Below are 57,024 nucleotides of genomic sequence, written 5' to 3' on the forward strand. Positions count from 1 at the left end.
TTGATGCAATAGCCACGGGCGATTTTAAGTTTACTTCTAAAACTTGACCCATGGACAAATTGACAGGTCTGTTGCTTTTCACAGCGGGCATCCTGTAAGTAAAAACTCCATCCGGAGTTTGTTGGAATAAATTCGAAGGAAAGCTGGCATTGTCAGGCAAATTCATGCCTAACCTTAAAACGACACTGAATTATAAAACGTCAACTGTTAAAATACAAACAACTCTACTCGGCTTTTTGGCTAAAAACCCTTTAAATAAGAATCATTAACAAGTATAAAAGCAAACCACTCGCCATCAATAGCCACACAAGCAAACATAAACCCATGTTTTTTCAATCAATTATTAAAATAAAAATTCTTAATGACGCAATAAACAGCTTTAGAATATTTAGACTAAAGATAAATTTGTACTTTGTTTTTCAGATGTTCTTTAGGTTTTCACATGCTTATATATAAATAGCAGTACCATATATGTATGTACTCGACTTCTTGCTGCAATTTACAACCACAACACAAGACTCTTTGATCCAGACAGCGCATCACTTTACTTTGACCATGGTACGCCTGATCATGAGTCAAACTTTAATGACGACACAGACATCAATCTATTTATTCAATTTATATTTACTTGAAACACTTTAGCTAAATAAATATTAAAAATGATAATCATCATGCGAATGAATGACTTATCCAGTATTTTTTGTATCTGTATGGACAAAAAACCGCGCTTTACTCACAAGGATTTCATCATTTGCCACTTAAAATATGATGGGTTATGGCTATTTTCCGAAGTTCAATCAGTCATTTTTTGATCAATCAATATCGAATTTAAATTCCAGACTCACTGCCTATTACAACCAATCTGACCACCTTACCGTGTATATAAAAACGTGTAAGTTATGAGAATTAGATAAATTTAAGTAATGGACTGAATCCTGCCAAAAAAATAGCCCATCAAAACCAGTATTTAAAATTGCTTACAATTAATCCTTATTGATGATTTTTTTCTGCACATCCGACAAATTTTGACTTATGATACGGCGGCTGTGCTGTGATTTTATTGATTTTTTTACTGGAATTTTTTCGGCTTTTTCTATAAACAGTCGTCTGCTTAATCCATAAGTATAATTGACAAAATTTCAGTACTCTCTAATCTTAGAGCTAATTTTTAATCCGTCTGACTTGCGCATTAAAAGATTGATACTTCGAGTCAGATCAACATTCACCAGGACAGGAGATCTATTGAATGTCTGAAGCAACTGGCAAAAAAGCCGTATTACAGCTTGATGGAAAAGAAATTGAATTACCAATTTACAGCGGCACATTAGGCCCAGATGTAATTGACGTTAAGGATGTGTTGGCGGCAGGTCACTTTACTTTTGATCCTGGTTTTATGGCAACAGCGTCTTGCGAGTCTAAAATCACATTTATTGATGGTAACAAAGGTATTCTTTTACACCGCGGTTACCCAATTGACCAATTGGCAACTAAAGCTGACTACTTAGAAACTTGCTACTTATTATTAAATGGCGAGCTTCCAACAGCTGAACAAAAAGCTGATTTTGACGCAAAAGTTCGCAACCACACTATGGTTCACGACCAAGTTAAGCGTTTCTATAACGGTTTCCGTCGTGATGCTCACCCTATGGCAATCATGGTTGGTGTTGTTGGTGCGTTATCTGCGTTCTATCACAACAATTTGGACATCGAAGATGTTAACCACCGTGAAATCACAGCGATTCGTTTAATCGCGAAGATTCCTACTTTAGCGGCTTGGAGCTACAAGTACACAGTTGGTCAACCATTCGTTTACCCACGTAACGACTTAAGCTACGCAGAAAACTTCTTGTACATGATGTTTGCTACACCAGCAGACCGTGACTACAAAGTTAACCCTGTTCATGCACGCGCTATGGATCGTATTTTCACGCTTCACGCTGACCACGAACAAAACGCGTCTACTTCAACTGTACGTTTAGCTGGTTCTACTGGCGCTAACCCATACGCATGTATCTCTGCAGGTATTTCTGCACTTTGGGGTCCTGCTCACGGTGGTGCGAACGAAGCTGTTCTTAAGATGCTTGACGAAATCGGCTCTGTAGAAAACGTTGCAGACTTCATGGAAAAAGTGAAGACTAAAGAAGTGAAGCTTATGGGCTTCGGTCACCGCGTTTATAAAAACTTCGACCCACGTGCAACAGTAATGAAGCAAACTTGTGACGAAGTTCTTAACGACTTAGGTATCAACGATCCACAACTTGCACTTGCAATGGAACTTGAGCGTATTGCGTTATCTGATGAATACTTCATCAAGCGTAACTTATACCCTAACGTAGACTTCTACTCAGGTATCATTCTTAAAGCGATTGGTATCCCAACAGAAATGTTTACTGTAATTTTCGCTCTTGCACGTACTGTAGGCTGGATCAGCCACTGGTTAGAAATGCACAGCGGTCCTTACAAAATCGGTCGTCCACGTCAGCTTTACACAGGTTACACTCAACGCGACATCAACCGTTAATTCGGTTCGCGTTGTACCTTGTAAAACGAGTACGACTCAAAAAACCACCTTCGGGTGGTTTTTTTTATTTTTGAATATTTATCCACACTAGAATACAAAGCCTTGGTAGTTTGACTTAGACAACATAATTAAATTGGGTCGCAACCCATTTTACGCTATATTTTTAATGTCAGCCTTTCATGATCAATTTACATGCTGCAACTGCATTTCTTATTTTTAAGTCTGCTCATGCGTTTTTTAAAACTTGCGCAGTTTAAATATCGCTACTTAACACCTGCAGAAATACAGCTCTGCCAGTCTGTGTTCGGCCATTTAATTGACTACAGCAAAGTCAGAGTCATGAATCACCCCTATTTACCTTGGCAACCACAACATATATTTATGGCACCCTGTGGTGATATTCATGTGCGCAATTTGCATTACCGTTCAGACTACACACAAGCACATTTAGGCTATCAAGCTATTTTTATTCACGAAATGGCGCATGTTTTACAATACCAACATAAAATCAATGTCTTGCTACATGGCGCACTCTTACAAACGGCATATTATTTAAGTTTTAAACAGTACAATCCATATCGCTATCAATTGATTACAAACAAGCCTTTTTTTGCCTATAACATTGAACAACAAGGCGACATCGCTAAAGATATTTTCCTGAAAAAAATTGACAATATTATTCTGAATCCACCAAAACCAATTGCTTAACTGAATATTCTTTAACTTGAGCGATCCGACTTAAAACCACAGACAAGCCCAATCTTAAAATATAATAATTTCAAATAAATAGCATAAAAATTCTGTCATATTTCAGTGATATTCTGCAGCATACAAGAATAAAGTGTATTCGATGCTAGCATCTATTCTAAATTACGATAAAATAGCAAAAGTCTCTATTTTTGCACCGCAAAATAAGATCTTTATCTGTTAGATAATAAATGGTTTTTATTTGTGCCTTTCGGCAGTCGTTTAATCCACAATACACTGCGCTGAAATTTTTATAACAATAATAATCAGTCGTTTATGTGTATTTTAAACCTATAGGAATAGGACTTAATTTAAATGAAATCTTTTAAAATTGCCCTTGCACAGTTCTCTCCACACATCGGCAATCTCGAAGCAAATGCGCAAAAAATGCTTGAACAGGCAAATGAAGCGAAAAAACAACACGCAGATCTGATTATTTTCCCTGAACTTTCTCTCTTGGGTTACCCAGCAGAAGATTTATTACTGCGCCCAAGCTTGAACAAACGCACTCAACAAGCATTTGAACAATTACGTGAAATTAAAGATATTGTTTTAGTTTTCGGCTTTGTCAATGAAACTGAAGATGGTCAGCGCTTTAATTCGGCTGCCGTCATGAAAGATGGCAACATCTTAGGTATTTACAACAAGCAAAATTTACCAAATTATGCTGTATTTGATGAAAAACGCTATTTTGATGAAGGTCATCAACACTTAGTTTTTGAATACCTTGGTCATAAATTTGGCGTTTTGATTTGCGAAGATTTATGGTCTTTGCCAACCGTGCAGCAATTGGCACAGTTGAATGTAGAAACTGCATTGGTCTTGAACGCATCGCCTTATGAAGTGGGTAAACCGCAGCATCGTGTACAGACCATGACCGAACTGGCAAAACAATTACATCTCAATGTGGTGTATGTAAACCAAGTTGGCGGTCAAGATGATTTAATCTTCGATGGTACGAGCTTTGTGATTAACCAAGCAGGCAATGTTGCATTACAAGCCCCAACCTACCAAGAAGGTTTATTCTACGCAGAATATGACGCTGCACAGAAGCACTTTAAAACTGCCGAAATTAGCCCAGCTTTAGACACCCTTGCAGAAATCTATCAAGGTTTAGTATTAGCAACCCGTGACTATGTGCAACGCTCTGGCTTTCCAGGTGTAATTCTAGGCTTGTCGGGTGGAATTGATTCAGCACTTACCCTTGCCATTGCGGTTGATGCAATTGGTGCAGACAAGGTACAAGCGGTAATGATGCCGTACACTTATACTGCGCAAATTAGTGTGGAAGATGCTGCAGAGCAAGCCAAAACTTTAGGCGTGACTTTTGGTATTGCCGAAATTCACCCGATCGTAAATAGCTTTATGCAAACGCTGTATCCTTTCTTTGGTAACAGCCCTAGCGATACCACAGAAGAAAATCTACAAGCCCGTGCCCGCGGCACAATCTTAATGGGTCTGTCGAATAAGTTTGGTAACCTCGTGCTTTCTACAGGTAACAAATCTGAGTTAGCAGTTGGCTATTGCACGCTTTATGGCGATATGGTCGGTGGTTATGCGGTACTCAAAGATGTGTACAAAACCATTGTGTTTGAACTGGCTAAATACCGTAACAGTATTGCCGATACTCCTGTGATTCCTGAGCGTGTGATCACGCGCCCACCTTCAGCAGAATTACGTCCTGACCAAAAAGACCAAGATTCTTTACCACCATACGAAGTGCTCGATGCGATTTTGTATGCGTATATTGAAGAAGATCAGAGCCAAGAAGACATCATTAGCAAAGGCTTTGAACGCGCGATGGTCGAGAAAGTCATTCAATTGGTTGATCGCAACGAGTACAAGCGTCGCCAAGGTGCATTAGGACCACGTATTAGTTCACGCGCTTTTGGTCGTGAACGTCGCTATCCGCTCGTCAATGGTTGGAAAGCAGGGATTTAACGCTAAAGCATTGCTTAAACAAAGATATAAAAAACCAAGCTACGGCTTGGTTTTTTTGTACCTGCCATTAAACCAATGCTGCAAAAAGTAGCCTAAAATTTTGACATAAAAAAAAGACCAAGCTGAGAGCTTAGTCTATAAAAATGGTGGCTATGACGGGACTTGAACCTGTGACCCCCGCATTATGAGTGCGGTGCTCTAACCAACTGAGCTACATAGCCATAAACTGTGTGCGCATTATCTAAACTTAGCCCTGCATCGTCAAGTATTTTAATTTACAAACGCTCACAGTTTAAGCAAAAACAGTGCAATTTGTTTAATTTTAATCAAATTACTATTTTCTTACGGAGATTCTTAAATATTTGCAGCAAAATCTATATCAAGTCACACAGAAAAAAGAGAATAAATTCAACCATGATCTTGAAGTCTATAATACTGAGTAGCCTTGTTGTTGGCTTAAGTTCCTGCGCTTTGGTTTCACCTATTTTTGTAGATTACAACGGTGTACGGCGTGATGTTGCGCAATTTATTAATTCTAAAATGAGTTATAGCATCGCAGACCGACGTGTCTTGGTTGCTTATGCCAAAGGGCAGCAAAAGATTTTAACGGTACATCAACTCAATGCTGCAGCGCAGCAACAACTGGCTTATGAGCGTGCTGTAGGGCGTTATTGTGCATCACAACACATTTCGCTAAAAAAATTAAATCAGGTCGATGCCAAAATTTTTGCTCACTCTGATCAACAAGCCAATTGGCAACAGATTCAAAACCTACAAATGCAGATTCAACTGGATACAGCTCAAATAGATTGCACAGACAAATTTTAAACAAAAAAAAGACCACGTTAGTGAACGTGGTCTGAAAAATGGTGGCTATGACGGGACTTGAACCTGTGACCCCCGCATTATGAGTGCGGTGCTCTAACCAACTGAGCTACATAGCCAAAAACTGTGCGCGCATTATCTGCTGTAATCTAGGTAACGTCAAGCCTTATCACGCATCAATTGCTTAAAATTTGGTGAAGTGAACCGATAAGCCGGGTTCTGTCGAGAACGATCATTCCTCTAGGCGTACAATCACTCATACGCTCAAGCGACCTACCCGAATCCAGTACGGGCCGTACCTCAGGATTCCTATTTGGTCTTGCTTCTGGTGGGGTTTACCATGCCATGAACTGTTACCAGCCATGCGGTGCGCTCTTACCGCACCCTTTCACCCTTACCTTCAATTTCTTCCGAAAAAGAAACCATACGAAGGCGGTCTACTCTCTGCTGCACTTTCCGTCGGCTCACGCCGCCCAGGCGTTACCTGGCACCCTGCCCTATGAAGCCCGGACTTTCCTCCCCTGTTTCAGTCACGGAGACCTCCACAGCAGCGATCGTCTGGTTCACTTCGAAGGCGCATCTTAGCAAAATTATAAGTTAATTGCTTGCGCTTTTTTGAGCAATCAGTTTTTTATATTTTTCCAGCAATTGTTCCTGTGTTTCTACATGCTCTGGATCGAGCGGAATACAATCGACTGGGCAAAATAACTGACACTGCGGCTGCTCGTGATGTCCTACACATTCAGTACATAATGCTGGATTAATCTCATAAATCAGCTCACCCATATAAATTGCCTCATTTGGGCATACAGGTTCACAGACATCACAGTTAATACATTCATCGGTAATATATAAAGACACGCTACCAACCTTGTCGTAATTTACGCTCAAAGGCTTCGACCACAACAGGTGCAACAAATTTAGTCACATCACCTTTTAAGCGTGCAATTTCACGAACTAATGTAGAAGAAATAAATGAATATTGCTCTGAAGGAGTCAGAAATACCGCTTCATATTTCGCATCTAATTGACGGTTCATATTTGCCAACTGAAATTCGTATTCAAAATCTGAAACAGCACGCAAACCACGCAAAACTGCAGTCGCATTTTGCTCACGGAAAAAATTAACCAATAAACCATCAAATCCGACAAATTCAACATTAGGCAAATGCTTTAAAGATGCCTGTGCCAATTCCACACGTTCTTCCAAAGTAAAAATTGGATTTTTATGATGTCCAATGGCAATTGCGACCACGACTTCATCAAACATTTTTGCAGCACGTGTCACCAAGTCAATATGACCATTAGTAATCGGGTCAAAGGTGCCCGGATAAATTACGCGAGTTTTAGACATCCATTATGCTCTAGTTGGTTTTGTCAAAGTTAGTTTAACAAATACAAAAAATTTTAGTGAACTAAAGTCTACCAAATTATGAAATATCAAAGCAGTTTAGCCAACAGTTGTGATGATTTTGATTTGTCAGCAAGCCTTGGTTTGAGGCACAATAGTCATAAGTTTGGAAGTAATTGAATATGGCGAAGCTAACTGTAGTTAAAAAAAATACGGGCGGAACAATTGCACAGAATAAACGTGCACGCCACGATTATTTTATTGAAGAAAAATTTGAAGCAGGACTTTCTTTGCAAGGTTGGGAAGTCAAATCTTTGCGCGCAGGACGTATGACTATTACCGAAAGTTATATCCTGTTTCGTGACAATGAAGCCTTTTTATTTGGTGCACAAATTCAACCACTCTTGTCGGCTTCAACGCATGTAGTGCCTGAAGCGACCCGTACCCGCAAACTCTTACTTTCACGACGTGAAATTGAAAAGTTGATGGGTGCAGTCAATCAAAAAGGTTATTCTTGCGTACCTTTAGCATGTTATTGGAAAGGCCCTTTAGCGAAGCTTGAAATTGCTTTGGTGAAAGGTAAACAATTGCACGATAAACGCGCTTCTGAAAAAGACCGCGATTGGCAGCGTGATAAAGCACGTTTGATGCACAAATAATTTTGCACATTCCGCCCATAAAAAATGCTCGAGATCAACATCGAGCATTTTTTATGGAAGTTGTAAAACTAAAAATGCTTAGTCTTTAAGTTTTAATTCCACCAAATATTTACCAAATTTGACTGCAGTTTCCAAATCACCTTCGGGTGGCGTAACTTCAACACTGGCATTATCAGACTGCGTCATTAAACCCAAAAAGCTCGACATGCGGTTAATATCGTGTGGACTACGCCCTGTCGGCATAAACGGTAAACCTGACCACAACATGCCATGCTGCATCGCAAATAAATTAATTTGTTGCAGCACCGCCAGTTTATCGCCACTTAAACCACCGCCATTGGTAAAACCTGCCGCCAGTTTGCCCTGCCAAGTTCTGGCCAACCAACGCTTAGACGATTGCTCCATAAACTGTTTTAAAGCCGAAGTAATGCTGCCCATATAAGTTGGACAGCCCATAATAATAATATCGGCTTGATCTAGACTATCCCATTCAATTTCAGCCACATCCATCAAAGTCACCTGAGCATCCATTTGCGCAGCACCTTGTGCAATATGCTGTGCCACCTTAGCAGTATGACCATAAGGACTGTGATAAACCACCGCCACACGAATAGCAGCGCAAGAAGATGTTGAATGAATCACTGACATGAGAATGTTTAAAACCAAATAATTAAGTCAAGTTTAACACTAAGCCTGCATAAACACGAATGTTGCCATACGTCCTGTACGTGCTTGACGGCGGTAAGAATAGTAATCATCGGCTTGTTGATACGAGCACTGATCACCGCCCAAGACCGTTGTAACACCATGCTGCTGCAAAATAAAACGCGCGATCGCATACAAGTCAGCGAGATATTTACCTTGCTGCTGCCCTGCAATAAAAGCCGTGTCTAATTCAGGATATTTATCGCAAAATGCCTGTTTCACCTCAGCCCCAACTTCAAAACACGGCTGACTAATAGCCGCACCCAACCACGCCCATGTTGGAGCACTTTGCATTTCGACGATGGTGTTTTCGATAATACCGTTGGCAAGACCACGCCAGCCTGCATGCAGATTCGCAACCTCAGTGCCTTCGGCATTGCCCAAAACCACAGGTAAACAGTCTGCGGTCATCATCATTAAAGCATGCGCTTTACGCTGAGTGACCAAACCATCGCCTTCTAAAGCTTCACAAGTGATTTGCTCATTAATGGTCTGACACAACACGCTATGTGTTTGCGTCATCCACGTCATTTTATCGACCCCATATTCAGCAAACTCTGCCAGTAAACTCATACGATGCTGCTGCACACGCCATGCATCATCCTGCACATGCAGCGCCAGATTAAAACCAGATACATCGGCACAGTCTGTCGCTAAAGCTTGCACATGTTGTATGCGGGTTTGCCCAACATACACACCTGCTGGTAATCCTTGAACAAATTGCATAAATCTATCCTTAGTCGTTTTCTGGCATTGCCGTATCTGAGTTGATCTTGTTAATGCTGTCTATGCAACAATTAATAGGCAGCATTTTCACTGCGTAACACGTCTACCAATTGTTTAAAGTCTTCAGGCCACGGCGCTTCAAACATCATTTCTTCTTGAGTACGTGGATGCACCAAACCGAGTTTGACGGCATGTAAGGCCTGACGTTTAAAGTTACGCAAGGTATCGTTTAATAATGCCGATGCGCCTGCTGGCACACGTACACGTGGCGTATAAACAGGATCGCCAACCAAACCATAACCAATATAACTTAGATGCACACGAATTTGATGAGTACGTCCAGTTTCCAAACGCGCCTGAACACGAGTGAAATGCTGAAAGCGTTCTTTAACATTGTAATGTGTGACGGCGTCTTTGCCGCCCGGCAAAACAGCCATTTTCACTCGATCTACAGGATGGCGTTTAATCGGCTCATCGACAGTGCCTCCCGCAATCATGTTGCCGTACACCACCAAGTCGTATAAACGATAAACTGACTTTTTCGCCAGTTGCTTGGTCAAGGCAAACTGTGCTTCCAGATTTTTGGCAACCACCAGCAAACCCGAAGTATCTTTATCAATACGATGCACCAAACCTGCACGAGTTAACTCTGCCGATTTTGGATAATGATGCAGCAAGGCATTTACCAGAGTTCCAGAGCTATTTCCCGCCCCCGGATGCACCACCATGCCCACAGGTTTATTAATCACCATGATGTCATCATCTTCATAAATAATATCCAGTGGAATATCTTCAGGCAGGCTGCGGGTTTGCGCTTCAAGCTCGACTTCTAGGGTAAGAAGCTCATCACCTTCACACTTATATTTAGGTTTGACCGTGTTACCATTTACCAACAAATGACCGTCTTTGAGCCACTGTTTTAGCTTTTCACGTGAAAATTCACTCCAAATGATGGCTGCAACTTGGTCGATGCGTAGTCCTAAGTGGCTGTCATCCAATTGAAATTGCAACGATAAACGTGTTGCAGTTGAGTCTGAAGTATGGTTATCTGCATCCTCAGCATCTTCAAGTAAATTGAACTCAGTTTCAGGTAAATTGGAATGGGTAGATTGTGCTTGACTCATTTGCTCATTCAGACAAAAGTGGTTTAATAGCGCAATTGTAGCTCATTGCCCGTATTAACAGAGGAATTTTTATGTCGCTACCACGTTATAAAATAACAATGCTTGCTCTTTCACTCGGCGTTGCGTCTGCAATTGCGGGCTGTAGCAGCAATCCAAAAAAAGAAGTGGTCGATACTGGTCCGCAATCTAGCGAACAGGTTTATATTGAAAAAGCAGAAAAAGCACTGGATCGTGGTCAATACACCGATGCCGTTAAGCATCTTGAAGCTTTAGAAACCTATTATCCAACGGGTGATTATGCGCAGCAAGCGCAGCTTGAATTGTTGTATGCAAAATTCCAGCAAAAAGATTATGAAGGCGCAATTGCTGTTGCAGATCGTTTTATCCGCATGAACCCGCAGCATCCTAAAGCCGATTATGCCTACTATGTACGTGGTGTGGCGAATATGGAACAAAACTATGATGGTTTGTTGCGTTATACCTCGCTCAAGCAATCACACCGTGATGTTAGCTATTTAAAACTGGCCTATCAAAACTTTGTCGATTTTATCCGTCGCTATCCATCAAGCACTTATGCGGTAGATGCTGCACAGCGCATGCAGTTTATTGGTCAGGAACTGGCGGAAGCCGAAATGAATGCGGCACGTTATAACATTAAACGTAAAGCATGGGTGGCTGCAGTAGAGCGTTCATTGTGGGTAGTTGAGCATTATCCGCAAACTCCGCAAATTCCAGAAGCGTTGGCAACGGTGGCTTATGGTTATGGCAAACTGGGCGATCAAGCCACAGCTCAGCAATATATTGATGTGTTGAAACTGAACTATCCAAATTTGGTTAAAGCAGATGGTAGCGTGAATTTACGTGCTGCCCGTCATGACGCAAGCTGGATTAACCGTGCAACTTTGGGTATTTTCGGACGTGAAGCGCAAAGCAGCACTGAAACACAACAGTCAGATACTAAAGCACAAGCAGAGCCATCACGCAGCCTCACCAACCGTTTGAGTTTTGGCTTGCTCGATCGTCCAAAATCTCAAAACGACAGCACTGAATAAAACCATTCCGACTGATTTTTCAGTTTTGAAAAATGCAAAGGGCAAGTTATGATACTTGCCCTTTGTTCTTTTATGGGCTTGTTTCCTGTCCTAGAAAAAGATACAAAAGAGAATACTCATTGAGTCAATCAGCACAGTCTGATGTATTCAACCTGTTCGGCGAACCTTTCACTACCAAGAGATAACAGACAAAACCGTATGGCCATTCCACAGCACACGATTGATCAAATTTTAGATCGCACTGATATTGTCGATCTGATTAGTCAGCGCGTGAAATTAAAAAAAACTGGTCGTACCTATTCGGGCTGCTGCCCGTTCCATCAGGAAAAAACCCCGTCTTTTCACGTTTACCGTGACAAGCAGTATTATCATTGCTTTGGCTGTCAGGCAAATGGTAACGCCATCCGTTTTTTAATGGATATTGATAACCGCAATTTTGTAGATGTCATGAAAGACTTGGCCAGTCAAACAGGCATCGAACTCCCAAAAGATCAGCACGACAATAAAAAACTCTCTTATAAACGTGAAGCCAAAAAGCCAACATCGATAGCTCAACCCAAACCAACAGCAAAAGACCAGAATGAAACTTCTGCAGCTCAAACCACATCAAGCGAACATACTTTTGAAGCTTCTGGCATCGACTTTGATCCTTTTGCCGAGTTTCAAAGTGCTGAATACGCAAACTCGGAATTTCAAAACAATGCCGACCCGTTTGCAGGTTTTGAGCAATGGGACACCATGCAGGACACACCTGCACAAGAAGGCAACTTATACGACTTGCTAGAAAATATAGCGCAATATTATGAGCAGCAATTGCCGCACAGCCCTGCCGCGCAACAGTATTTTCAAAAACGTGGTTTAACCGCACAAACCTTGCAGTTTTGGCGCTTGGGTTACGCACCCGAAGATTGGCAGCATTTAGAAAAAGCCTTTCCGCAAGACATTGCAGGTTTAAAACTGCTAGGCTTAATTCGTACCAGTGACAAGGGACGTGACTTCGATTTATTACGTGATCGGGTGATTTTTCCAATCCGTGACAGCAAAGGACGTGTGGTCGGCTTTGGTGGTCGCGCACTTAATGATGAAATCAAACCCAAATACATCAACTCGCCCGATTCGGAAGTGTTTCATAAAAACCAATTGCTCTATGGTTTATATGAAGGACGCAAACAAAAAGCCCAAGATTATTTAATGGTCGAAGGCTATATGGATGTGATTGCCTTGCAGCAATACGGCATTCATGGTGCTGTAGCGACACTCGGTACAGCCAGTAATACCGATCATTTAAACATTCTATTCCGCCAAAACAACCGCATTACCATCGCGTTTGATGGCGATGCCGCAGGTCAAAAAGCCGCACGTCGTACACTGGAAATTGCACTGCCTTTGCTCAATGATGGACGTGAACTGAAGTTCTTTGTTTTACCCAATGAGCACGACCCTGACTCACTTATTCGTCGTGAAGGCATCGAAAATTTCCGACGTTTATTAGATCAAGCACCTTTGCTATCAGATTTTGTCTTTGCGCATCTCACCCAAAACCATAATATCAGTACCCCTGAAGGCAAAAGTCAGGTCATGGGTGAACTGCGGCAGTTGACCGAACTTTTGCCCAAAACGGGTTCTTATCGCTATTTGCTGCAACAGTTTTTCCGTGAAAAGTTAGGCTTTAACCGTAAATGGCAGGCACAGACCAATAACGATGCATCTTTGAGTTTTAGCACCAAAGTCGATGCCGAAGAATATGTGATTGCGATTCTAATCAATCACCCGTATTTGTATATTCACTTTGAACCGTTACGTGCGCTGATTCCAAATGATCATCTGCTACACCAAATCTTAAATATTTTAAATACTATTTTTGATGATCTACCCGATGATCCTGAACAAGCCAAATATTATATTTTGGGTGCATGCTCAGCGTATCACTATGAATTACAGCGCATTTTACAACAAGCCAATGTCAGTGATTACACGACTTCTCCTGAACACGTCGATAAATTGGCGCAGGATTTTTCGACCAAATTGCAATACGACTGCTTACAGCAAAAAATTCGCTCCAAAAAATTCAGCAGCATTGAAGAAATGAAGCGCTTGAAACATCAAATTTATGAAATTGATAAAAAAAGATCGCTGACCTTGTTAGAGGAATAAGCGATCTGATTAGATTAAGTTTGTATCATCAAAAATCTTTTTTGTGAATCACGTTAATCTTGCTTATTTGCGACGATGTTTGGCAGTCGCTGCTAAATTTTCCTGCATAAACTCAAAACATTCAGGCTCATCACCTTTGGCTGCTTCACGCAATAAAATAGAAGTTGGATGCAGCAGTTTTTGGGTTAAACGATAGGAAAATTCCTGCAGAACCTGTGCAGCATCTTCACCTTTGGCAATACGCGCCATCGCCAAATTTAATTCTTCCTGACGCAAGCTTTCGCCATGTTCACGGTAAGCATGAATGGTCGCACCTGCTTGCTGAACTTTTTGATGGGTCACCAACTCAGTCACAAGCTGATTGACCATTAGCTCTGCTTCCACAGCCGCCTGACGACGCTGCGCCAAGTTTTCATCAATCACGCTTTGCAGGTCATCGACCCCGTACAAATACACGCCATCCAAATTTTCAATTTTAGGATCAATATCACGTGGTACGGCCAAATCGACCAACAACATTTGCTGATAGCGACGTTTCTTTAACGCTGCTTTTACTTCAGGATAAGCAATCACCTGATGCAAACTACCCGTACAGCTTGAAATTACATCAGCGCGGTGTAAATTGGCCGCTAACTGATCAAATTCAATAATTTCAACTTCAACCCGATGCGCAATTTCTTGTGCCAAAGCTTCGGCACGAGCGCGGGTACGGTTACAAATTAAAATTTTAGCGACGCCCATCTCGGCCAAATGCTTCGCCACAAGGCTATTCATTTCGCCTGCAGCCACCACCATCACTGTTAGTTTTTCAGGATGGCTAAATACTTGTAACGCCAGTTGCGCTACCGCATAACCCATAGACACGGCATGGCTGCCTACGGCAGTTTCTGAACGTACCCGTTTGGCAGCATAAAACGCATATTCAAAAATTCGGTTGAGTTGTTGCGAAACCGTATGTGAGTCTTTGGCTAAAGACAGCGCAGTTTTGACCTGACCTAAAATTTGCGGCTCACCCAACATGAGTGAATCTAGCCCACTGGCTACGCGCATTAAATGCGACACCGCCTGTGCATTTTCATAACGATAAACATGACGACTCAATTGCTTCGCATCAATACCATTGACGTGTGCAAGCCAATCCAACACCTGTTCTGGATGTTCAGACATGGCGTAGACTTCGGTACGGTTGCAGGTAGACACCACCACCAAATCATTCAGTTCGGGATGTTGGCTTTGCTCAGCAAGTAAGGCACTTAACTTTTCTGGGTTAAATGCAATTTGCTCGCGCAACTCTACAGAGGCGGTTTGATGGTTGACACCCAATGCAAAGAAAGACATATCAGATCATCATTTCGCTAAATTTATGCTATTGTGCAATAACGGTGTCATAAAAAGCATTACTTGGATCAAGAAAAATTGCGTCAAACAAATAGCCGACCATACGGCGCGACAATTAAGCAATATTCTACCACATTCTTACTGGTCGGTAGCATGGCTTCAGTTGCTCATCTTAGAGCATCTGAAGAAATTTATCATGCAAATTCAAATTATAATGCGGTAAAACAAACCATGGTGGCAGAATTTGCCTTGGCTTATGGCGATATTCCAACTGCATTACACAACTACACGGTCTTGGCAATTAAGAACAATTCGACTTCCATTAAACAACGCGCCCTGAATATTGCCATTGAACAAAATGACCTACGTGCCGCATTAGATATTGCAACACATTGGGTGGTACAAGAACCATCCGATGTCCCTGCACTGTTTTATTTGGCGCACATTGCACTTAAAGCGCATGAATATGACTTGGCTGCAGAAACCTTAGATAAAATTCTAAATATTGATGCCACGGCTGACTTAGAACAAATTTTGGCGGGAATTTCCCCTGAATCTGTAGAAGACCGTGAATTTCTGATTCAAGCCCTGCGCACCAGCAAAGCCAAAGACAATCCATCTATTTTGGTATTGATTGCAGGTTTAAAAGCGCAAAATGGACAATATCAAGCCGCGCTCGACACCATTAACAGAGCGTTGCGCAAACGCCCGAAAGTCACTGGCTATATTTTAATGAAAGCCAATTTGTTGAGCGTACTTGGCAATGAAGAAGAAACGGCAGCTTGGTATGCAAAATCTAGCCGTAAGCACAACAATAACTTTGAAGTCCGTTTAGCCGAAGCCAAATATCTGGTCAAAAAAAATGAAGCCACTTTGGCGCTAACAAAGCTAGAAGCTATTTTAAAAAAATGGCCTACGGAAGATGAAGCCTTATTTATTGCAGGTTTGACCAGTATTGACTTAAAACAATACGAAAAAGCCGAAAAATATTTAGTAGAGTTGCGCTATTCGGCACAATATCAAAACGAAGCCTATTTTTATTTAGCGGTCAATGCCGAACGTAAACAGCACTTTGAAACAGCCAAAGCCTATTATCGTTTGGTGGATGGTAGCCTCTATACGGTTTCACGTCGCAACATGATCAGTATTTTTGCCCAGCAAGATAAACTGAACGATGCCCTGCGCTTTTTAACGCAGGAACGGGTCAACTATCCGCAGCATGCCAGTTTTTTATATCAGGCACAGGCCGATATTTTAAAACGCATGGACAATAAAAAAGCAGCTCTGCGTTTGTTAGATGAAGCCATCAAAAACCTGCCCGATGATCCTGACCTGATCTATTCAGAAGTCTTACTGCTCGATGCACATCAGGAAAAAGACAAACTGGATCAACTGCTCACCAAGTTACTGGAAATTGAGCCGAACAGCCCAACCTATTTAAATGCCTACGCCTATACCCTTGCACTGCAAAATCGCCGTTTGGATGAAGCACGTCGCTATGTTGAGCAAGCACTTGAGTTTGCTCCTGAACAGGCTTCTATTTTAGATACCTTAGGTTATGTCAGCTATTTACAAAATGACTATACCGCTTCGGCTCAAGCGTTGGAAAAAGCCTACGCACTGAGTCATAGTGTCGCGATTGGCTCACGATATGCAAAATCGTTGTATATGCAAGGTGATATTCAAAAATTCAGCCAAGTGTTACAACAATTACAACAAAATCATCCGAATGATCCGCAATTGCAACAATTAAATTCGCTATTGTTACCGCAGCCAGTTAAAAAGAGTTAAATGATTCATGCGTTTATTTTCAAAATTAGGATTAACCCTTTTTGCCACCAGTAGCCTTGTGCTGACAGGTTGTCAGCCTTTCGTACAAAAACCAGCCAATGTTTCACAGCAAGTTGAAGCTGAAAATCAATTTAACCTACAAGGCAAAATTGGCGTGCGCACTCCACAGCAATCTGGCAGTGCCTTTTTTACTTGGGTACAGCAGCAACAGCAGTTTGACATTGAGCTGAGTGGCATTTTGGGCGTAGGGAAAACACAAATTAACGGAAAACCTGGACAAGTCACCCTCAACAGTGCCAAAACAGGGTTAATTCATGCAGAAAGTCCTGAGGAACTGTTAGAACAAGCCACGGGCTGGCAAGCGCCTATCACCCACTTGGTCGATTGGGTACAAGCCCGACCTGCAACGGTCAATGCCCAAATTCAAAAAGACCCCCAACAGCGCCCAACTCAATTTATTGAAGATGGTTGGACAGTCGATTTGAGCTATAACGACAGTGCCAGTTTGCCAAACCGCCTGATTTTGAAACAATCGCTTGAATCAGGGCAAGAAAACCGTATTACAATGCTCATCCAAAATCGTTAATCACTTGCCAAGTTTAGTCATGATTCGTGTACCCTCACCTGCCAAATTAAATCTGTTTTTGCACATTACTGGGCGTCGTGACAACGGCTACCATGAATTGCAGACTATTTTTCAACTGATTGATTTATATGACTGGTTAGAATTTGAAATCAATGATACTCAAAGCATTCACATTCAGGGTTTAAACAGCGTCGATTTAGAGCAAAATCTGATTTACAAAGCCACTCAAATTTTAATGCCTTACGCGAAACAAACCACAGGTTTAAATATAGCAATTGAGAAGCACATTCCCATGGGTGCAGGGCTTGGCGGAGGTTCATCCAATGCCGCAACCACCTTAATTGTAGTCAATCAACTTTGGCAATGTGGCTTGGATACTCAAAAACTAGCTGAACTTGGTTTACAGCTCGGAGCAGATGTACCGATCTTTGTGCATGGTCGTAATGCATGGGCAGAAGGCATTGGTGAACAGTTAACATTCATAGACTTAGCCCCAAAACAATATATTGTGTTAAAACCTGACTGTTTTATCAGCACTCAACTACTTTTTTCACAAAAAACATTGACAAGAAACACGAAGCCCACTAAATTCTGCGGCTATCAGATAAAGCCATCTGACTTTGGAAATAATTTTGAGCCTGTGGCACGAAATTTATACCCCGAAGTTGATGAAGCAATGCGTTATTTAGACCAATTTGGTCAAGCAAAGCTTACAGGTACAGGTGCTTGTGTCTTTACTGAAGTGACTGCAGAAATGAATGTAGACGACATTTTGGCACACTCACCATGTACTGCGTACGTTGTGAACAGCTTAGATGAATCTCCATTACGACATTTCACAGTACAATAGGGGTATCGCCAAGTGGTAAGGCACCGGTTTTTGATATCGGCATCCGTTGGTTCGAATCCAGCTACCCCTGCCATCTCTTTCACCTGTAGATTACTGTATTAGGGGTATCGCCAAGTGGTAAGGCACCGGTTTTTGATATCGGCATCCGTTGGTTCGAATCCAGCTACCCCTGCCATCTTACAGTGATCAAATCTAGGGGTATCGCCAAGTGGTAAGGCACCGGTTTTTGATATCGGCATCCGTTGGTTCGAATCCAGCTACCCCTGCCATTTTCTCGCATTAGACAGAACCCCCAATATTACCGCTATCCTGTTAATTTACCTTGACAGAACGCAGTAAAAATATTAAAGTTCTGCCGCATTAGGGGTATCGCCAAGTGGTAAGGCACCGGTTTTTGATATCGGCATCCGTTGGTTCGAATCCAGCTACCCCTGCCATCTATTCTTACATACACCAACCGCCAAGGGTGCTTCATGCCCAATCTTGTCGTTTTTAGTGGAACCGCGCATCCACAATTCGCTCAAAAAGTCGTAAGCCACTTGCACATTCCTTTAGGTGCTGCATCAGTTTCTACCTTCTCTGATGGTGAGATTGCTGTAGAGATTACCGAGAATGTCCGTGGTAAAGACGTATTTATCGTACAACCTACTTGTGCGCCAACCAATGACAACCTCATGGAAATCTTGGTGATGGCTGACGCGTTGCGTCGTGCAAGTGCAGGTCGTATTACTGCCGTTATTCCTTACTTCGGTTATGCCCGCCAAGACCGTCGTCCTCGTTCTACACGCGTTCCAATTACCGCTAAAGTGGTTGCAGATATGCTCACCACTGTAGGGATTGACCGTGTAGTGATGATTGACTTGCACGCAGACCAAATTCAAGGTTTCTTCGACATCCCTGTAGACAACATTTATGGTACGCCTGCGCTATTGGCTGACCTGCGTCAACAGTCACACGACAATCTCATGGTAGTTTCACCAGACGTTGGTGGTGTGGTTCGTGCGCGCGCTGTTGCAAAACAAATGGGTGATATCGATCTTGCAATTATCGATAAACGTCGTCAAAAAGCGAATGAATCACAAGTGATGCATTTGATTGGTGATGTAAAAGATCGTGACTGTGTCATTGTAGATGACATGGTGGATACTGCAGGTACATTATGCAAAGCTGCCGATGCACTTAAAACTTTTGGTGCTCGCCGCGTTGTTGCTTATGCTACCCACCCTGTACTTTCAGGCAAAGCGATTGAAAACCTGAAAAATTCTGTGATTGATGAACTGGTTGTTACAGACACCATTCCTCTTTCAGAAGAAGCTCAAGCACTTGGTAAAATTCGCCAAGTATCTGTAGCAAGTATGGTTGCAGAAACAATTCGCCGTATTAACAACGAAGAATCTATTAGCGCAATGTTCGATTCTTATCTATAATAGAGCGCTAAATTTTCAAAGCCCTGCCACTTGGCAGGGTTTTCTATCACTAGATTGGTCGCAGATCTAGTTTATTTAAACTCAAAATAAGGATGTCTATCATGGCAAACTTCGTATTAAACGCTCAAGCGCGTGAAGCAGCTAACCAAGGGAAAGGTGCGAGCCGCCGCCTTCGTCACGCTGCATTAGTTCCAGCTATCATTTATGGTGGCGACGCTGAGCCTGTAACAATCACTTTAGAACTTCGTGAGCTTGTAAAAGCTTTAGAAAGCAATGCTTTCTTTGAAGAAGTTGTAGAAATCAAAGTAGGCGACAAAGTTGAAAACGTGAAAATCCAAGCGTTACAACGTCACCCTGCTAAAAACACACCTATGCACGCTGACTTCAAACGCGCATAAGTGTTCATGGTATAATTAGTGGCTAATATTTCACTGATTGTTGGTTTGGGCAACCCTGGTAAAGAGTATGCCCAAACCCGCCATAATGCAGGCTTCTGGTTTGTAGAACGCCTTGCAGATCAATATGGCATTACATTAAAAGCCGATCCTAAATTTCACGGGATCAGCGGCCGTGGTAATATCGAAGGTCAAGACGTTCGTCTGTTATTACCCACAACCTTTATGAATCGTTCTGGTCAAAGTGTTGTTCCCTTCGCCAAATTCTATCAAATTGCACCTGAAGCAATGCTGATTGCTCATGATGAACTGGATATGAACCCAGGGATCATTCGCCTAAAAACGGGTGGTGGTCATGGTGGACATAATGGTTTACGTGACATCGTGCCGCACACAGGTCCAAACTTCCATCGTTTACGCATTGGTATTGGGCATCCGGGTTCAAAAGAACGCGTGTCTGGTCATGTACTGAGCAAAGCACCAAGTAGCGAGCAAACTTTAATGGATGATGCACTTGCACATGCATTAGGTCGTATCAAGTTACTGGTCAATGGCGAAGTACAACAAGCCATGAATCAAATCAATGCCTATAAACCGAACTGATGAATCCACAATTGTTGAACAATCACACTTGCCATGTCGCAATTTTCAGAGCAAAATGCGCTTTCTGCTCGGAACTGACATCCAGCAAGCAGTGTTTGAATTCAACCATAAGATAAAATCTTAGGTCCACTAAGGAGACGCTCACCATGCTATCTCGTTTATTAAAATGCAAAATCCACCGTGCTTTTGTAACTCATGCAGAACTTCACTACGAAGGTTCATGTGCAATTGACGGAACACTCATGGATTTGGCTGGCATTCGTGAATATGAAGAAATCCACGTATGGAACGTGACCAATGGTAAGCGCTTCACAACTTATGCAATTCGTGGTGAAGACAACTCAGGCATCATTTCAGTCAATGGTGGTGCTGCACACCAAGCCGATGTAGGCGATATTATTATTATTGCAACCTTTGGTGACTTCACTGAAGCAGAAGCCAATGCGCACGAACCACGTTTGGTCTATGCAAACCCAGACAATACCGTGAGCCACACTGCAAACTGTATTCCTGTACAAGTGGCTTAAGCCATTCCTGTATAAAATAAAAAACTCGCAAATTTTGCGAGTTTTTTTATGGCTCAATAAAAGTCTTTCTAGTCTTTAATCGCAAGAATTACAAATTAGTCATCGTGCAAGCTATGCAATAAGCTATGGCTAATACCATCAGCCCTTAAAAATGCAAAATCATAACTTGCGGTTGCAAGCGCCAACACGCGACGCTCAAATTCCTGCCACAAAGGTCGCACTTCTTTGTAGTGAATGCCCAAGCCACTTTCATCGGTAAAATGTCGATTTTTTTCACAAATTTTCAGTGCATGATACAACTTACGCCCTTTTGAAGCATCATCACGTAAACGCACCCGCTTAGAGCGGATAAACCCTTCGACATGACGCAGGTCAGCAAAAGGCAACATAGGCACTAAAATCTGATCGAGCTGTGCATCTAAACGACGCCAAACGGCAGTGTGTTGTTCAGACGTATAACTGTTCCATTGAATCACTTCATGGTTAAAGCGACGGCAACCTCGACAGACAGCATCACCAAACACCGTAGAACAACGACCTGCACACGGGGTTAAAGTGGCAATTTGACGATCCTTACTCAACACAACACTCCAATATTTAACAACACCTGTTGGCGCATCAACATGAACACAACATTCTTCTTTGAAACGAGTGGCATCATACCCCGTTCTGCTACATTTTTAAAATGTTGTGTCGTGCTTTAAAACCATGTACCGCACTCGGTTTTCTCGCATATTCACACAAAGCAGGTTAGAATATGCGCCTTAAATTTTTGTCTTTCATCTATTGGAGTACTCCATGAACGCTACTGTAGAACAGCTTGCACCTGTAGAACAGCCAGCGACCACGACTTGGGTTGTTGCCGCACTTTATCAATTCAAAGAAGTTGCAGATCCTGCCGATCTTCAACAACGCTTATTAGATTTGGTAAATTCAATCAACCTTTGCGGTACTCTTATTGTGGCAGGTGAAGGCATTAATGGAACTGTAGCGGGTGATCGTGCCGCGATTGATCAAGTTCACCAATTTCTGTTGAATGAAGGCTTTACTACAATGGAATACAAAGAGTCGCACAGCTCTGAAAAGCCATTCCGTAAAATGAAAATCAAGCTGAAAAAAGAAATTGTGACTTTGGGTGTAGAAGTAAAACCACGTGATTTAGTCGGTCACTACCTAGACCCGAAAGAATGGAATGAACTGATTGCCCGTGACGATGTCATTCTGATTGATACCCGTAATGACTATGAATACAAAGCAGGAACGTTTAAGGGCGCAATTGACCCGAAAACTGAAACGTTCCGTGAATTTCCAGAATATGTGAAACAAAACCTAGAACAGCATAAAGATAAAAAAATTGCGATGTTCTGCACAGGCGGGATTCGTTGTGAGAAATCGACCTCTTTATTGTTGCAAGAAGGTTTTACCGAGGTTTATCACTTAAAAGGTGGCGTACTTAAATACTTAGAAGAAACACCAGCAGATGAAAGCTTATGGGAAGGTGAATGTTTCGTATTTGATGGCCGTACTGCGGTGACACATGGTATGCAAGAAGGTCAAAACACCAAATGTCATGCTTGCGGTTGGCCATTACTGCCTGAAGAAGTTGAATTACCAAGCTATGAACACGGTGTATCTTGTGTGTACTGTATTGATAAAACCAGTGAGAAACAAAAAGAAGGTTTCCGTATGCGCCAATCACAAATTGCCGCAGCTAAACGTAAACGTCTGTAATCCGTACAGGCTCATACACATCAACAAGGTATAACAAAAGCCATGTTGATGTTGTATCGACCACTCTAATCATATTGAAAAAGTCCTCATCCAGTATGGGGATTTTTTATGTCTACATATATGCTTCACGCAAGATTACATAGAACATAAAAATACAACGCTTGTTTACCAAGCATTGCGCAATATCCCCAGATTGGGTGATAGCATTCAATCAAAATAAGCCACAAAATCTGTGGCTATATTGGTGCAGATGTTCAGCACAAACTCAACATCTCCCATAACCCAAAATTCAAGGATCGTTATGTATTCCTAAATTTATATGCCGCAATCAGGAGTGACGCTATGCCTAAAACAACAATTTCAAATTCAATGCACACACTACGTTTTACGCCTGTAAAATCTGTGACTGCTGCGCATAGCACAACAATGCAAGATTGTTTGGAACATGAGTCACATACTTTTATTGTGGCTTTAGGTGCAATTTTAGGCGGTATTATTGCAGCATTTGTGGGCTACCATCTGCAAGCGCATTTCTTGAATTACGCCCTGCTCTGTGCCATTCCTATACTTGTGGCATATAGCTTAAGACGTGTATATATCTATACCCTGACCCATGCAGAGCTTGATTAAGTCTAAATTGCGCAAGACTTTACTGTTCGTCCAATACTGCTTAGGATAGAAGCACTTTTCTAAAGCACAACTTGCATGAACTTAACTGAATGGATTATTTCCATTATGGAACAACTGGGCTACCTTGGTATTGCCCTGTTAATGTTTCTGGATAATGTTTTTCCACCCGTTCCTTCTGAAATTATTATGCCCTCTGCAGGCTATTCTGCATCGCAAGGGCAATTACTGCTATTGGGTGTCATCATTGCAGGCTGTATCGGCTCGTTGTTCGCAGCGGCAGTGTTATATTGGGTAGGTTATCGCTGCAAACATGAAAGTATTTACCACTGGGTCAATCGCTACGGTAAATATCTATGGATTAAAGAACAAGACGTCCGAAACTCCCTGCATTGGTTTGAACAATATGGACATCGGATTGTATTTTTTGGGCGCATGATTCCCGCTATTCGTTCTCTCATCAGTATTCCTGCAGGCATGAGCCACATGCCATTTTGGAAATTTATGTTTTATAGTGGTTTAGGCACAATAATTTGGACCACTTTTTTAGCTTGCGTGGGTTATTATTTTGGTGAAAACCAACAATTGATGCAGCAAATTTTCAGTCAGGTCAGCCATGTCATTATAGGCTTGGTGCTCTTAGTCATCGCAATTATTTTATACCGTAGGCATCGCCGTAAAATGCGTGACTAATGCTTGTGTTGCTGCGCAATTGAATCAATTTTTTGGGGAAAATCAGACATGAAACCATATTTATTATTTTTTGCTGCGGTTTACAGTATTACGCTGGTCTTACTCATTACCGTATTGATTTTTGGTCTGAACTTAGGTGGCTTGACCTTGCTCCCTGCATTAATTGCCGCAGCATTCATTAGCGCAGGACATTTTGTCAAAAAAGAACAACGCTTACCGAGCAGTGATGAAAAAATTCAACTGGTTTGGGGCTCAAGTGCGGTGGCAATTATTATTGGTAGCTTCTTTGTGTTTTTCTTGGTGCTGATGAATCCGAATGCAGAAGCCATTTTAAAAGCTGCAGATAAAGCAGGACTAGCACTGGCTGCGGTGGTGATGCTGTGTTTGATTGCGATTCATGGTGCAGTTTTTCATGTTGCCTATGGTTGGTATGCGAACCGTTATTATCAAAAAAAGTACTTATAAGCTTACCTAAAGTACGTATTTCACACTGAACCGCAACATCAAACACTTAAAATCAACATCAGGCTGATATATCACACATAAATTTACGTCTGACATGCGCTGTAACTGAAATACATTCTGAATAGGCTATAAGCCTACATTGTAGCAGCGTAGATTAAGCCTATTCATAGCGATTTATGAATATAGGAACGCTATAACGCATACAAAGATAAAAAGGTGATTCGAATGTCAGATTTTGAACGCAATGAAAAAATTGACCGTGATGTGGTTAAGAACTTACCAAAAGAAGAACGTGATCGCTTAAATGCCGATCCAATTACAGGAGAACCTGGTGCACACCCTGTCGGTACTGGTTTAGGTGCTGTTGGCGGTGCGGCTACTGGTGCAACAGTAGGTGCGCTGGGTGGTCCAGTAGGTGCTGTGGTCGGTGGTGCTGTAGGCGCTGTAGTGGGTGGTTTGGCAGGTAAAGGTGCAGCAGAAGTTGTGAACCCTACCGAAGAAGAAGCTTACTGGCGTACCAATAGCTTAAATACAACCTACTTTACAGAAACACGCAACCATTATCATGATTTAGATTATGATCGTGACTATCAAAATGCCTATCGCATTGGTTATGAAAACCGCCCACATTATGATACGCACACACGTTTCGAAGATGTTGAGCCCGATCTAAGAAGCAAATGGGGGCAAATTAAAGGCAGTTCACGCTTAACGTGGGAACAAGCTAAATTTGCTGTCAAAGATGCTTGGGATCGTGCGACACACTAATTGGTAACATGATCATTGAAGCGCCATAATAAAAAACGCACTGCGATTTGCGCAGTGCGTTTTTTTTATGAGGATTACATATTACACAATATGTAAACCAAGCCATTAATCAGGCGTGTGGTACATCAAATATAATTCATTCAGGTTTTCAGGAATTTCTTCTGCAATTTCGTCCATTAACTGACCATTGCGACGGAAAGATTCCATTTGTGGATCTTCTTCATCAATGCCGCTAAACACCATCATTGGCAAAGTTAAATCAACCAATTGCTCTTCAAATTCAGGCGTAAACCATGCTTCTTCGTTTAAGAACATCGCATCGACAAAGCCAACGCTCCAATCACCCAAACTTGAATCAACTTCTGCTTCTTCAATTTCAAATGGAAACTCAATGCCTTCTTCATTGGCTAAACTTTGGCGAATGCTTTCTAACCAAGCCTGAATTTGCGCAATAATTTCAGCAGGCACTTTCTTTTGGTTGCCTTCAAACAATTCATTTAACCATGGGTCAAATTGAGGTCCAACTGCAATGGCACACAAGAAACCATGCGTTGCAGCGAAGTCTAGACCATACTCGTTTTGGTCACCATCTAGATATTCACTTAACAGGTCTAAATCTAAAGCAGTCATTTCAAATCCATCGGTGTCAATTTAGGGGTGTAGCATAGCATTTTCAATGCCAGATACAGTACCTGATTTTAGTCATCTTCATCGTCAAAATCGTCGTCATCGTCAAAATCATAATCAAAATCTTTGAGCTCACGTTCCAAACGACGTTGTGCGAGTAAATCATCAATCAAACGGCGCTTTTCTAAAGATTCTTTCGCGCTTATTTTGTTTGATGCCTCATCGAAATTAACATCATCATCACCGTAGTTATCATCTAGTTCAAAATCTGTAGAAGACACTAAAACTACCTCAGAATGAAAAAATGTGAAGGGTCTAGCCGCTATTTATCTGCCTTTATAAATATTGTCAAGTTTTATTTATTTTTTTCAAAAAACTGCAACATAGACAGCTTGCAACATTGCGGCAAATTTGTGTATTTATGAACAAGTTAGTATCATTATTTGAGATTCGCCCCAATCATAAAAATATTTTTCGGGCAAAAAGGAAATTGACTTGAAAAACAGTAATGAAGCCCCATATTCCTATCACATTCTTCATTCAAACATCATTTTAAAATCATGCTTGATTGATCAATTCACCCCCTATTTAAAGCGAATTGTGCTATCATGCACGGTTTTTCACTGCCACAGATTCAACGAAGAGTAAGCAAAGATGAGCGATATGAATTCCCCTACTTCGCAAGTAGCGGCTCTGATTAGCCGAGGCAAAGAGCAAGGTTACCTAACTTACGCTGAGGTTAACGATCATCTCCCGGACTCAATCACAGAAAGCGAGCAGATTGAAGACATTATTCAAATGCTTCAAGACGTCGGTATTCCTGTGCATGAACGTGCGCCTGAATCTGATGATGCAATGTTCGAGGATAATGCGGAAGCTGCCGACGAAGTTGCTGAAGAAGAAGCTGCAGCGGTACTTGCCTCTGTAGAAAATGAGCCTGGTCGCACCACAGACCCTGTGCGTATGTATATGCGTGAAATGGGTACGGTTGAGCTGTTAACGCGTGAAGGTGAAATTAGCATTGCGAAACGTATTGAAGAAGGGATTCGCGATGTACTTCACTCGATTGCCTACTGGCCAAACGCAGTGCAAGTGGTACTGCAAGAATATAAAGATTATGAAGCAGGCGAACGTCGCCTTGCCGATATTTTATCAGGTTATTTAGACCCTGAAACCGATGAAGAAATTCCAGAAGTTTTAGAAGACGAAGCCGATTTAGACAAAGAAGAAGACACCAGCAACAAACCAACCAAAGACGTCAAACTTGATGATGACGATGAGGAAGAAGAAGCTGAAGCTGAAGAAGAATCTGAAGCAGATTCAGGTCCAGACCCAGAAATTGCAAGAATGCGTTTTGGTGAATTGGAACAGGCTTATCTTGCAAAAATTGCTGCCATTGAAAAACATGGTCGTGAAAGTGCCGAAGCTCAAGAGGCTTTAGAAGCTTTAGCGACTGTATTCATGATGTTTAAATTTACGCCACGTTTATTCGATATTATTTCGGAAATGATTCGTGGTACACATGAACAAATTCGTACTGCTGAACGTGAAGTGATGCGTTATGCGGTGCGTCGTGGTCGTATGGATCGTACTCAATTCCGTACCTCATTCCCAGGTCAGGAATCTAACTTTGCTTGGTTAGACGAGCACATTGCCAAAGCACCTGCCGACCAAAAAGGCTATTTGGAAAAAGTACGTCCAGATATTTTGGCGTTCCAACAAAAAATTGCCGACATTGAAAAAGAGTTAGGCTTAGATGTTAAAGGCATCAAAGAAATTTCTAAGCGTATGGCAGTAGGCGAAGCCAAAGCCCGTCGTGCGAAGAAAGAAATGGTTGAAGCCAACTTGCGTCTGGTTATTTCGATTGCAAAAAAATACACCAACCGTGGTTTACAATTCCTAGACTTGATTCAGGAAGGTAACATCGGCTTGATGAAAGCGGTAGACAAGTTCGAATACCGTCGTGGTTATAAGTTCTCGACTTATGCAACATGGTGGATTCGTCAGGCGATTACCCGTTCTATTGCCGACCAAGCGCGTACCATTCGTATTCCAGTACACATGATCGAAACCATTAACAAGATCAACCGTGTATCGCGTCAATTGCTTCAGGAAATGGGTCGTGAACCGACTCCAGAAGAATTAGGCGAACGCTTGGAAATGGATGAAGTTAAAGTTCGTAAAGTTCTGAAAATTGCCAAAGAGCCGATTTCTATGGAAACGCCAATTGGTGATGATGAAGATTCACATTTGGGTGACTTCATTGAGGACAGCAACATCACCTCACCTGTTGATGCGGCAACCTCTGAAGGCTTAAAAGAAGCGACCCGTGAAGTGCTTGAAAACTTGACTGAACGTGAAGCCAAAGTTCTGAAAATGCGTTTTGGTATTGATATGCCAACCGATCATACTTTGGAAGAAGTTGGGAAGCAGTTTGATGTGACCCGTGAACGTATCCGTCAGATTGAAGCCAAAGCCTTACGTAAACTTCGTCACCCTTCTCGTTCTGAACACTTACGCTCGTTCTTGGAAAATGACTAAGATTGCTGCATAAATGAGCTATTGAAATTTTTAAATTCAGCCTCATTTATTCAACAAGACAAAAAACGCCTGCCCTATGCAGGCGTTTGATATAGAGATAGAGACACACGCTTATGACGTTATTCAACCGTACCCCATCTCGTGAACTACAAGAGCATCTTTGGGTGTTTCCAATGGATTACCCAATTAAACTCATTGGTGACGCGGGTGATGAACTGCGTATTGCTGTGCTTGAAATTTTAGTGAAGCACTTCCCTGAGTTTGATGCACAAAGCATCAGCATTACCCCATCACGCACAGGCAAGTATCATTCAATTACAGCACAATTGCGTTTTGAAGAATTGGAACAAGTGCATGCCATTTATGCAGATTTGGCAGCTTGCCCACTGATTAAAACTGCATTGTAATTTTGTAGATTGATTTTCAAATAACACGCTTTCGGGCGTGTTTTTTGTTTCTGCGCTGCCAAAATCTTATTCAATCCACAAATCCCCTACAGCCGCCACATTTTCGTATAATAAAATCAATTTCTTGCTTTTATGGATAGGACTGCATCACTGTGGATACTGCACAACGGCTAAACCTGATTATTCGTCAATATCATGACCTGACTGACTATCAAGCTCGCTTTCAGGAAATGAAAGACTGGACTGAACAACGTGATGCAGACAGCCCTGACCAACTCTGGATTTTGCAACATCCGAATGTACTGACCCAAGGGCAAGCAGGCAAAGCCGAACATATTTTAATGGCGACAGATATTCCTGTGGTACAGACTGATCGTGGTGGTCAAGTCACATGGCATGGCCCAGGCCAATTGGTCGCCTACTTCATGTTTGACCTGAACCGTTTAGGCTGGAATGTCCGTACTTTGGTATCTTATGCTGAAAACTTGATGATTGAGCTGCTTAAAAAATACGGCATTGAAGCCTATGCCAAAGCCGATGCACCAGGGGTATATGTCAATGAACGGAAAATTGGCTCACTCGGTTTTAAAATTCGTAAAGGCCGTAGTTATCACGGTTTAGCCCTCAATATTGATTGTGACTTGACTGGTTTTCAAAGTATCAACCCTTGCGGCTATGCAGGTTTGGAAATGGTACGTGTGATGGATTTAGTCAATGACTATCCACATTTTGAAAACTTCTGCGCAGATATCATTGAAACTTTACAAAACAGCGGTTACTTTAATGACGTTCAAGTCATTCACGTATAAATGGCTTTCTTTTCAATAAGAAATAAAATAGAGTATTTACTCTAAATAATGATTTATAACACAGGGATTCAGCGCGTGATTTCAACTAAATCTGTGAAACCCGCTTTGCAACTGGCCTATGTCAAACTCATGATGGATGTGATTGGCAGAGGTTTAGTCATGGCAAGTCAGGTCGATGAAGAAATTAAACAGGAAGTTGCAAAATTCCCCAGCAACTTTGTGTTGTCTATGAAAGTTTTTCCGAATGGTCCAGCCTTTGTTGCCAAAGTCACTGCAGATCATCAATTAGAACTGTTACAGAATACGGCACAAAAACCCGATTTAACCATTACCTTCAAACACTTAAATCATGCATTTTTAGTGTTTTCATTTCAGGAAAGTACCGCACAGGCCTTTGCGCATGACCGCATGATTGCTGATGGTGATGTGTCTTATGCAATTCGCTTGGTACGTTGCCTGAATAAAATGGAAGCACTGATCTTGCCTAAATTACTGGCAGAACTGGCGGTAAAACAATATCCGACTGAACTCAGCTTAAAAGAAAAACTATCAGGTGCAGCCAATATCTATCTAAAAGTTGCCCAATCTTATTTCAAACGGAGTGCATAACATGGCGAAGCCTTATTACGAATTTTTTTGCCCAGTCAAAGTCATTGCAGGTCATGCCGCGCTTGAACATATTCCGTTTGAATTGGCGACACTCGGTTCGCAGCGTCCAATGATCATTACCGACAAAGGTGTGCGTTCCAACAATTTGCTTGCACCGATTGAAGCGGCTTTTGAATCTACCGATGCCGTGATTGGCTATGTTTTTGATGATGTCCCGCAAGATTCAAGTGTGGCAACAGTGCGTCGTGCGGCACAGTTGTACCGTGAAAATAACTGTGATGCCATTATCGCGGTGGGTGGCGGTTCAGTCATTGACACCTCTAAAGCCACCAATATTTTAGTCAGCGAGGGCGGTGATGACTTATTGCAATATTCAGGTGCGCATAACTTACCACGCCCACTGAAACCTTTTTTTGTGATTCCAACCACATCTGGAACAGGTTCAGAAGTGACTATGGTTGCGGTGGTATCCGACACCGAAAAGAACGTCAAAATGCCATTTGCATCGTATTACTTAATGCCACATGCAGCCATTTTAGACCCGCGTATGACGCAAACTTTGCCACCACATTTAACAGCAATGACGGCTATGGATGCCATGACGCACGCCATTGAGGCTTATAGTTGCATGGCAGCCAACCCAATTTCTGATGCTTATGCCACTGCAGCAATTAAAAAAATCAGCAATAACCTGTTCAATGTATTAGACAACCCAAGCGATGAACAAGGCCGTTTGGAATTGGCACAAGCATCTACTATGGCGGGCATTGCATTTTCAAATTCCATGGTTGGTTTAGTGCATTCCCTAGGTCATGCGTTGGGTGCTGTGGCACATTTGCCACATGGACTGTGCATGAATTTATTCTTGCCATACGTGTTGGAATACAACAAAGACGTCAATGCCGATAAAATTGCCGAGCTACTATTACCTTTGGCTGGCGCAGACGTCTATGCACAAACCCCTGCACATTTACGTGCCGATAAAACCATTTCGACACTCTTAGCCATTCGTGACCGCTTATATGCACTGACTAAATTGCCACGCACTTTACAAGAAACTGGTAAAGTCAGCGAAGCACAATTAGATGAAGTCGCTGAAAAAGCCCTGAACGATGGTTCGATTATTTACAACCCGAAAGAAGCCAATTTAGAAGAACTCAAAGCCATCTTAAAAAAGGCTTGGTAATTCCTACAAAATAGGCGAACATAGCCGAAAATCTAGCCTGATGTTTTTTAAACATCGGGCTTTTCATTGGTAGACTGCTGCGTCTGATATTTTTTCATCAATGTGGCATATTTTCTGCTAAAAAAGAAAACAAAGATACTGACAAAGCGCGTCATTATGGAGTAGATTGGCGCGTTTTTATTTTTTATGTAGGGGGGATTGTTCGTCTCAAACAATCCTGAACAAACATGACTGATCCTTGATCAACGATTAAGAGGATAACGCCGTTGACAAATATCTCTGGGACTCAATCGGCAGCTAAACTGCAAAAAACGCTAGGGCTCTGGCACATCATTATTATTGGTTTAGCCTACATTCAACCGATGACGTTATTCGACACTTTCGGTTTAGTATCGGAAGAAAGTCATTTTCACGTACCCACATCTTATATTTTTGCACTGGTTGCCATTTTGCTCACGTCTTTGAGTTATGGTCACATGATTCGTCGTTACCCATCTTCAGGGTCGGCCTATACCTATGCACAAAAATCCATTCACCCCAACGTCGGCTTTATGGTGGGTTGGTCATCTTGGCTGGATTACCTGCTCTCGCCAATGGTCAACATTATTTTGGCGGTGATTTATTTAGAAGCGTTATTCCCTGAAGTGAATCACTGGATTTGGGTAGTGGTACTCACCGCATTCATGACAGGTGTTAACTTGCGTGGTGCGCGCTTTGTGGCGAACTTTAACAGCTTGATTGTGTTAATTCAGCTGGTGGTGATTGCTGTCTTTACTTGGATGATGTTCACCAAATTACAAGCTGGCTTTAATGCCGATGGCCCTATTACCGCAGAACAACGCTATCAGTTATGGAGCTTGCAACCATTTTGGAATGAGTTAACTTCGGTAGGCGCATTAATTACGGGTGCAACCCTACTCTGCTTCTCATTTACAGGCTTTGACTCACTCAGCTCACTTGCAGAAGAAACCAAAGATACAGAGAAAACCTTACCAAAAGCGATTTTCTTAACTGCACTAATTGCAGGCGTAATCTTCATTGTTAGCACCTATTTCATGCAAATTTATTTCCCGAATGAACCGGGTAGCTACTTTAAAAATATCGCAGAAACTCAGCCAGAAATTTTACTGTTGGTGGGTGGCTCGCTGTTCCAATCTTATGTACTGACCTTTGCAATTGTAACGGTCATGGCATCTGGTATTTCAGCGCATGCAGGTGTATCACGCTTAATGTATGTGATGGGTCGTGATGGCGTGATCAACAAAAAACTCTTTGGTCATATCAGCCCACGTAACTACACGCCTTCATACAACATTCTAATTGTGGGTGCTGTAGCCTTAACTGCTGGTTTTATGGATCTAGATTTTGTGATTTCATTGATCAGTTTTGGCGCTCTCACCGCATTTAGTTTTGTGAATTTATCGGTGATTTCACGTTATGCGCTGCGTGATGGTCGCACCAAAGGCTTTAAGGACATTCTCAATTTTGTGATCGTACCGTTATGTGGCTTTATTGCAGTGTTTGCTTTATGGCTCGAAGTCGATGAAACTTCATTGAAGTATGGCTTATGGTGGGCGATGTTTGGGGTTTTATACCTCGGTTATAAAACCAAAGGCTTTAAACACCCTGCTCCGCAGCACAATGAGTTTGATGATCGCTAAAACAAATAGCTTCTCAATCTTCAGATCAGGCGCTTTATGCGCCTTTTCTTATGTCTAAAATGGGTTATAAGTTTTTATCAGTAAAATAACCAAAAATAAAAAAGCTGAGTACAATTTTATCTCAGCTTTTTGTTCATCAACGCAGATCATTGATACTCAAGATCGCACTAAATTTGAAATAAATTAATGGTCAAATTAGAGCAATACTTTAAAACCTTGCTGACGCCATGCTTCATACACAATCACAGCCGTTGCATTAGACAAATTTAAACTGCGTGAGTTTTCTGCCATTGGTAAACGAATCCAGTGCTGCTGCGGAAACAACATGCGTACAGCTTCAGGCAAACCGCGAGTTTCAGGCCCCATCAACAAGGCAACAGGTCGGTTTAAATCTGAAGTATGTGGTGTTTCTGTACCTTTGGTGGTCAATGGATAAATCGCATCCAAGCCCACACCTTTACGATCTAAATCAGCCAAACATTGCTCAAGATTGTCCCAAATTTGCATACGTGCCCATTCGTGATAATCCAAACCTGCACGTTTCAGCTTTTTATCATCCAATTCAAAACCTAATGGCTTAATCAAATGTAATTGCGCACCTGTATTGGCACATAAACGAATGATATTGCCTGTGTTAGCTGGAATTTCAGGCTCATATAAAACAACGTGGATCACAAATTTTCTCTACTTTTCACAATCTCTCCTAAGCTCCCTTAAAAATGTAGCAACTCTCCTCTTTTAAAAGAGGGATGGCGAGAGATTCATTACCATTTTAACTGTTCACGTAAATTGACCACCTCACCAATAATGGTCAAGGTAGGCGCCTGAATTTGGTGCTGTTCGACTTTGCTGGCAATATTCGCCAACGTCCCCACTACCACTTTTTGTTCAGGTGTCGTGCCTTTAGAAATTAAAGCGACAGGCATATCCGCCCGTTGTCCATGCGCAATCAGTTTTGCACAAATGCTTTCTAAGCCAACCAAGCCCATATACAGCACCAAAGTCTGGTGTTCATACACCAATTCTGACCACGGCAATTCAGGCGAACCTTCTTTTAAATGCCCAGTAAGGAAACGCACACTTTGCGCATAATCTCGATGAGTCAGTGGAATGCCTGCATAAGCCGAACAGCCCGAGGCTGCGGTGATGCCCGGTACGACCTGAAATGACACACCTGCTTCATACAATTCTTGAATTTCTTCACCGCCACGCCCAAAAATAAACGGATCGCCACCTTTTAAACGGCAAACTCGCTTACCTGCTTGTGCATATTTCACCAATAATGCATTGATGCCTTCTTGCGGTACAGCATGGTTAGAACGTGCTTTTCCGACATAGACTTTTTCGGCATCACGGCGACACAATTCTAAAATAGGTGCAGACACCAAACGATCATAAATCACCACATCGGCTTGCTGCATTAAACGCAAGGCTTTTAAGGTCAGTAACTCAGGATCACCTGGCCCTGCACCAACCAAATACACCTCGCCTTTCGGTGTTTGCCATTCCGCTAAAGCCTGTTGGATACTTTGGTTTGCCGCTTCAAGATTGTCGTTGAACACCTGTTCTTTAAGAGGACTAGCATATAGCTCCTCCCAAAAAATACGGCGCTCATCTGGATTTACAATTTTCTGTTTTACTGCGGCACGCCACTGACCTGAAAACTCTGCCAGTTTGCCCATACCATGCGGAATGGTACTTTCCAGTTGTGTACGAATTTGACGTGACAATACAGGCGATGTGCCATTACTCGCGACTGAAATCACCAAAGGCGAACGGTCAATGATGGCAGGCACCATAAAACGGCAATGTGGTGGATCATCAACACTATTGACCAGCACATTTTCGGCTTCGCAAGCTGCAAAAACTTGCTGATTGACCAAATTGTTATCCGTTGCAGCAATCACCAAACGATAGTGACGTAACGCAGTAGATGGACTAAAAACATCCTGTACATACTGCCCCTGACTTTGTTGCACCAGTTGCAATAAATTGACATCAATTTCAGGGGCAAGCACATCAACTTTTGCGCCCGCTTTAGCCAGTAACACCGCTTTGCGATAAGCAATATGCCCACCGCCCACAATCAGACAAGGTTGCTGCTGCAACTTTAACGAGATTGGAAAAATATCCACACTAAACCTCAATATTTAAATCTGATTGTAAGCAATTTCACCCTAAGTCGACCTGCACTCAACTTAGTCAATAAACTCTAAACCGCCCATGTACGGACGTAATACTGCAGGAATTTCAATCGAACCATCGGCACGTTGATAGTTTTCCATAACAGCCAATAAAGTACGTCCTACCGCCAAACCTGAACCGTTTAATGTATGCACAAATTCAGTTTTCTTTTGGTCGGCACGGTAGCGTGCTTTCATACGACGCGCTTGGAAATCCCCCATGTTTGAGCATGATGAAATTTCACGGTAAGTGTTTTGACTTGGCACCCAAACTTCTAAGTCATAGGTTTTGGTTGCGCCAAAGCCCATATCGCCACCACATAGAATAATTTTACGGTACGGTAAACCAAGTGCCTGCAAAATACCTTCTGCATGTCCAGTCAATTCTTCTAAAGCCTGCATTGAGGTTTCTGGTTTTACAATCTGCACCATTTCGACTTTATCAAATTGGTGCTGACGAATTAAACCACGAGTATCGCGACCATAAGAACCTGCTTCGCTGCGGAAACAAGGGGTATGAGCGGCATATTTTAATGGCAAGCGTTCAGGATCAATGATTTCATCACGCACAAAGTTGGTTACTGGAACTTCGGCAGTTGGAATTAGATAGTATTCTTTTTCACCTTGTAGCTTGAACAAATCTTCTTCAAATTTAGGCAGCTGACCAGTACCACGCAATGAATCTGCATTGACCAAATACGGTACATACGCTTCGGTATAACCATTTTGAACAGTATGCGTATCTAACATGAACTGTGTAATCGCACGTTGTAAACGCGCCAATGGCCCTTTCAGAACGCTAAAACGAGAACCTGTTAATTTGGTTGCAGTTTCAAATTCCAAACCACCCATCATTTCGCCAAGGTCGGTATGATCTTTAATTTCAAAATCAAACTGGCGTGGTGTACCCCATTTCAATACTTCCACATTATCAGCTTCATCTTTACCTTCAGGCACAGACTCATCTGGCAAGTTTGGAATAGACAATGATTTAGCTTCTAACTCATCTTGTAACTCTGCCAAAGCCACTTCAGCGGCTTTGATTTCATCGCCAATAGCAGCCATGCGAGCCATAATTTCAGAAGCATCACCACCTGCTTTTTTAATCTGACCGACTTGTTTTGCGCCCGAATTACGCTCTGCCTGTAATGCTTCGGTTTTAGATTGCAATTCTTTACGACGTGCTTCAAGTGCTGCCCACTCTGCCACATCTAATTGCACACCACGTTTTGCCAAGGCTAAATTTACAGCCTCAATATTATTTCTGAGTAATTTCGGGTCAATCATAGCCAATCTTGGAATAAGAAAAAAACTGGCTATAGTGTAAGCGCTTCGGGTTAAAAAATACAGTAACCCGATTCACGGCTGCACCTTATTACAGCAATCTCTGCGTATTTTTGTGTAGGGTCTGTTGACAATTCGTCTATGTTTGCGACAACGCATATTTTTTAGCTGATATAAGGCATGAGACAGGAAATTTAGTCATTCTAAATGACTGGCACATAACGCAATAGCAGCAAAAAATATGCTTGTCCTTCGCTGCGCCTTGCGCTGCAAACAAAGCAGTGCTTGTTTTTGCTCAGGCTGTGGCTAAAACTTTCTCAGATTGCGTTATGAAACTTGGAAATAGACCCACTATTCCCTGCGTTGCATGCCTGATCTGCTCAGTTTTAGCCTACAGCGCAAGCCATTTATGAAATGTCAACAGACCCTAATTTTATTGGCGAGGATACTGCGGCAAACTTGGCAAATATTCAGGCTTAATTAATTTTTCCGTCGCATAGTAAGGCAGAATCAACTCAGGCATACCTTCTGCATAAGATGCTAATTCATACAACGGATAGACAAAGACCAAACCATTAGCGCCATAATAAAAATTATCGCTCAATTTAAACTTTTCACGGGAAATATCATGTTCATCTAGCCAGTTATAATTATGGTTAAATAATTCTTCTGTCATTTTGGCTTCCGTATTGGGCAGCATAATATCTTGCAACGCCAAACGCTTTTTCTGTTTTAAATCAAAAGTCACAAATTCTTGGTGATGAATACCATGCGCCGCACCCGCAGGGTAACTATAGCTTTGCAAACTAAACGTCGCTAAATTGGCATGTTGCCCGATATAACGCACATAGCTCGAACTCTGACTCAGTCGCATAGGATCGGTTTCTTCTACCTTTGGCGTTGCAGTTGATGCCGCAGCTTCAGAAAATGCAATTGGGTCTGCCTTTTGCAAACGCTGCATAAAATATTCATCAATCCACGCCACATTGGTTTTTACTGTCTGAATATCGTAAGCAGTACAGCCTTCTTCATCACAAATTTGCTGTTGTGGCAATTTAAGCGCCACCACTTTAGCTTGAATCACAGGAATCTCGGCTGTGACAGATGCAGGCGCAGCTTGCTCTGCTTCGGTTTTAGAAGTTGCCTCACTCTTTGGCTGACATGCAGTCAATAGCAATACTGAACTTAAAGCGACAGCACCCAAAAACACCTGTGATTTTAAATATTGCATTAAATTCCCCTCAGCCACGATTCACAAAGTCTAATGATTTGAAATGCAAGCCTGCACAAATCTTGCGATAAAATTGGTTCAATTGAATTAGTCAAGACTATAGATAACTCTCGCTGTTCAATGCTAGAGCAGTTGTGTAACGGAATAATCGGGGGATAAAGTTGCTTAAAATTAATGCTCATATTTTTGTATGATTATTTTTATTTTTTCATTATAAATCAAAATATTGATAACACATCATTAGTGCAAAATGATGATCTGTGATGACTCAGTCTATATCCTGCATATTGCAAAATGTGAATTATCCCAAGATTTATCCACAGAAATTGTGGATTTCTCGGGAAGAATATTCAAATAAATTTCCGCTATGCTGAAGCTGAAAACCTTCTCCCTGTGGGAGAAGGCTAGAAAGGGACAGCAAATTATGCTTAAAAAACAACGTACGGAAGCATTCGATTATTGATCAATAATGTCCGTGCCTTTTGGTGGAGTAAAATTAAAAGTTGAGGCTGGTATCGCCGCATTGACTTTTACATTATTAAAGCGCACATGCGTGGTTTGTCCCAATGAATCCTGCAAAATCATTAAGGTTGGCGCGTTACGTGCACCAAAACTAATGGTTAAACTTTGAAATACGCCATCATCACTTTTTGGATATAAGGTGTAATAGGTTTTTGATTTATTCGGCTGGGTCACACGATACGACTGCATGATTTGATTAGTATTACCCGAAAGCAACAATGCAGGCGTATTTGCCACTTGATCATCTAGGCTTTGGCGTACCGCTTGCTGTAAGTCTGGATCATAAATCCATACGGTTTTGCCCGTAGTCACAATTGTCTGTTTAGCTGGACTGGTGGTTTCCCAAAAGAATTTACCCGGACGTTCAACTTTCATAACCCCTTTAAAATTCTGGTTCATGTGTTGTGCCGATAAACCACGGTTTGGCAAAGCCTTGCCATTGTTGCTGACTTTGGTGGTTTGCTCAAAATTGGCGGTAAAACTTTTAATACCATTCAATTGTTTAACAAGGTTTGCTGTCGCTTGTTGCTCCGATGCTGCCACTGGCGCAGCAAACACTGTAGTACTCATGATTGGCGCTAAAGTGGTTGCACCCAATGCCACAGCACACATCGTTTTACGAAGCATATTCATAGATTCACCTTTTTATATTTGCTCAATCGCAATGTTTTGGATGTCCCATCTTAAACCAATTTCTGGCGCTAATATGATAGAAAATAAGAAGTTTTGTATGCTTATTAATATAAAATGTAGAAATTTATCCATCATGATGAAGAACTAAAAGTTATCCTTTGACCCTAATTTTCCATCATACAAGCATAAAAAAACCCACAATCACTTGTGGGTTTTTTCACTATTTCAGCTTACGCTTCAACAGATACGTAGCGACGGCCAAATTGACCTTTCACTTCGAATTTTACTACGCCGTCAGCAGTAGCAAATAAAGTATGGTCACGGCCCATACCTACGTTTGCACCAGCGTGGAATTCTGTACCACGTTGACGAACGATGATGTTACCAGCAGTTACAGTTTGACCACCGTAAACTTTAACACCTAACATCTTAGGATTCGAATCACGACCGTTCTTAGTCGATCCACCGGCTTTTTTAGTTGCCATGTCTATTTACTCCTAGTGATTAGCCTGCAATACCAGTAATTTTCAACTCGGTAAACCATTGACGGTGACCTTGTTGCTTACGGTAGTGTTTACGACGACGCATTTTAACAATACGGATTTTGTCGTGACGACCATGACCAACCACTTCTGCAGTTACTTTAGCGCCAGCAACAACTGGAGCACCGATTTGAACGTTGTCACCGTTTACAACCATTAATACGTCATCAAACGTAATAGTTGCGCCAGTTTCAGCTTTCAATAATTCAACTTTAAGGGTTTCACCCTCAACAACACGGTGCTGTTTACCACCGCTTTGGATTACTGCGTACATAATGTACTCCAAACATGCCCGTGTCGTCGTGCCGATAAAGGGATATATCGATCTTAAAACGAACGCCACTGGGGGTTATTCAAGGGCAAGGATTTTAAGCGATATTCGCACAAACAACAAGCCATTTACGGCAATTATTGCACAACAAGGTTGATTGTTTAATACCCAGCCGCGCAAATGACTTTTGTAGCCTTATCCATCTTCAATGGATCAATCAATATAGACAGATTGTGTTGGCGTAAACTGCTGTGCTTGTTAAAATCAGGCCCAACTTGAGCAAATAACTGAATTTACCCACAAAGTTATTGACTTCATTTTCTAGTAGAATTAACAATTACAGCATTTGGCAGTTGCCTAACTATTGCATTCATTGCGTTATTTTCGCAGACTTAAGCAGTTTTCTTGGCTGTAACATAAGTTACAACTGATTCAACTAAGTTGTCATTCAATATTATTGAGGTTTCTCTTCACATGACCATCGACTTTAAGCAAGACATTCTCGCCCCTGTTGCTTCTGATTTTGCCGCGATGGATACATTTATTAATGAAGGGATTACCTCTAAAGTCGCGTTGGTGATGGCAGTCAGCAAACATGTAGTCGAAGCTGGCGGTAAGCGCATGCGTCCAATTATGTGCCTACTTGCTGCCAAAGCTTGTGGTGCAGAAGATTTAGAACGTCAACGCAAACTGGCTGCAATTATTGAAATGCTGCATACCGCAACTTTGGTGCATGATGATGTGGTGGATGAGTCTGGTTTACGTCGTGGTCGACCTACTGCTAACGCCACTTGGAATAACCAAACAGCGGTTTTAGTCGGTGACTTTTTAATCTCCCGCGCCTTTGACTTATTGGTCGATTTAAACGATTTGGTATTGCTAAAAGACTTTTCTACAGGGACTTGTGAAATTGCCGAAGGTGAAGTTTTACAATTACAGGCACAGCATCAACCTGACACTACAGAACAAATTTATTTAGACATTATTCACGGCAAAACTTCACGTTTATTTGAACTTGCCACTGAAGGTGCAGCAATTTTAACAGGCACGCCACAGTACCGTGAGCCGTTGCGTTTATTTGCAGGACACTTTGGCAATGCCTTCCAAATTATTGATGATATTTTAGATTACACATCAGACGCTGAAACATTAGGTAAAAATATTGGCGATGATTTAATGGAAGGCAAACCAACTTTGCCTTTAATCTCTGCATTAAGAAATACCACTGGCGAACAACATCAAATTATTCGTCGCAGTATTGCGACAGGTGGTACTTCTGACCTCGATCAGGTTATTGCCATTGTGCAGTCCTCTGGCGCTCTCGATTATTGCCGCCAACGTGCCACAGAAGAAACAGAAGCCGCTATTGCCGCTTTAGAAGCACTGCCAGACTCGGAGTATCGTCAGGCCTTAAAGAATTTAGCCTTATTGGCTTTACATCGCATTCAATAATTTAAGCAGCTTATGCATATAAAACTCAACGATTTATTTAGAAAAATGCAAGAACAGCTGGATACACCAAAAGCTGTTCTGGATGAAAATCTGCTGATTGAACTGGTCAATCGTATCCGTCCAAGTGACACTCAAGATTTAGAAGAAACTCATCAAAAGTTTCAAGCTTTCTTACAAGCCTTGCTGCTGACACCCGATGCCAGCTCAACCTTGCAACATTTTGTTTTACGTCTAATCAATCAATACAAACAAACCAGTTTATATGCCGACACGGGAATTTTATCGCTCGATGGTTTTTGGAATCAGTTGTTTCAGCGTTTGGGCGCGCACTTTTTACCGCTGATTAATGATGAAAGCCAACTGCAAGATTTAGTCCGTCGAGTTTTTCCACTACGTAGTGATAAATACTGGCTCGACAATATTGAAGATACCGAATGGCAGCAATTATTTACTTTACTGAATCGCGGACATGGCGGACAAACACAAAAACGCCTGATTCGCAGTGAAATTATTAAAGCTCTAACAGTGCTGTCATATCGGGTCAGCGGCATTGGTTTATATCCTGAATTTATTAGTGCCTATCCTGAACTAAGTGAATATGATTCACCTTTTTTGGCACAAAACCGCGAAATCAACGAGTTTATTCAGCTTTATAAAGTTGCCGATCAACAACACGATCAAATCAGTGCCATTCAACCACCCGATGCCTCTCAAGCTTTGGTGATGATTGACCAATGTCATGATGTCAGCAGTAAAATTCGTCGTGCCACCAAACGAACTGGCGTCAGCATCAGTCTGACCTACTTATTGTCTTTACTTGAACAATGTTTAGAGCGGATTGAACTGTTGCTGAATTTAATCGTGGCGCAAGACAAAGTCCGTTATGTTTCCGCAGGACAGTTACTTGTAGATGTCACTGCGGCACTATATAGCGAACGCAGTGTACGCTCCTTGCTTGCAGAAAACAGTGAGTTAATTGCCTTACAAGTCACTGAAAATGCCAGTAAAACGGGTGAGCATTATGTAAGTACCGACAAAGACGGCTTTTGGGGCATGTATAAAGCTGCGGCAGGTGCAGGTGTTTTAATTGCCACGATGGCGACTTTAAAAACCCTCGCCTCGCGTTTAGTGCTCGCTCCGATGATGCAGGCCATCATCAACAGCATGATTTATTCATTTGGTTTTATGCTGATTCATGTCTTGCACTTTACTGTTGCCACCAAACAACCCGCAATGACTGCTGCAGCATTGGCTTCTACGGTACAGCATCGTAAAGGCTCTAAAATGGCACAAATTGCCGAACTTGCTGCCTTAATTATTAATATTATCCGCACGCAGTTCGTCGCCATTTTGGGCAATATCTCGATTGCCATTCCAGTCGCAGCCTTAATTGCTTTTAGTTGGGATGCCATGTTGCATGAACCGTTGATGTCACATGCCAAAGCATCCAATATGCTGCACGACTTGAATCCGTTTACTTCACTTGCCATTCCACATGCCGCCATTGCAGGGGTATTTTTATTTCTGTCTGGTTTGATTGCAGGTTATTTCGATAACATGGCCGTGTATCGTAAAGTCGGGCCACGCCTAAAAGCCCATCTGCATTTAAAAAAGCTACTCGGACAAGAACGTCTCAATATATTTGCCAATTATATAGAACGAAACTTAGGGGCTTTGGCAGGTAATTTCCTGTTCGGGATTATGCTCGGCAGTACCGCTACGCTGGGTTATATTTTGGGTTTACCGATTGATATTCGCCACATTGCCTTCGCTTCTGCCAACTTTATTCAGGGTTTAATGAATATTAATGGCTCACCTGAAATTGGCCTGATTATTGTGTCCTTTTTAGGCGTGCTGCTAATTGGTTTAACCAACTTATTTGTCAGCTTTACTTTAACCATTATTGTGGCATTGCGTGCGCGTCGGGTACGTTTTGAACAGTGGAAACCTTTGGCAAAATTGGTGCTGACTCACTTCTTAACCCGTCCAAGTGATTTCTTTTGGCCACCGAAACAACCAATTACAGTGGATGACGATTCATCCTCAAATACTGAACGAAATGCTAAAATTTAGTGCACATTTACATTGCGCACAAAGTAACAAAAAAAGAAATTCTTCTCATTTACATTGGCTTGAAATAAAGTGTACTGACTAGTACACTTTATTCCATTCATCAACCGTGCTCAAATCGGTTAAACTTACAGGGATTTTTAGCATGCCTAAAATACTGCTTTATCTCGGTAGTTTACTATTTATAATCAGTGTGTTAGTGCTAAACATTCCAAGTTGGCAACAATTTGATGTTGCCAGTGTGGAGTTTTTAAGTACCCAGCGCACCGCACATTTGAATCAATTGGCAATCACACTTTCTGTATTAGGTGGCATGCCATTTGTATTATTTTTAACCTGCCTATGGTGTTTCTATTTGGCATGGTATAAAAAATACACAAAAATTGTTTTTATCAGTGTAGGACTGGTCGTAAGTATTGCGCTTTCATGGCTGCTCAAATACCTATTCGCGCGACCTCGCCCGCCTGAAGCATTGCATTTGGTGGAAACTTTTGGCGCATCATTTCCAAGCGCTCATAGTTTTTATGCTGCAACTTTAGGTTGTTTGGTGATTTACCTGAGTTTGCAACATCCAGCGCATAAAATTTTGTCTGTGTGCGCGTGGTTATGGATGTTGCTGATGGGCATTTCCCGTGTGTATCTGGGAGTGCACTATCCTTCAGATGTCCTCTCTGGTTGGAGCATAAGTTTTATTTGGATCACATTGTGGTATCTGTTTTGCGCTCAATATCTGCAAGACAAACCAATACATAAGTTTAGATAAAAATCTAATAGAGGTGAAAGAATGATGTCTGCAAAGCTTTGGGCTCCTGCCCTGACTGCTTGCGCATTAGCCACAAGTTTAGCACTTGTGGGTTGTAGCAAAGATCCAAAAGATGCACAGCAAGCAGGTGCAGCTCAGCAAATGCCACCGACTGAGGTTGGCGTACTGGTGGCACAGCCACAAAGCGTGGAACAGTCTGTAGAACTGTCTGGACGTACCACAGCCTTTGAAATTTCAGAAGTTCGCCCACAAACCAGTGGTGTGGTTCTGAAACGTTTATTTACCGAAGGCAGCTACGTGCGTGAGGGTCAGGCGCTTTATGAAATTGACTCACGTACCAACCGTGCCAGTCTAGACAGTAGCCGTGCAGCACTCACCCGCCAGCAAGCGCAATTGAATGTGTTACGCATTAAAGAAGGTCGTTACCGTCAGTTGGTAGGCAGCAATGCAATCTCTAAACAAGAATATGATGACATTGTGGCACAGGTAAAACTTGCCGAAGCCGATGTTGCTGCGACTCAAGCAGAAGTACGCAATGCCGAAATTAACTTAGGTTATTCGACTGTACGTGCCCCAATTTCAGGGCAAACCAACCGCTCTACTGTGACTGCAGGTGCATTGGTTACTGCGAGTCAGGCGGAACCGTTGGTGACTATTCAACGCTTAGACCCAATTTATGTAGACATCAATCAGTCCAGCGCAGAGTTACTACGTTTACGTCAGCAATTGAGTCAAGGTAGTTTAAATAGCAGCAACAACACCAAAGTGAAATTAAAACTTGAAGATGGCAGCTACTACCCTGTTGAAGGTCGTTTGGCTTTTTCTGATGCCAGCGTGAACCCAGAAACAGGCACCGTGACTTTACGCGCCGTGTTCCCAAATTCAAATCATTTATTATTGCCGGGTATGTTTGCCACTGCGCAAATTGTGCAAGGTGTGATTCCTAACGCGATCTTGATTCCACAAGCTGCAATTAGCCGCACCCCAACTGGTCAGGCAATGGCAATGATTGTGAATGCCAAAGGTATTGTTGAGCCGCGTCCTGTAACCACAGTTGGTACGCAAGGCAGCAACTGGATTGTGACTGAAGGTTTGCAAACTGGCGATAAAGTGATTGTCGAAGGTATTGCCAAAGTAAAACCTGAACAGCAAGTGGTCGCTAAGCCGTATCAACCGCAAGGCGCTGCTCCTCAAGCTGCACCTGCTGCACCAGCAAAATCGGGGGATGCCCAACCAGCCTCAGAAGCCCAAGCAACTGAATCAAAAGCTACTTCAAATACATAAGGAGTAGACGTTAATGGCTCACTTTTTTATTCATCGCCCCATTTTTGCATGGGTGATTTCATTGGTAATCATGTTGGCGGGGATTATTACCCTCACCAATATGCCAATTGCCCAATATCCGACCATTGCACCGCCAACGGTCACCATTGCTGCAACCTATCCGGGTGCATCTGCTGAAACTGTGGAAAACACAGTAACGCAAATTATTGAACAACAAATGAACGGTTTGGATGGTCTGCGCTATATTTCATCCAACAGTGCGGGGAACGGTTCTGCATCCATTACGTTAAACTTTGAACAAGGTATCGACCCAGATATTGCACAGGTTCAAGTACAGAACAAATTGCAATCTGCTACGGCGCTCTTGCCTGATGATGTGCAACGTCAAGGCGTGAAAGTGACCAAATCAGGAGCGAGCTTCTTACAGGTTCTCGCTTTTTATTCACCTGATGAAAGCCTGTCTGCCGATGATATTAAAGACTATGTTAACTCTAACATTTCTGAACCGCTGAGCCGTGTTGCAGGTGTGGGTGAAGTACAAGTCTTTGGTGGCTCATACGCAATGCGTATTTGGATGGATCCTGCCAAAATGGCAAGCTTGCAAGTCACACCAAGTGATATTGCTCAAGCGATTCGTACCCAAAACGCACAGGTTGCGGTAGGTCAATTGGGCGGCGCACCTGCAATTCAAGGTCAGGCTTTGAATGCTACAGTAACTGCGCAAAGCTTGCTGCAAACACCTGAACAATTCAGCAATATTTTTCTAAAAAATACCGCTTCAGGCGCTCAAGTGCGCTTGGGTGATGTGGCACGAATTGAACTTGGTGCAGACAACTATCAGTTTATTTCTAAATACAACGGCAAGCCTGCGGGCGGTGTCGCAATTAAATTATCTACAGGTGCTAACGCCCTAGATACTGCTGCTGCTGTGGAAGAACGCCTCAAGCAATTACGTCCTAACTACCCTGCGGGTTTAAAGGATGAGTTGGCTTTTGATACCACGCCATTTATTGAACTTTCGATTAAGAGTGTTGTTAAAACCTTAATTGAAGCGATCATTTTGGTCTTTATTGTGATGTTCCTGTTCTTGCAGAACTGGCGCGCCACAATTATTCCAACTATGGCCGTACCTGTGGTGGTACTGGGTACCTTTGCCGTGATCAATATGTTTGGCTTCTCGATTAACACCCTGACCATGTTTGCCATGGTACTGGCGATTGGTCTATTGGTCGATGACGCAATTGTCGTGGTGGAAAACGTAGAACGTGTCATGGTCGAAGAACATCTTGACCCTGTGGCGGCGACTGAAAAGTCGATGAAACAGATTTCAGGCGCACTGATCGGGATTACCTCGGTATTGTCTGCGGTATTCGTACCTATGGCATTCTTTGGTGGGACTACAGGCGTTATTTATCGTCAATTCTCAATTACGCTTGTGACTGCAATGGTGTTGTCACTGGTCGTAGCGTTGACCTTTACCCCTGCCCTATGTGCCACGATTCTTAAACAACACGATCCAAACAAGCCTGAAAGCAACGGTATTTTTGCGCGTTTCTTCCGCTGGTTTAACCGCAGTTTCGATAAGCTCTCGGTTAAATATCAAGGTGGTGTTAACCGCATGACGCATCATAAAATCTTCTCGGGGGTTTTATATGCAGTGGTACTGGGCATTATTGTGTTAGTGTTCCAAAAACTACCATCATCATTCTTGCCTGATGAAGATCAGGGCGTGGTGATGACATTGGTACAACTCCCACCAAATGCAACTTTGGAACGTACTGACGCCACCATGACCAGCATGACCAACTTTTTCAGAGAAAATGAAAAAGAGCATGTGCAGTCGGTATTTAGTGTTTCAGGCTTCTCTTTCTCAGGCGTTGGTCAAAACGCAGGTATGGCGTTCATTAAGTTAAAAGACTGGAGTGAGCGTACAAGCCCTGAATCTCAAGTTGGTGCAATTATCCAGCGTGGTATGGCACTGAACATGATTGTGAAAGATGCCACTTACATCATGCCATTACAGCTTCCTGCGATGCCAGAATTAGGTGTCAGCTCAGGCTTTAACTTGCAACTGAAAGATGCTGCGGGCAATGGTCATGAAAAACTCACCATGGCACGTAATATTGTGTTGGGTGAAGCGTCTAAAGACCCTCGCTTAATGGGCGTACGTCCAAATGGTCAAGAAGATACACCACAGTACCGTATTATTATTGACCAAGCGCAAGCAGGTGCGGCAGGTGTCAGCATTGCTGAAATCAACAGCACCATGGGCATGGCTTGGGGTGGTTCGTACATCAATGACTTTATTGACCGTGGTCGCGTGAAAAAAGTCTATGTGCAAGCCGAATCTGATTCACGCATGATGCCTGAAGACCTGAACAAGTGGTATGTCCGCAACAACCGTGGTGAAATGGTGCCATTCTCTGCCTTTGCAACAGGCGAATGGACTTATGGTTCACCTCGTTTGGAACGCTATAACGGCGTATCTGCCAAGAACATTCAGGGTGCACCTGCGCCAGGTGTCAGCTCTGGTGAAGCCATGCAAGCGATGGAAGAAATTGTCGCAAAACTTCCATCTATGGGCTTAAACGGCTTTGACTATGAATGGACAGGTTTATCACTTGAAGAGCGTGAATCGGGCGATCAGGCACCATTCCTCTATGCACTGTCATTACTGATTGTATTCTTGTGTTTGGCAGCCTTGTATGAAAGCTGGTCTATTCCATTCTCGGTGCTGTTGGTGGTACCGTTGGGTATTGTCGGAGCATTATTGCTCACCTTCGGGGGCATGATCTTGTTCAAAAACCCGAACCTATCCAACAACATTTACTTCCAAGTGGCAATTATTGCCGTGATTGGTTTATCAGCCAAAAACGCGATTTTGATTGTGGAATTTGCCAAAGAGCTACAAGAAAAAGGTGAAGACCTGTTTGAAGCGACCTTGCATGCTGCAAAAATGCGTTTACGCCCAATCATTATGACCACTTTGGCCTTTGGTTTTGGTGTATTGCCGCTTGCACTTTCATCAGGTGCGGGTGCAGGTAGCCAACACTCAGTAGGTTATGGTGTGTTAGGTGGTGTGATTAGCTCAACCTTGTTAGGGATCTTCTTTATTCCTGTATTCTATGTCTGGATTAGAAGTATCTTTAAATACAAACCAAAACAACAAAATAATCAGGAGCATGTATCGTGATGCAAAACTTATGGTCGCATACAGGCCGTGGTATTGCGGTTTCTGCCCTCGCGCTTGCTTTGACAGCTTGTCAAAGTATGCGTGGGCCAGAGCCCGTCGCTCAGGCAAGTATTCCAAGCAGCTATACTGCTGCTGCATCGGGTACTTCAGTGGCTGAACAAGGTTATAAAGATTTCTTTGCCGATCAACGCTTATTACAAGTTTTGGATATGGCATTGAACAATAACCGTGATTTACGCACAGCGACGCTGAATATCCAACGTGCCCAACAAGCCTATCAAATTACCGAAAACAACCAGTTACCTACCATTGGTGCTAGCGGTGGCGTACTGCGTCAAGATCAAGGTACTGCTTTAGGCACACACACACGCTATAACGTTGGTTTAGGTGTAACTGCCTACGAACTAGATTTTTGGGGTCGTGTACGCAGCTTAAAAGACAATGCATTAGATAACTTCTTGGCAACTCAAAGCTCGCGTGATGCCACACAAATTGCCTTGATTGGTCAGGTGGCGCAAGCATGGCTCAACTATTCTTTTGCCAATGCCAATTTAAAACTGGCAGACCAAACCTTAAAAACACAGCTTGAGTCTTATAACCTCAACAAAAAGCGTTTTGATGTCGGCATTGATAGTGAATTACCTGTCCGTCAGGCACAAATTTCAGTTGAAACTGCACGTAATGATGTCGCCAACTACAAAACCCAAGTCGCGCAAGCACAAAACTTGCTGAACTTGTTGGTGGGCGAACAAGTTCCAAGTGCGTTATTGCCAACGCAACGTGTGACGCACATTACCAAAACTACCGCAATTGACGCTGGTTTACCAAGTGACTTGCTGAATAACCGTCCTGATATTCGTACTGCAGAGTATCGACTGTCGGCTGCGGGTGCCAATATTGGTGCAGCAAAAGCACGTTTATTCCCAAGCATTAGCCTCACGGGCAATGCAGGCTATGCATCAACTGACTTGAGTGATTTGTTTAAATCAGGCAGTTTTGTTTGGGCAGTGGGCCCGAGCATCGACTTGCCAATTTTTGATTGGGGCACACGCCAAGCCAACATCAAAATTTCAGAAACGGATCAACAAATTGCTTTGGCTGACTATGAAAAATCAATTCAGTCTGCATTCCGTGAAGTGAATGATGCTTTGGCAGTTCGTCAAAATATTGGTGATCGTTTAGCGGCACAAAAACGCTTGGTTGATGCGACCAATACCACTTATAAATTATCTAATGCACGCTTCCGCGCAGGCATTGACAACTATTTAACCGTGTTGGATGCACAGCGTACGTCTTATGCAGCAGAACAAGGTTTATTGTTGTTGGAACAAGCCAATTTGAACAATCAGGTGGAGTTGTATAAATCTTTGGGTGGCGGTGTGAAAGCCAACACTTCAGATGCTACTTCGCAACCTGCATCATCGGCAGAACGTAAAGCGCAATAAGCCTTTGCGTCTACCTTAAATTTGCTGCTTAACAGCTCAGATATAAAGACTAAATCAGCTCACTTCGGTGGGCTTTTTTATTGCTTTTTGCAAGCACATTTCATATCTTCAATACGTCTTGTTTTTAAATATTAGAATCTTATGTTGCTTAGTAATCTTGAATCTGTACCAGGTCATCGTATTTCACGGCAAATTGATGTGGTCTATGGCAGCACCGTACGCAGTAAGCATGTGGGGCGTGACTTCTTGGCAGGACTCAAAAATATTGTCGGTGGTGAATTAACGGCTTATACCGAATTACTAGAAGAATCACGCCAAGAAGCGATGGATCGTATGATTGCTAAAGCACGTGGTTTAGGTGCCAATGCTATTGTTGGGATTCGCTTTTCTACTTCAAATATCGCTCAAGGTGCTTCGGAATTGTTTGTTTATGGTACAGCAGTGGTGGTCGAGGCAGATATTCCTAAACTTCCAGACCCATTTCCAGCATCACACTAAAGCAAAGATTATTGAACAGGAATAACATCACATGGATAATTTAATTCTGCAAATTGTTGTCTTTGCGATTTTATTTGCCGTAGGCTTTGGTTTTGGGCGACACAACGAACGCAAACATTTCAAATATTTAGCCGAGCAAGAACTGCGTTTAGGTTATATTCAGATTGATAATAACCGCTTCCAGACCAGTCCCAATTTTGGGCAATTGATACACAGCAATGTGGTCATTTCTCATGATTATTTTAAGTTTGTGATTGCCAATATTCAGAACTTCTTTGGCGGGCGCTTGACCAGTTATGAAAGTATTGTCGAGCGGGCGCGTCGTGAAGCCATCGTCCGTTTAAAATTAGAAGCTGAAAAAATGGGCGCAAATCATATTATGGGGCTGCGTTTAAGCACCACAGAATTGGGGATGCAAGGCGGCATGGTCGAAGTCTTTGCTTATGGAACGGCGGTTCAAAATAGCGTTAGTCAATTCTCTGCAAAACGCTGAGTACATCTTTCAGCGTTTGTAAAGAATTTAGTATAAATACTGATCTCGATAAGGCTGAGGAATTTGATATTGCCGACCATCAAATTTTAAAGTGAAACGCTGTTGAGTAGACACTCGTTTAGTTTCTTTGCAATTTTCTAAATCGCCCGACATTTCATAATGTTGAATACGATCACGTAATTGCATATCAAAATATTGTCGAGTTGTATTTCGCAAGATCATTAAAATAGCTTTGCTTTCTATTACTTTGGCATTACAACGTGTATCGGTTTCTGCCTGATAGCGCGCTACGATTAAGCCGTTTAAAATTTTCTTGTTATGTTGTAAATCATATAAATCGAGTACTTGCGCCGAAAAAGGATTGGCACTTGAACGTCCTGCATAATTCCTTCTTAAACCAATTGCCCTTAAGCTTTCAGAAACTTGATACGGCGCCAAATCTAAATGGATAGAACGCAGTTCAATTGCATCTGAAGGCAAAAGCTCTTTCACGTGATAGATTGAATGAAGCTTTTGCGTTTTACTATTTACGGTTAAAAAAGTCAGCTGATAATCATCTACAGGTTGATCATCTTTTGTCTGAGTTTCAGCATAAGCAATTAAAGTTTGTTCAGTAACATTGGGGAAATCTGCACAAGCCAAAAAGTCCTCATTCACTGTGGTTGTATTTGTGTGCTGTCGTAAAATCTTTTCAATATATTCAGGTTGTTTACACAACGAATCATCGTTTGTTTGTAATTTGGCAAATGTCGTTTGAGTCATCCCTAAGAAAGCGAAAAGCCACGCGCTGATAAAAAAAAACCTTTCATTATTAAACGCATGGCTCATCCTTCTTTTTGTTTTTATTATTTTATTTTGAAGTCACTTTGATTAAAAATTACTTCACTTTGGTTTTACGAATCATTTTATATAAAGTACTTGGCGATAAACGCGACACCAACACGCCCAGTTTTTCTTTAGCGCCCCCGACCACGATATATTCATCGCCTGCCATGAGTGCTTTAACTGTATTTTTAGCAAAAACATCGGCATCTAAACCATTTTCAATGGCTTCATCTTGATGTCCTTGTGGTTTGCCTTCACCATTCAACGCATTAAAAGACACATTGGTATTCACAAATCCTGGGAAAACAACTGAAACCTGTACGCCCTGCTCCGCTACTTCGGCACGCAAACTATTCGCCCACATGTGAATGGCACTTTTCGCTGCAGAATATGACGCGCGATATTGCGTACCCAATAATGCTGCAACACTAGATACAAAAATAATGCGACCATGTTTTTGCTGTAAAAAGGTCGGCAAGACGGTTTTAGTCAGAAAGACCTGAGAAAAATAATCCACTTCCATAATGGTGCGTTCAGTCAGCATGGTCGTATCAGCAATTAAAGCGCGCTGACTTAAACCTGCGTTATTAATTAGCCAGTCAATGCGTCCTTTACGTGCCAACACTTGCTCATACGCATGTAACACCTGACTTTCATTGGTGATGTCTGCACATACAGAAAGATGACGTTCAGGATTCAGCAAACTCACGCGTACTTTTTCAAGTTCTTCATAACGACGTGCGGTTAAAATCACTTGTGCACCTTGTAAAGCACACTCTTTTGCCAATGCCTTACCAATGCCAGAAGATGCACCTGTAATCCACACCACTTTATGTTCCAAGTTTTCCCGTTTTGCCATAACCGTTTGTCCGCGTTATTTAAAAATTTAAGTCATCAAAATTTAAGTCTTAGGTTTTGCAGGATGCTGTAAAAAACCAAGAAAATGGTTCAAATAAATTTCTGCACTTTCTAAATCAAATTGGTTGCCCATTTTTTCCAGACGTTTATAGCCCAGTTGCGTAGTTAACTGAATCACACCGTTTAAGGTTTTATCGACCACCAAATTAAATTTCAGCATTTTTTTCGGATCACGAATTAAACAGCTTACGCCTTGATCAATAATTTGAGTAAACCCTTTAAATGCAGGCGCAATACATGCACTGTTGCCCTGCCGAATTTGCTCAATACAACCCAACGTTTCTTTCATAACAATACTATCGACAGGATAAGTCACAAAACCTTGCCCTTCCTGCTGATACATCATGCTTGCCAGATAATTCACCATAGGCGTTAAGCGTTCATTGCCAAAAAACGACACCGACCATGGCATATATTTTTGCATGGTTTGTATGACTTGCTGAATAATTTTTTCAGATTCACCATCCAGTGAATGACTAGAACGTGACAATTCACCAAAAAGTTGCTCAATAATTTCACAAGAAATATCGGTCAGTACCGCCCCCAAAGCTTTAGATAAACTTTCCGATTCACCTGCATTGAGTTGTTGATGAATGTGTTGAAATCTTTGATATGTTTCTGGTTTTAATTTTAAAGATACAGCATAAGTCATAACTGAACTTGCCTATTTTGACCGTATTGATGTGTTTTCATCTATTTTAAAATCCATTGCTTAAACCCAGTTTAAAACAGTGTTACAGGCAACGGAGAACTTGAAGTTTTTATCATACTTGTCGCCCATCATACGATGAGTTTGCCCAACTGCCAATTGCGATAAGTTTGGCTGAGTTGAATCTCGCTTAGCGGGCAATTTTTTTGCTACAATAGTTGCAATTTTTTATTCACTTTTAACCTGTTCTTACTATGACTGATTCAGCGCAAAATATTGCTACAACCTACGATCCTACCGAGATCGAGAAAAAATGGTACAAGACTTGGGAAGAAAACGGCTACTTTAAGCCGTCTGAAAAAGGCGAATCATTCTGTATCATGATTCCGCCGCCAAACGTCACAGGTAGCTTGCACATGGGTCATGGTTTTAACAACGCCATTATGGATGCCCTCACGCGCTTTAACCGTATGTCGGGTAAAAATACCTTATGGCAACCGGGTACAGACCACGCGGGTATTGCCACACAAATGGTAGTAGAGCGTCAATTGGGCGCGCAAAATATCAGCCGCCATGACTTAGGTCGTGAAAAATTCATCGAAAAAGTCTGGGAATGGAAAGAACAATCTGGCGGTAACATTACCCGTCAAATCCGCCGTTTAGGTTCTTCGGTAGATTGGTCACGTGAACGCTTCACTATGGACGAAGGCTTATCGAATGCGGTGAAAGAAGTTTTCGTGAAATTACACGAAGAAGGTTTAATTTACCGCGGCAAACGCCTTGTAAACTGGGATCCAAAATTACAAACTGCCCTTTCTGACTTAGAAGTTGAGTCGGATAAAGAAGAACAAGGTTCATTGTGGCACTTCAAATATTTCTTTGAAGATAAATCACTACGCACTCACGATGGTAAAGATCACATTGTAGTGGCAACCACTCGTCCTGAAACATTGCTGGGTGATACTGCGGTTGCGGTTGCGCTTGATGATGAGCGTTATTCGCACCTTGTTGGTCAAAACATCATCCTGCCCATTACAGGTCGTGCGGTTCCAATCGTAAAAGATGAGTATGTCGATAAAGAATTCGGTACAGGTTGTGTAAAAATTACCCCTGCACACGACTTCAATGACTATGAAGTGGGTAAACGCTGCGAATTGCCAATCATCAATATCTTCAACAAAAATGCTGAAGTATTGGCTGAGTTTGAATATATTGCGAAAGCAGGCGAACAAATTTCTAAAGCCATTCCTGCACCTGCAGACTACATTGGTTTAGAGCGTTTTGAAGCACGTAAAAAGTTAGTTGAACAGGCTGAAGCAGAAGGCTGGTTAGATCAAATCCAACCGTACACGCTAAAACCACCACGCGGTGACCGTTCAGGCGTGATTGTTGAACCATTATTGACCGACCAATGGTATGTAAAAATTGCACCGTTGGCGCAGCCTGCAATTGAAGCGGTGCAAGATGGTCGCATCAAGTTCGTGCCTGAACAATACAGCAATATGTATATGGCGTGGATGAACAACATTCAAGACTGGTGTATCTCGCGTCAATTGTGGTGGGGTCACCGTATTCCTGCTTGGTACGATGCTGAAGGCAATGTTTATGTAGGTCGCAACGAAGAAGAAGTTCGTGCGAAAAACAATATCTCTGCCGATGTTCAATTAAACCAAGACGAAGACGTACTGGATACATGGTTCTCCTCTGCACTTTGGACATTCTCGACCTTAGGTTGGACGGGTGATGCCAAGAAAGATGCAGAAAACTACTTCTTAAATACCTTCCACTCCACTGATGTATTGGTGACAGGTTTTGACATCATCTTCTTCTGGGTGGCGCGTATGATCATGATGACCATGCACTTCATGAAGAATGAAGATGGCACGCCACAAGTACCGTTCAAAACAGTTTACGTTCACGGTTTGGTACGTGACAGTGAAGGTCAGAAAATGTCGAAGTCTAAGGGCAACGTGCTTGACCCATTAGACTTGATTGATGGTGTTGATCTTGAAACTTTGGTGCAAAAACGTACGACTGGTTTGATGAATCCGAAACAAGCAGCGAAAATTGAAAAATCGACCCGCAAAGAATTCCCAGAAGGGATTCAGGCGTATGGTACAGATGCGGTTCGTTTTACCTTCTGTGCATTGGCAAACACAGGTCGTGACATCAAGTTTGATATGAAACGTGTGGAAGGTTACCGTAACTTTGCCAACAAAATTTGGAATGCAACTCGTTTTGTATTGATGAATGTTGAAGGTCAAACGGTTGGTCAAGAAGCACGTCAAGACCTTTGGGAATTGCCTGAACAGTGGATTGTGAGCCGTTTACAAAAGGCAGAACAAGCCGTTCATCAAGCCTTTGCAACTTACCGTTTAGACTTGGCTGCGCAAGCGATTTATGACTTTATCTGGAATGAATACTGCGACTGGTATGTAGAGCTGACCAAACCTGTTCTGAATGATGAGTCTGTTTCTGAAGAACGCAAAGCTGAAGTGCGTCGTGTATTGCTTGCGGTGATGGAAGCTTCTTTACGTCTCGCTCATCCAATCATGCCGTACTTGACGGAAGAAATTTGGCAAACCCTTGCGCCAATGATTGGCTTGGGTGGCGAAACCATTATGTTGGCAAACTACCCTGTTGCAGATGAAGCAAAAATCAACGAACAAGCCGAAGCGGATATGCAATGGCTACAAGGTTTGATTGGTGCGGTGCGTAACATTCGTGGTGAAATGGGTCTAGGTAATGCACGTTTATTGCCTGTACTTTTACAGAACACGACTGAAGCAGAAAAAGCACAAATTTCTCGTATTGAGCCGTTGTTTAAAGCATTGGCGAAAGTTGAGAGCATCACCTTCTTGGCGAATGTTGAACAACCACCATTGTCTTCTTCTTCTGTAGTTGGTCACGTATCTGTATTCGTTCCAATGAAGGGTTTAATTGACCCTAAAGCGGAATTGGGGCGTCTACAAAAAGACTTAGACAAAGTGCAAAAACAGCATGACCAAATTGCAACTAAACTTTCTAACGAAGGTTTTGTGGCAAAAGCCCCTGCTGCTGTGGTTGAAGGTGAGAAAGTGAAGCTTGCTGAATTTGCAGATCAGTTAGCGAAGATTAAAGCGAATATGGAGCAAATTGCAGCGCTTTAATGTGTTGCTTATTTGATCTTTTTTCTGTAAAAAGAAGCCTTTAGGGCATTGCTGTCCCACAATTTTTCACAAGAGGAAGCTCATTTGAGCTTCCTCTTGTTTTATGGGTATTTTATCGGGTGAAAATAAAGCTTTTAAAGTTCTTCTTTCAAACAAATTCACTTGAATTATTC

At 42.2% G+C, this 57,024-nt stretch carries 54 protein-coding genes, 6 tRNA genes and 1 other RNA gene (1 of these 61 cut by a window edge); 38 read left to right on the forward strand and 23 right to left on the reverse strand.

The genetic code is table 11. From position 1 onward, the window contains the following. A protein-coding gene (gene sdhC, locus AC07E5_RS07025) for a succinate dehydrogenase, cytochrome b556 subunit (protein ID WP_026438062.1) crosses the window boundary here: on the reverse strand, positions 1 to 91 show its 5' portion. Its footprint begins 308 nt before the window's first position; the window shows 91 of its 399 coding nt (coding positions 1-91); the start codon lies at positions 89 to 91; the stop codon falls past the left edge of the window. A gap of 1,155 nt (positions 92 to 1,246) precedes the next feature. Here sdhC and gltA point away from each other — a divergent pair. The 3 genes from gltA to AC07E5_RS07040 all read left to right on the forward strand — a co-directional run bounded on the left by gltA (position 1,247) and on the right by AC07E5_RS07040 (position 5,209). Further along, the gene (gltA, locus tag AC07E5_RS07030; protein ID WP_096901013.1) at positions 1,247 to 2,521 is read left to right on the forward strand and encodes a citrate synthase; all 1,275 of its coding nucleotides are present in this window, start codon (positions 1,247 to 1,249) and stop codon (positions 2,519 to 2,521) included. A 192-nt stretch (positions 2,522 to 2,713) separates the two neighbouring features. Continuing rightward, positions 2,714 to 3,229, forward strand: a complete 516-nt coding sequence (locus tag AC07E5_RS07035) for a hypothetical protein (RefSeq protein ID WP_104853149.1) — start codon at positions 2,714 to 2,716, stop codon at positions 3,227 to 3,229. A 354-nt stretch (positions 3,230 to 3,583) separates the two neighbouring features. After that, positions 3,584 to 5,209 (forward strand): NAD+ synthase, encoded by a 1,626-nt coding sequence (locus tag AC07E5_RS07040; protein ID WP_104853148.1) that lies wholly within the window; start codon positions 3,584 to 3,586, stop codon positions 5,207 to 5,209. Between the two features lie 144 nt (positions 5,210 to 5,353). Here AC07E5_RS07040 and AC07E5_RS07045 read toward each other — a convergent pair. After that, a tRNA-Met gene (locus tag AC07E5_RS07045) sits at positions 5,354 to 5,430 on the reverse strand. 193 nt (positions 5,431 to 5,623) lie between these two features. On the opposite strand from AC07E5_RS07045, the gene AC07E5_RS07050 reads away from it, so the two are divergent. Next, positions 5,624 to 6,037: a hypothetical protein gene (locus AC07E5_RS07050; RefSeq protein WP_353675092.1), complete on the forward strand. Its 414-nt coding sequence runs from the start codon at positions 5,624 to 5,626 to the stop codon at positions 6,035 to 6,037. 39 nt (positions 6,038 to 6,076) lie between these two features. On the opposite strand, the gene AC07E5_RS07055 is transcribed toward AC07E5_RS07050, so the two are convergent. From AC07E5_RS07055 to coaD, 4 genes are all read right to left on the reverse strand, one after another. Next, a tRNA-Met gene (locus tag AC07E5_RS07055) sits at positions 6,077 to 6,153 on the reverse strand. A gap of 73 nt (positions 6,154 to 6,226) precedes the next feature. Beyond that, positions 6,227 to 6,604, reverse strand: an RNA gene (rnpB, locus tag AC07E5_RS07060) — RNase P RNA component class A. 27 nt (positions 6,605 to 6,631) lie between these two features. Further along, the gene (locus AC07E5_RS07065; protein ID WP_004972206.1) at positions 6,632 to 6,895 is read right to left on the reverse strand and encodes a YfhL family 4Fe-4S dicluster ferredoxin; all 264 of its coding nucleotides are present in this window, start codon (positions 6,893 to 6,895) and stop codon (positions 6,632 to 6,634) included. A gap of 1 nt (position 6,896) precedes the next feature. After that, on the reverse strand, positions 6,897 to 7,388 hold the full coding sequence (gene coaD / locus AC07E5_RS07070) for a pantetheine-phosphate adenylyltransferase (RefSeq protein ID WP_004972207.1): 492 nt from the start codon (positions 7,386 to 7,388) through the stop codon (positions 6,897 to 6,899). A 179-nt stretch (positions 7,389 to 7,567) separates the two neighbouring features. Here coaD and smpB point away from each other — a divergent pair, with 179 nt between their 5' ends. Continuing rightward, complete coding sequence (smpB, locus tag AC07E5_RS07075; protein ID WP_004972209.1) at positions 7,568 to 8,044, forward strand: SsrA-binding protein SmpB; 477 nt, start codon at positions 7,568 to 7,570, stop codon at positions 8,042 to 8,044. A gap of 78 nt (positions 8,045 to 8,122) precedes the next feature. On the opposite strand, the gene AC07E5_RS07080 is transcribed toward smpB, so the two are convergent. The 3 genes from AC07E5_RS07080 to rluD all read right to left on the reverse strand — a co-directional run bounded on the left by AC07E5_RS07080 (position 8,123) and on the right by rluD (position 10,599). After that, entirely contained in the window at positions 8,123 to 8,692 is a 570-nt protein-coding gene (locus AC07E5_RS07080) for a flavodoxin family protein (protein ID WP_498625108.1), read from the reverse strand. Between the two features lie 39 nt (positions 8,693 to 8,731). Next, positions 8,732 to 9,475 carry a peptidoglycan editing factor PgeF gene (gene pgeF, locus AC07E5_RS07085; protein ID WP_167845845.1) on the reverse strand — a complete coding sequence of 248 codons (744 nt, stop codon included), beginning with the start codon at positions 9,473 to 9,475 and terminating at the stop codon, positions 8,732 to 8,734. 71 nt (positions 9,476 to 9,546) lie between these two features. Continuing rightward, entirely contained in the window at positions 9,547 to 10,599 is a 1,053-nt protein-coding gene (gene rluD / locus AC07E5_RS07090; RefSeq protein WP_004972212.1) for a 23S rRNA pseudouridine(1911/1915/1917) synthase RluD, read from the reverse strand. Between the two features lie 71 nt (positions 10,600 to 10,670). Here rluD and AC07E5_RS07095 point away from each other — a divergent pair, with 71 nt between their 5' ends. Both AC07E5_RS07095 and AC07E5_RS07100 read left to right on the forward strand, forming a co-directional pair. Next, a complete protein-coding gene (locus AC07E5_RS07095) occupies positions 10,671 to 11,651 on the forward strand; it encodes an outer membrane protein assembly factor BamD (RefSeq protein WP_498625110.1) in 981 nt (326 codons plus the stop codon). A gap of 198 nt (positions 11,652 to 11,849) precedes the next feature. Beyond that, on the forward strand, positions 11,850 to 13,805 hold the full coding sequence (locus AC07E5_RS07100) for a DNA primase (protein ID WP_180158691.1): 1,956 nt from the start codon (positions 11,850 to 11,852) through the stop codon (positions 13,803 to 13,805). 63 nt (positions 13,806 to 13,868) lie between these two features. Here AC07E5_RS07100 and hemA read toward each other — a convergent pair whose 3' ends face one another. After that, positions 13,869 to 15,143, reverse strand: coding sequence for a glutamyl-tRNA reductase (gene hemA, locus AC07E5_RS07105; protein WP_131260679.1), 1,275 nt, complete (start codon positions 15,141 to 15,143; stop codon positions 13,869 to 13,871). A gap of 78 nt (positions 15,144 to 15,221) precedes the next feature. Between hemA and AC07E5_RS07110 the strand changes: the two genes are divergently transcribed. The 11 genes from AC07E5_RS07110 (at position 15,222) to panD (ending at position 21,322) form a co-directional block, all read left to right on the forward strand. Then, on the forward strand, positions 15,222 to 16,934 hold the full coding sequence (locus tag AC07E5_RS07110) for a tetratricopeptide repeat protein (RefSeq protein ID WP_498625112.1): 1,713 nt from the start codon (positions 15,222 to 15,224) through the stop codon (positions 16,932 to 16,934). Positions 16,935 to 16,941: 7 nt separating this feature from the next. Then, positions 16,942 to 17,520, forward strand: a complete 579-nt coding sequence (gene lolB / locus AC07E5_RS07115; RefSeq protein WP_498625113.1) for a lipoprotein insertase outer membrane protein LolB — start codon at positions 16,942 to 16,944, stop codon at positions 17,518 to 17,520. A gap of 19 nt (positions 17,521 to 17,539) precedes the next feature. Beyond that, entirely contained in the window at positions 17,540 to 18,370 is an 831-nt protein-coding gene (gene ispE, locus AC07E5_RS07120) for a 4-(cytidine 5'-diphospho)-2-C-methyl-D-erythritol kinase (RefSeq protein WP_498625114.1), read from the forward strand. Continuing rightward, positions 18,369 to 18,443 (forward strand) — tRNA-Gln (locus tag AC07E5_RS07125). The genes ispE and AC07E5_RS07125 overlap by 2 nt, the downstream gene beginning before the upstream one ends. 27 nt (positions 18,444 to 18,470) lie before the next feature. Beyond that, positions 18,471 to 18,545 (forward strand) — tRNA-Gln (locus AC07E5_RS07130). A 19-nt stretch (positions 18,546 to 18,564) separates the two neighbouring features. Then, positions 18,565 to 18,639, forward strand: a tRNA-Gln gene (locus tag AC07E5_RS07135). Between the two features lie 93 nt (positions 18,640 to 18,732). Beyond that, positions 18,733 to 18,807, forward strand: a tRNA-Gln gene (locus AC07E5_RS07140). A gap of 36 nt (positions 18,808 to 18,843) precedes the next feature. Next, positions 18,844 to 19,797 (forward strand): ribose-phosphate pyrophosphokinase, encoded by a 954-nt coding sequence (locus AC07E5_RS07145; RefSeq protein WP_004972226.1) that lies wholly within the window; start codon positions 18,844 to 18,846, stop codon positions 19,795 to 19,797. 101 nt (positions 19,798 to 19,898) lie between these two features. Next, positions 19,899 to 20,195: a 50S ribosomal protein L25 gene (rplY, locus tag AC07E5_RS07150; RefSeq protein WP_004972228.1), complete on the forward strand. Its 297-nt coding sequence runs from the start codon at positions 19,899 to 19,901 to the stop codon at positions 20,193 to 20,195. A gap of 18 nt (positions 20,196 to 20,213) precedes the next feature. Further along, positions 20,214 to 20,795, forward strand: coding sequence for an aminoacyl-tRNA hydrolase (gene pth / locus AC07E5_RS07155; protein WP_004972230.1), 582 nt, complete (start codon positions 20,214 to 20,216; stop codon positions 20,793 to 20,795). A gap of 146 nt (positions 20,796 to 20,941) precedes the next feature. Then, a complete protein-coding gene (panD, locus tag AC07E5_RS07160; RefSeq protein WP_004972232.1) occupies positions 20,942 to 21,322 on the forward strand; it encodes an aspartate 1-decarboxylase in 381 nt (126 codons plus the stop codon). A gap of 95 nt (positions 21,323 to 21,417) precedes the next feature. Here panD and AC07E5_RS07165 read toward each other — a convergent pair whose 3' ends face one another. Then, positions 21,418 to 21,903: a DUF1289 domain-containing protein gene (locus AC07E5_RS07165; protein WP_004972234.1), complete on the reverse strand. Its 486-nt coding sequence runs from the start codon at positions 21,901 to 21,903 to the stop codon at positions 21,418 to 21,420. Positions 21,904 to 22,120: 217 nt separating this feature from the next. Between AC07E5_RS07165 and trhO the strand changes: the two genes are divergently transcribed. The 5 genes from trhO to AC07E5_RS07190 all read left to right on the forward strand — a co-directional run bounded on the left by trhO (position 22,121) and on the right by AC07E5_RS07190 (position 25,606). Further along, positions 22,121 to 23,053, forward strand: coding sequence for an oxygen-dependent tRNA uridine(34) hydroxylase TrhO (gene trhO, locus AC07E5_RS07170; protein WP_104853141.1), 933 nt, complete (start codon positions 22,121 to 22,123; stop codon positions 23,051 to 23,053). Between the two features lie 342 nt (positions 23,054 to 23,395). Next, positions 23,396 to 23,683, forward strand: a complete 288-nt coding sequence (locus tag AC07E5_RS07175) for a hypothetical protein (RefSeq protein ID WP_004972238.1) — start codon at positions 23,396 to 23,398, stop codon at positions 23,681 to 23,683. 75 nt (positions 23,684 to 23,758) lie between these two features. After that, the gene (locus AC07E5_RS07180; protein ID WP_004972240.1) at positions 23,759 to 24,373 is read left to right on the forward strand and encodes a DedA family protein; all 615 of its coding nucleotides are present in this window, start codon (positions 23,759 to 23,761) and stop codon (positions 24,371 to 24,373) included. A 48-nt stretch (positions 24,374 to 24,421) separates the two neighbouring features. Further along, entirely contained in the window at positions 24,422 to 24,838 is a 417-nt protein-coding gene (locus AC07E5_RS07185) for an ABZJ_00895 family protein (protein WP_004972241.1), read from the forward strand. A gap of 225 nt (positions 24,839 to 25,063) precedes the next feature. Next, positions 25,064 to 25,606 carry a hypothetical protein gene (locus tag AC07E5_RS07190; protein WP_498625116.1) on the forward strand — a complete coding sequence of 181 codons (543 nt, stop codon included), beginning with the start codon at positions 25,064 to 25,066 and terminating at the stop codon, positions 25,604 to 25,606. A gap of 105 nt (positions 25,607 to 25,711) precedes the next feature. On the opposite strand, the gene AC07E5_RS07195 is transcribed toward AC07E5_RS07190, so the two are convergent. Beyond that, positions 25,712 to 26,236 (reverse strand): YecA/YgfB family protein, encoded by a 525-nt coding sequence (locus tag AC07E5_RS07195; protein ID WP_004972244.1) that lies wholly within the window; start codon positions 26,234 to 26,236, stop codon positions 25,712 to 25,714. A gap of 68 nt (positions 26,237 to 26,304) precedes the next feature. Next, the gene (locus AC07E5_RS07200) at positions 26,305 to 26,514 is read right to left on the reverse strand and encodes a PA3496 family putative envelope integrity protein (RefSeq protein WP_004972246.1); all 210 of its coding nucleotides are present in this window, start codon (positions 26,512 to 26,514) and stop codon (positions 26,305 to 26,307) included. Between the two features lie 373 nt (positions 26,515 to 26,887). Between AC07E5_RS07200 and rpoD the strand changes: the two genes are divergently transcribed. The 6 genes from rpoD (at position 26,888) to AC07E5_RS07230 (ending at position 33,446) form a co-directional block, all read left to right on the forward strand. Beyond that, positions 26,888 to 28,774, forward strand: coding sequence for an RNA polymerase sigma factor RpoD (gene rpoD, locus AC07E5_RS07205; protein WP_004972247.1), 1,887 nt, complete (start codon positions 26,888 to 26,890; stop codon positions 28,772 to 28,774). A gap of 113 nt (positions 28,775 to 28,887) precedes the next feature. Then, on the forward strand, positions 28,888 to 29,181 hold the full coding sequence (locus AC07E5_RS07210) for a YbeD family protein (RefSeq protein WP_004972250.1): 294 nt from the start codon (positions 28,888 to 28,890) through the stop codon (positions 29,179 to 29,181). A gap of 152 nt (positions 29,182 to 29,333) precedes the next feature. After that, on the forward strand, positions 29,334 to 29,990 hold the full coding sequence (gene lipB, locus AC07E5_RS07215; protein ID WP_498625117.1) for a lipoyl(octanoyl) transferase LipB: 657 nt from the start codon (positions 29,334 to 29,336) through the stop codon (positions 29,988 to 29,990). A gap of 75 nt (positions 29,991 to 30,065) precedes the next feature. Continuing rightward, the gene (locus AC07E5_RS07220) at positions 30,066 to 30,599 is read left to right on the forward strand and encodes a hypothetical protein (RefSeq protein WP_026438100.1); all 534 of its coding nucleotides are present in this window, start codon (positions 30,066 to 30,068) and stop codon (positions 30,597 to 30,599) included. Between the two features lies 1 nt (position 30,600). Next, on the forward strand, positions 30,601 to 31,785 hold the full coding sequence (locus tag AC07E5_RS07225) for an iron-containing alcohol dehydrogenase (protein WP_019837059.1): 1,185 nt from the start codon (positions 30,601 to 30,603) through the stop codon (positions 31,783 to 31,785). A gap of 266 nt (positions 31,786 to 32,051) precedes the next feature. Then, positions 32,052 to 33,446 carry an APC family permease gene (locus AC07E5_RS07230; RefSeq protein WP_498625119.1) on the forward strand — a complete coding sequence of 465 codons (1,395 nt, stop codon included), beginning with the start codon at positions 32,052 to 32,054 and terminating at the stop codon, positions 33,444 to 33,446. 195 nt (positions 33,447 to 33,641) lie between these two features. Here the strand turns inward: AC07E5_RS07230 and AC07E5_RS07235 are convergent, their stop codons facing one another. The 7 genes from AC07E5_RS07235 to rplU all read right to left on the reverse strand — a co-directional run bounded on the left by AC07E5_RS07235 (position 33,642) and on the right by rplU (position 40,115). Beyond that, positions 33,642 to 34,121, reverse strand: coding sequence for a tRNA (cytidine(34)-2'-O)-methyltransferase (locus AC07E5_RS07235; protein ID WP_019837057.1), 480 nt, complete (start codon positions 34,119 to 34,121; stop codon positions 33,642 to 33,644). An 89-nt stretch (positions 34,122 to 34,210) separates the two neighbouring features. Beyond that, positions 34,211 to 35,581, reverse strand: a complete 1,371-nt coding sequence (gene cysG, locus AC07E5_RS07240) for a siroheme synthase CysG (protein WP_498625120.1) — start codon at positions 35,579 to 35,581, stop codon at positions 34,211 to 34,213. 63 nt (positions 35,582 to 35,644) lie between these two features. Continuing rightward, positions 35,645 to 36,916 carry a serine--tRNA ligase gene (serS, locus tag AC07E5_RS07245; protein WP_104853137.1) on the reverse strand — a complete coding sequence of 424 codons (1,272 nt, stop codon included), beginning with the start codon at positions 36,914 to 36,916 and terminating at the stop codon, positions 35,645 to 35,647. A 430-nt stretch (positions 36,917 to 37,346) separates the two neighbouring features. Then, positions 37,347 to 38,144: an RsiV family protein gene (locus AC07E5_RS07250; RefSeq protein WP_498625121.1), complete on the reverse strand. Its 798-nt coding sequence runs from the start codon at positions 38,142 to 38,144 to the stop codon at positions 37,347 to 37,349. Between the two features lie 456 nt (positions 38,145 to 38,600). Further along, a complete protein-coding gene (lolA, locus tag AC07E5_RS07255; protein ID WP_096902723.1) occupies positions 38,601 to 39,299 on the reverse strand; it encodes an outer membrane lipoprotein periplasmic chaperone LolA in 699 nt (232 codons plus the stop codon). A gap of 230 nt (positions 39,300 to 39,529) precedes the next feature. Continuing rightward, positions 39,530 to 39,784, reverse strand: coding sequence for a 50S ribosomal protein L27 (gene rpmA / locus AC07E5_RS07260; RefSeq protein ID WP_004760935.1), 255 nt, complete (start codon positions 39,782 to 39,784; stop codon positions 39,530 to 39,532). Positions 39,785 to 39,803: 19 nt separating this feature from the next. Further along, on the reverse strand, positions 39,804 to 40,115 hold the full coding sequence (gene rplU / locus AC07E5_RS07265; RefSeq protein WP_004972275.1) for a 50S ribosomal protein L21: 312 nt from the start codon (positions 40,113 to 40,115) through the stop codon (positions 39,804 to 39,806). Positions 40,116 to 40,586: 471 nt separating this feature from the next. Between rplU and sdsA the strand changes: the two genes are divergently transcribed. The 8 genes from sdsA (at position 40,587) to AC07E5_RS07305 (ending at position 51,310) form a co-directional block, all read left to right on the forward strand. Next, entirely contained in the window at positions 40,587 to 41,564 is a 978-nt protein-coding gene (gene sdsA / locus AC07E5_RS07270) for an All-trans-nonaprenyl-diphosphate synthase (protein ID WP_104853134.1), read from the forward strand. A 12-nt stretch (positions 41,565 to 41,576) separates the two neighbouring features. Then, positions 41,577 to 43,637 carry a site-specific recombinase gene (locus AC07E5_RS07275; protein ID WP_004972279.1) on the forward strand — a complete coding sequence of 687 codons (2,061 nt, stop codon included), beginning with the start codon at positions 41,577 to 41,579 and terminating at the stop codon, positions 43,635 to 43,637. 142 nt (positions 43,638 to 43,779) lie between these two features. After that, positions 43,780 to 44,397, forward strand: coding sequence for a phosphatase PAP2 family protein (locus AC07E5_RS07280; protein ID WP_004972280.1), 618 nt, complete (start codon positions 43,780 to 43,782; stop codon positions 44,395 to 44,397). A gap of 21 nt (positions 44,398 to 44,418) precedes the next feature. Continuing rightward, positions 44,419 to 45,681 (forward strand): efflux RND transporter periplasmic adaptor subunit, encoded by a 1,263-nt coding sequence (locus AC07E5_RS07285; RefSeq protein WP_180112143.1) that lies wholly within the window; start codon positions 44,419 to 44,421, stop codon positions 45,679 to 45,681. Between the two features lie 13 nt (positions 45,682 to 45,694). Further along, positions 45,695 to 48,874: an efflux RND transporter permease subunit gene (locus tag AC07E5_RS07290; RefSeq protein WP_004972283.1), complete on the forward strand. Its 3,180-nt coding sequence runs from the start codon at positions 45,695 to 45,697 to the stop codon at positions 48,872 to 48,874. Continuing rightward, positions 48,874 to 50,319 (forward strand): multidrug efflux RND transporter AdeIJK outer membrane channel subunit AdeK, encoded by a 1,446-nt coding sequence (gene adeK / locus AC07E5_RS07295; protein ID WP_498625127.1) that lies wholly within the window; start codon positions 48,874 to 48,876, stop codon positions 50,317 to 50,319. Before AC07E5_RS07290 ends, adeK begins: the two co-directional genes overlap by 1 nt. Positions 50,320 to 50,460: 141 nt before the next feature. Next, positions 50,461 to 50,817 (forward strand): YbjQ family protein, encoded by a 357-nt coding sequence (locus AC07E5_RS07300; protein ID WP_004972285.1) that lies wholly within the window; start codon positions 50,461 to 50,463, stop codon positions 50,815 to 50,817. Between the two features lie 31 nt (positions 50,818 to 50,848). After that, a complete protein-coding gene (locus AC07E5_RS07305) occupies positions 50,849 to 51,310 on the forward strand; it encodes a YbjQ family protein (protein WP_253116383.1) in 462 nt (153 codons plus the stop codon). Between the two features lie 27 nt (positions 51,311 to 51,337). Here AC07E5_RS07305 and AC07E5_RS07310 read toward each other — a convergent pair whose 3' ends face one another. The 3 genes from AC07E5_RS07310 to AC07E5_RS07320 form a co-directional block, all read right to left on the reverse strand. After that, the gene (locus tag AC07E5_RS07310) at positions 51,338 to 52,072 is read right to left on the reverse strand and encodes a PA3715 family protein (protein ID WP_096902728.1); all 735 of its coding nucleotides are present in this window, start codon (positions 52,070 to 52,072) and stop codon (positions 51,338 to 51,340) included. Positions 52,073 to 52,187: 115 nt separating this feature from the next. Beyond that, positions 52,188 to 52,994, reverse strand: coding sequence for an SDR family NAD(P)-dependent oxidoreductase (locus tag AC07E5_RS07315; protein ID WP_179988541.1), 807 nt, complete (start codon positions 52,992 to 52,994; stop codon positions 52,188 to 52,190). 42 nt (positions 52,995 to 53,036) lie between these two features. Beyond that, positions 53,037 to 53,705, reverse strand: a complete 669-nt coding sequence (locus tag AC07E5_RS07320) for a hypothetical protein (RefSeq protein WP_498625124.1) — start codon at positions 53,703 to 53,705, stop codon at positions 53,037 to 53,039. 251 nt (positions 53,706 to 53,956) lie between these two features. Between AC07E5_RS07320 and AC07E5_RS07325 the strand changes: the two genes are divergently transcribed. Continuing rightward, positions 53,957 to 56,851, forward strand: coding sequence for a valine--tRNA ligase (locus tag AC07E5_RS07325; RefSeq protein WP_498625125.1), 2,895 nt, complete (start codon positions 53,957 to 53,959; stop codon positions 56,849 to 56,851). The last annotated feature ends 173 nt before the right edge of the window (positions 56,852 to 57,024 follow it).

The sequence above is a fragment of the Acinetobacter seohaensis genome, assembly GCF_056431365.1.

Bases quoted from the DNA above. Each gene is read 5' to 3' on its own strand.
- gltA (WP_096901013.1), top strand. From the start codon at position 1,247: ATGTCTGAAGCAACTGGCAAAAAAGCCGTATTACAGCTTGATGGAAAA.
- AC07E5_RS07035 (WP_104853149.1), top strand. From the start codon at position 2,714: ATGCTGCAACTGCATTTCTTATTTTTAAGTCTGCTCATGCGTTTTTTA.
- AC07E5_RS07040 (WP_104853148.1), top strand. From the start codon at position 3,584: ATGAAATCTTTTAAAATTGCCCTTGCACAGTTCTCTCCACACATCGGC.
- AC07E5_RS07050 (WP_353675092.1), top strand. From the start codon at position 5,624: ATGATCTTGAAGTCTATAATACTGAGTAGCCTTGTTGTTGGCTTAAGT.
- coaD (WP_004972207.1), bottom strand. From the start codon at position 7,388: ATGTCTAAAACTCGCGTAATTTATCCGGGCACCTTTGACCCGATTACT.
- smpB (WP_004972209.1), top strand. From the start codon at position 7,568: ATGGCGAAGCTAACTGTAGTTAAAAAAAATACGGGCGGAACAATTGCA.
- AC07E5_RS07080 (WP_498625108.1), bottom strand. From the start codon at position 8,692: ATGTCAGTGATTCATTCAACATCTTCTTGCGCTGCTATTCGTGTGGCG.
- pgeF (WP_167845845.1), bottom strand. From the start codon at position 9,475: ATGCAATTTGTTCAAGGATTACCAGCAGGTGTGTATGTTGGGCAAACC.
- rluD (WP_004972212.1), bottom strand. From the start codon at position 10,599: ATGAGTCAAGCACAATCTACCCATTCCAATTTACCTGAAACTGAGTTC.
- AC07E5_RS07095 (WP_498625110.1), top strand. From the start codon at position 10,671: ATGTCGCTACCACGTTATAAAATAACAATGCTTGCTCTTTCACTCGGC.
- AC07E5_RS07100 (WP_180158691.1), top strand. From the start codon at position 11,850: ATGGCCATTCCACAGCACACGATTGATCAAATTTTAGATCGCACTGAT.
- hemA (WP_131260679.1), bottom strand. From the start codon at position 15,143: ATGTCTTTCTTTGCATTGGGTGTCAACCATCAAACCGCCTCTGTAGAG.
- lolB (WP_498625113.1), top strand. From the start codon at position 16,942: ATGCGTTTATTTTCAAAATTAGGATTAACCCTTTTTGCCACCAGTAGC.
- ispE (WP_498625114.1), top strand. From the start codon at position 17,540: ATGATTCGTGTACCCTCACCTGCCAAATTAAATCTGTTTTTGCACATT.
- AC07E5_RS07145 (WP_004972226.1), top strand. From the start codon at position 18,844: ATGCCCAATCTTGTCGTTTTTAGTGGAACCGCGCATCCACAATTCGCT.
- rplY (WP_004972228.1), top strand. From the start codon at position 19,899: ATGGCAAACTTCGTATTAAACGCTCAAGCGCGTGAAGCAGCTAACCAA.
- panD (WP_004972232.1), top strand. From the start codon at position 20,942: ATGCTATCTCGTTTATTAAAATGCAAAATCCACCGTGCTTTTGTAACT.
- trhO (WP_104853141.1), top strand. From the start codon at position 22,121: ATGAACGCTACTGTAGAACAGCTTGCACCTGTAGAACAGCCAGCGACC.
- AC07E5_RS07175 (WP_004972238.1), top strand. From the start codon at position 23,396: ATGCCTAAAACAACAATTTCAAATTCAATGCACACACTACGTTTTACG.
- AC07E5_RS07180 (WP_004972240.1), top strand. From the start codon at position 23,759: ATGAACTTAACTGAATGGATTATTTCCATTATGGAACAACTGGGCTAC.
- AC07E5_RS07185 (WP_004972241.1), top strand. From the start codon at position 24,422: ATGAAACCATATTTATTATTTTTTGCTGCGGTTTACAGTATTACGCTG.
- AC07E5_RS07190 (WP_498625116.1), top strand. From the start codon at position 25,064: ATGTCAGATTTTGAACGCAATGAAAAAATTGACCGTGATGTGGTTAAG.
- AC07E5_RS07195 (WP_004972244.1), bottom strand. From the start codon at position 26,236: ATGACTGCTTTAGATTTAGACCTGTTAAGTGAATATCTAGATGGTGAC.
- rpoD (WP_004972247.1), top strand. From the start codon at position 26,888: ATGAGCGATATGAATTCCCCTACTTCGCAAGTAGCGGCTCTGATTAGC.
- AC07E5_RS07210 (WP_004972250.1), top strand. From the start codon at position 28,888: ATGACGTTATTCAACCGTACCCCATCTCGTGAACTACAAGAGCATCTT.
- AC07E5_RS07225 (WP_019837059.1), top strand. From the start codon at position 30,601: ATGGCGAAGCCTTATTACGAATTTTTTTGCCCAGTCAAAGTCATTGCA.
- serS (WP_104853137.1), bottom strand. From the start codon at position 36,916: ATGATTGACCCGAAATTACTCAGAAATAATATTGAGGCTGTAAATTTA.
- AC07E5_RS07250 (WP_498625121.1), bottom strand. From the start codon at position 38,144: ATGCAATATTTAAAATCACAGGTGTTTTTGGGTGCTGTCGCTTTAAGT.
- lolA (WP_096902723.1), bottom strand. From the start codon at position 39,299: ATGAATATGCTTCGTAAAACGATGTGTGCTGTGGCATTGGGTGCAACC.
- rpmA (WP_004760935.1), bottom strand. From the start codon at position 39,784: ATGGCAACTAAAAAAGCCGGTGGATCGACTAAGAACGGTCGTGATTCG.
- rplU (WP_004972275.1), bottom strand. From the start codon at position 40,115: ATGTACGCAGTAATCCAAAGCGGTGGTAAACAGCACCGTGTTGTTGAG.
- sdsA (WP_104853134.1), top strand. From the start codon at position 40,587: ATGACCATCGACTTTAAGCAAGACATTCTCGCCCCTGTTGCTTCTGAT.
- AC07E5_RS07275 (WP_004972279.1), top strand. From the start codon at position 41,577: ATGCATATAAAACTCAACGATTTATTTAGAAAAATGCAAGAACAGCTG.
- AC07E5_RS07280 (WP_004972280.1), top strand. From the start codon at position 43,780: ATGCCTAAAATACTGCTTTATCTCGGTAGTTTACTATTTATAATCAGT.
- AC07E5_RS07285 (WP_180112143.1), top strand. From the start codon at position 44,419: ATGATGTCTGCAAAGCTTTGGGCTCCTGCCCTGACTGCTTGCGCATTA.
- AC07E5_RS07290 (WP_004972283.1), top strand. From the start codon at position 45,695: ATGGCTCACTTTTTTATTCATCGCCCCATTTTTGCATGGGTGATTTCA.
- adeK (WP_498625127.1), top strand. From the start codon at position 48,874: ATGCAAAACTTATGGTCGCATACAGGCCGTGGTATTGCGGTTTCTGCC.
- AC07E5_RS07300 (WP_004972285.1), top strand. From the start codon at position 50,461: ATGTTGCTTAGTAATCTTGAATCTGTACCAGGTCATCGTATTTCACGG.
- AC07E5_RS07305 (WP_253116383.1), top strand. From the start codon at position 50,849: ATGGATAATTTAATTCTGCAAATTGTTGTCTTTGCGATTTTATTTGCC.
- AC07E5_RS07310 (WP_096902728.1), bottom strand. From the start codon at position 52,072: ATGACTCAAACGACATTTGCCAAATTACAAACAAACGATGATTCGTTG.
- AC07E5_RS07315 (WP_179988541.1), bottom strand. From the start codon at position 52,994: ATGGCAAAACGGGAAAACTTGGAACATAAAGTGGTGTGGATTACAGGT.
- AC07E5_RS07320 (WP_498625124.1), bottom strand. From the start codon at position 53,705: ATGACTTATGCTGTATCTTTAAAATTAAAACCAGAAACATATCAAAGA.
- AC07E5_RS07325 (WP_498625125.1), top strand. From the start codon at position 53,957: ATGACTGATTCAGCGCAAAATATTGCTACAACCTACGATCCTACCGAG.